Origin of the sequence: Streptomyces sp. NPDC002018 (assembly GCF_042890865.1) — a bacterium.
Taxonomy (GTDB): domain Bacteria; phylum Actinomycetota; class Actinomycetes; order Streptomycetales; family Streptomycetaceae; genus Streptomyces.
This window is the reverse complement of the sequence record NZ_JBIASO010000007.1, coordinates 1-57671: the sequence shown is the minus strand read 5'-3', so window position 1 is coordinate 57671 and position 57671 is coordinate 1. Positions and strand designations below refer to the sequence as shown.

31 protein-coding genes and 7 pseudogenes (1 of these 38 running past the window's edge) are annotated in these 57671 nt (G+C 69.7%); 27 read left to right on the top strand and 11 right to left on the bottom strand.

Annotated features, from left to right (window positions below; genetic code table 11):
- The 16 genes and pseudogenes from ACFYYH_RS13355 to ACFYYH_RS13280 all read left to right on the top strand — a co-directional run.
- A protein-coding gene (locus ACFYYH_RS13355) for an amino acid adenylation domain-containing protein (protein WP_388549786.1) crosses the window boundary here: on the top strand, positions 1 to 4175 show its 3' portion. It extends 1684 nt beyond the left edge of the window; only the last 4175 of its 5859 coding nucleotides appear in the window; its start codon lies off the left edge, out of view; it ends in the stop codon at positions 4173 to 4175.
- Positions 4168 to 10449, top strand: a complete 6282-nt coding sequence (locus ACFYYH_RS13350) for a beta-ketoacyl synthase N-terminal-like domain-containing protein (RefSeq protein ID WP_388549785.1) — start codon at positions 4168 to 4170, stop codon at positions 10447 to 10449. Before ACFYYH_RS13355 ends, ACFYYH_RS13350 begins: the two co-directional genes overlap by 8 nt.
- A complete protein-coding gene (locus ACFYYH_RS13345) occupies positions 10442 to 11173 on the top strand; it encodes a thioesterase II family protein (protein ID WP_388549783.1) in 732 nt (243 codons plus the stop codon). Before ACFYYH_RS13350 ends, ACFYYH_RS13345 begins: the two co-directional genes overlap by 8 nt.
- Complete coding sequence (locus ACFYYH_RS13340) at positions 11170 to 12414, top strand: cytochrome P450 (protein ID WP_388549781.1); 1245 nt, start codon at positions 11170 to 11172, stop codon at positions 12412 to 12414. The genes ACFYYH_RS13345 and ACFYYH_RS13340 overlap by 4 nt, the downstream gene beginning before the upstream one ends.
- On the top strand, positions 12407 to 13840 hold the full coding sequence (locus ACFYYH_RS13335; RefSeq protein WP_388549779.1) for a condensation domain-containing protein: 1434 nt from the start codon (positions 12407 to 12409) through the stop codon (positions 13838 to 13840). The genes ACFYYH_RS13340 and ACFYYH_RS13335 overlap by 8 nt, the downstream gene beginning before the upstream one ends.
- Positions 13837 to 15198: a DUF6002 family protein gene (locus ACFYYH_RS13330; protein ID WP_388549776.1), complete on the top strand. Its 1362-nt coding sequence runs from the start codon at positions 13837 to 13839 to the stop codon at positions 15196 to 15198. The genes ACFYYH_RS13335 and ACFYYH_RS13330 overlap by 4 nt, the downstream gene beginning before the upstream one ends.
- Positions 15195 to 16322 carry a hypothetical protein gene (locus ACFYYH_RS13325; protein ID WP_388549773.1) on the top strand — a complete coding sequence of 376 codons (1128 nt, stop codon included), beginning with the start codon at positions 15195 to 15197 and terminating at the stop codon, positions 16320 to 16322. Before ACFYYH_RS13330 ends, ACFYYH_RS13325 begins: the two co-directional genes overlap by 4 nt.
- Positions 16319 to 17230: an LLM class flavin-dependent oxidoreductase gene (locus tag ACFYYH_RS13320; protein WP_388549770.1), complete on the top strand. Its 912-nt coding sequence runs from the start codon at positions 16319 to 16321 to the stop codon at positions 17228 to 17230. Before ACFYYH_RS13325 ends, ACFYYH_RS13320 begins: the two co-directional genes overlap by 4 nt.
- A gap of 32 nt (positions 17231 to 17262) precedes the next feature.
- Positions 17263 to 18630: a hypothetical protein gene (locus ACFYYH_RS13315; protein WP_388549767.1), complete on the top strand. Its 1368-nt coding sequence runs from the start codon at positions 17263 to 17265 to the stop codon at positions 18628 to 18630.
- Between the two features lie 333 nt (positions 18631 to 18963).
- Positions 18964 to 19977: pseudogene (locus tag ACFYYH_RS13310) on the top strand (hypothetical protein); the annotation flags it as partial.
- Positions 19872 to 20138, top strand: a pseudogene (locus tag ACFYYH_RS13305) (hypothetical protein); the annotation flags it as partial. The pseudogenes ACFYYH_RS13310 and ACFYYH_RS13305, both read left to right, overlap by 106 nt.
- A gap of 426 nt (positions 20139 to 20564) precedes the next feature.
- A pseudogene (locus ACFYYH_RS13300) lies at positions 20565 to 20738 on the top strand (IS5/IS1182 family transposase); the annotation flags it as partial.
- Between the two features lie 261 nt (positions 20739 to 20999).
- Entirely contained in the window at positions 21000 to 21299 is a 300-nt protein-coding gene (locus tag ACFYYH_RS13295) for a hypothetical protein (RefSeq protein ID WP_388549766.1), read from the top strand.
- Positions 21300 to 21482: 183 nt separating this feature from the next.
- On the top strand, positions 21483 to 21881 hold the full coding sequence (locus ACFYYH_RS13290; RefSeq protein ID WP_388549764.1) for a YciI family protein: 399 nt from the start codon (positions 21483 to 21485) through the stop codon (positions 21879 to 21881).
- A gap of 166 nt (positions 21882 to 22047) precedes the next feature.
- Positions 22048 to 22571: pseudogene (locus ACFYYH_RS13285) on the top strand (transposase); the annotation flags it as partial.
- A gap of 1173 nt (positions 22572 to 23744) precedes the next feature.
- A pseudogene (locus tag ACFYYH_RS13280) lies at positions 23745 to 24041 on the top strand (hypothetical protein); the annotation flags it as partial.
- Between the two features lie 44 nt (positions 24042 to 24085).
- Here the strand turns inward: ACFYYH_RS13280 and ACFYYH_RS13275 are convergent.
- Positions 24086 to 24250: a hypothetical protein gene (locus ACFYYH_RS13275; RefSeq protein WP_388549761.1), complete on the bottom strand. Its 165-nt coding sequence runs from the start codon at positions 24248 to 24250 to the stop codon at positions 24086 to 24088.
- Between ACFYYH_RS13275 and ACFYYH_RS13270 the strand changes: the two genes are divergently transcribed.
- The 4 genes and pseudogenes from ACFYYH_RS13270 to ACFYYH_RS13255 form a co-directional block, all read left to right on the top strand.
- Complete coding sequence (locus ACFYYH_RS13270) at positions 24249 to 24749, top strand: hypothetical protein (protein WP_388549758.1); 501 nt, start codon at positions 24249 to 24251, stop codon at positions 24747 to 24749. The two genes, ACFYYH_RS13275 and ACFYYH_RS13270, sit on opposite strands and share 2 nt — an antisense overlap.
- A 50-nt stretch (positions 24750 to 24799) precedes the next feature.
- Positions 24800 to 25660, top strand: coding sequence for a nucleotidyltransferase domain-containing protein (locus ACFYYH_RS13265; RefSeq protein ID WP_388549755.1), 861 nt, complete (start codon positions 24800 to 24802; stop codon positions 25658 to 25660).
- Between the two features lie 489 nt (positions 25661 to 26149).
- Positions 26150 to 27703 (top strand): DUF4041 domain-containing protein, encoded by a 1554-nt coding sequence (locus ACFYYH_RS13260; RefSeq protein WP_388549752.1) that lies wholly within the window; start codon positions 26150 to 26152, stop codon positions 27701 to 27703.
- Between the two features lie 124 nt (positions 27704 to 27827).
- Positions 27828 to 28479 (top strand): annotated as a pseudogene (locus ACFYYH_RS13255) (IS5 family transposase); the annotation flags it as partial.
- 1365 nt (positions 28480 to 29844) lie between these two features.
- Here the strand turns inward: ACFYYH_RS13255 and ACFYYH_RS13250 are convergent.
- The 8 genes and pseudogenes from ACFYYH_RS13250 to ACFYYH_RS13215 form a co-directional block, all read right to left on the bottom strand.
- Positions 29845 to 31023, bottom strand: coding sequence for a Wadjet anti-phage system protein JetD domain-containing protein (locus ACFYYH_RS13250; protein ID WP_388549750.1), 1179 nt, complete (start codon positions 31021 to 31023; stop codon positions 29845 to 29847).
- The gene (locus ACFYYH_RS13245) at positions 31020 to 34463 is read right to left on the bottom strand and encodes an ATP-binding protein (RefSeq protein ID WP_388549749.1); all 3444 of its coding nucleotides are present in this window, start codon (positions 34461 to 34463) and stop codon (positions 31020 to 31022) included. The genes ACFYYH_RS13250 and ACFYYH_RS13245 overlap by 4 nt, the downstream gene beginning before the upstream one ends.
- On the bottom strand, positions 34460 to 35050 hold the full coding sequence (locus tag ACFYYH_RS13240; protein WP_388549747.1) for a DUF4194 domain-containing protein: 591 nt from the start codon (positions 35048 to 35050) through the stop codon (positions 34460 to 34462). Before ACFYYH_RS13240 ends, ACFYYH_RS13245 begins: the two co-directional genes overlap by 4 nt.
- A complete protein-coding gene (locus ACFYYH_RS13235; protein ID WP_388549744.1) occupies positions 35047 to 36489 on the bottom strand; it encodes a DUF3375 domain-containing protein in 1443 nt (480 codons plus the stop codon). Before ACFYYH_RS13235 ends, ACFYYH_RS13240 begins: the two co-directional genes overlap by 4 nt.
- A gap of 179 nt (positions 36490 to 36668) precedes the next feature.
- Positions 36669 to 38011 (bottom strand): annotated as a pseudogene (locus tag ACFYYH_RS13230) (AAA domain-containing protein).
- On the bottom strand, positions 38001 to 39512 hold the full coding sequence (locus ACFYYH_RS13225) for a hypothetical protein (RefSeq protein WP_388549741.1): 1512 nt from the start codon (positions 39510 to 39512) through the stop codon (positions 38001 to 38003). The pseudogene ACFYYH_RS13230 and the gene ACFYYH_RS13225 overlap by 11 nt, the downstream one beginning before the upstream one ends.
- The gene (locus ACFYYH_RS13220; RefSeq protein ID WP_388549739.1) at positions 39509 to 40648 is read right to left on the bottom strand and encodes a hypothetical protein; all 1140 of its coding nucleotides are present in this window, start codon (positions 40646 to 40648) and stop codon (positions 39509 to 39511) included. Before ACFYYH_RS13220 ends, ACFYYH_RS13225 begins: the two co-directional genes overlap by 4 nt.
- A 48-nt stretch (positions 40649 to 40696) precedes the next feature.
- On the bottom strand, positions 40697 to 41542 hold the full coding sequence (locus ACFYYH_RS13215; protein WP_388549737.1) for a hypothetical protein: 846 nt from the start codon (positions 41540 to 41542) through the stop codon (positions 40697 to 40699).
- A 135-nt stretch (positions 41543 to 41677) separates the two neighbouring features.
- On the opposite strand from ACFYYH_RS13215, the gene ACFYYH_RS13210 reads away from it, so the two are divergent.
- The 7 genes from ACFYYH_RS13210 (at position 41678) to ACFYYH_RS13180 (ending at position 53356) form a co-directional block, all read left to right on the top strand.
- Positions 41678 to 43000, top strand: coding sequence for an exonuclease SbcCD subunit D (locus tag ACFYYH_RS13210; protein WP_388549735.1), 1323 nt, complete (start codon positions 41678 to 41680; stop codon positions 42998 to 43000).
- Positions 42997 to 46173: an AAA family ATPase gene (locus ACFYYH_RS13205; RefSeq protein ID WP_388549733.1), complete on the top strand. Its 3177-nt coding sequence runs from the start codon at positions 42997 to 42999 to the stop codon at positions 46171 to 46173. The genes ACFYYH_RS13210 and ACFYYH_RS13205 overlap by 4 nt, the downstream gene beginning before the upstream one ends.
- Positions 46174 to 46350: 177 nt before the next feature.
- Complete coding sequence (gene tap, locus ACFYYH_RS13200; RefSeq protein WP_388549731.1) at positions 46351 to 48483, top strand: telomere-associated protein Tap; 2133 nt, start codon at positions 46351 to 46353, stop codon at positions 48481 to 48483.
- Between the two features lie 82 nt (positions 48484 to 48565).
- Positions 48566 to 48958: a hypothetical protein gene (locus ACFYYH_RS13195; RefSeq protein ID WP_388549729.1), complete on the top strand. Its 393-nt coding sequence runs from the start codon at positions 48566 to 48568 to the stop codon at positions 48956 to 48958.
- Between the two features lie 3 nt (positions 48959 to 48961).
- The gene (gene tpg, locus ACFYYH_RS13190) at positions 48962 to 49516 is read left to right on the top strand and encodes a telomere-protecting terminal protein Tpg (protein WP_388549726.1); all 555 of its coding nucleotides are present in this window, start codon (positions 48962 to 48964) and stop codon (positions 49514 to 49516) included.
- Positions 49517 to 50517: 1001 nt separating this feature from the next.
- Positions 50518 to 51747, top strand: a complete 1230-nt coding sequence (locus ACFYYH_RS13185) for a helix-turn-helix domain-containing protein (protein ID WP_388549724.1) — start codon at positions 50518 to 50520, stop codon at positions 51745 to 51747.
- 136 nt (positions 51748 to 51883) lie between these two features.
- On the top strand, positions 51884 to 53356 hold the full coding sequence (locus ACFYYH_RS13180) for a serine/threonine protein kinase (RefSeq protein ID WP_388549723.1): 1473 nt from the start codon (positions 51884 to 51886) through the stop codon (positions 53354 to 53356).
- 186 nt (positions 53357 to 53542) lie between these two features.
- On the opposite strand, the gene ACFYYH_RS13175 is transcribed toward ACFYYH_RS13180, so the two are convergent.
- A complete protein-coding gene (locus ACFYYH_RS13175; RefSeq protein ID WP_388549721.1) occupies positions 53543 to 54343 on the bottom strand; it encodes a hypothetical protein in 801 nt (266 codons plus the stop codon).
- A 360-nt stretch (positions 54344 to 54703) separates the two neighbouring features.
- Positions 54704 to 57094 (bottom strand): Helicase associated domain protein, encoded by a 2391-nt coding sequence (locus ACFYYH_RS13170; protein ID WP_388550437.1) that lies wholly within the window; start codon positions 57092 to 57094, stop codon positions 54704 to 54706.
- Positions 57095 to 57671: the final 577 nt, after the last annotated feature.

Genomic DNA, 57671 nt, shown 5'->3' with positions numbered 1-57671 from the left:
AAGGCCGCCCGGCACCGTTCGGGGTACCGGGCGAGATCCACGTCGGCGGGCCCGGCGTGGCCCTCGGGTACGCGGCCGCCCCGGACTTCGAGCAGGCCCGCTTCACCACGGACGCGTACTCCGCCGTGGACGGCGCCAGACTCTACCGCTCAGGCGACAAGGGACGAAGGCTTCCCGACGGCACCATCGAGTACCTGGGCCGCCTGGACCAGCAGGTCAAGATCCGCGGCTACCGGATCGAACTCGGAGAGGTCGAGGCAGCCCTGCTCGCCCACCCGTCCGTGCTCTCCGCCCGAGCCTGGGTGATCCGCAGACCGGACCGCCCGCCGCTGCTCGCAGCCGCCGTGGTGCTCACCCGCACGGGCGCCCGTCCCACTCCCCAGAACCTGCGGGACTTCGCCGCCGCACGGCTGCCCCGGTACGCGGTGCCGGCCGGTGTCGTCCTGGTGAGGGAACTGCCGCGGACCCCCAACGGGAAGCTGGACACCGCCCGGCTGCCCGACCCCTTCGCGGATGCCGCGGGGCATACCCACCCGGACGCGCCGGGCGCCGGCCGGCCCGCCGAAGCACAGACACCGCCGACCGACCCTCCCGCACTGAGCACCGTGACCGAGGCAGTGGCCCAGGTGCTCGGGCTGCCGCGGATCTCCGGCGACGCCAACTTCTTCGAGGCCGGCGGAGACTCGATCACCGCGGTCCGCCTGGTAGCCCGGCTGCGCGCGGCCGGATTCGACGCGGACCTGCCACGGATCTACCGGGCCCGCACCCCCCGGGCACTCGCCGCGTCCTTGCCCGCGGCGGACCTGCCTGCCACCGCCGGGCCGCCCCCGGACCACACCCGCCCGCTGCCGGACGGCCTGCCCGCCGGGGCGGTCGACGCATTCCCCGCCACCCGACTGCAACGCGGCATGTTCCTCCACAGCGTGCGAGACGGCTCACACGTCTACCACGACGTCCTCAGCTACACCGTGAACCAGCACCTTGAGGAGGACCTGCTCCGCGGCGCCCTGCACGAGGCAGTCGCCGCCCACCCGGCGCTGCGCAGCGCTTTCGCCGTCGACCACCCCTCCGGACCACTGCAGGTCGTCCACGGCACCGCCGAACTCGCGTGCACGTTCACCGATCTGCGGGACCGCCCGGCACACGAGCGGCGCGCCTACCTGCGGGCATGGGCGGCCGAGGAACGGCGAGTGCCGTTCGACTGGTCGGCGCCGGGCCTGCTGAGGATCTTCGTCCACCGCACCGCCGACCGGGAGAGTGTGCTGTCCCTGTCGGTGCACCACACCGTGCTCGACGGCTGGAGCGCCGCCTCCCTCGTCACCGAACTCCTCCTCACCCACACCCGGCTGCGGGAGGGACTGCCCGCCCCGGTCCGGACCCCCGACGACACCATGCGCCGCTATGCGGAGCTGGAGGAGGCGGCGGAGAGCGACGAGCGGCACCGGTCGTTCTGGCGCGGCTACCTCGACGGCGCGCGGCCCACACCGATACCGGGCGGAACCCCGGCCGCCGCGCCACCCCTGGTGGAGGCCGAGCGGTCGCTGCCCGCCGAACTCACCGAACGCTTCGCCGCCTTCGCACGGGCATCCGGAGTGCCGCTCAAGAGCGCCTATCTGACCGCCCACCTCGCCACGCTCTCCTTCCTGTCGGGGGAGACCGAGGTGCTGACGGGCCTGGTGACCAGCGGCCGCCTGGAGGAGGCCGGCGGGGACACCGGACTCGGGCTCTTCCTCAACACCGTCCCGCTGCGGGCACAGGTGGCCGACCGCAACTGGCGCGAGCTGCTGGCCTCGGTCTTCGACAACGAGACCGGGTTGTACGCCCACCGCAGACTGCCACTGGAGCGCATCCAGGCGGAGACCGGATCGTCCGGGCTGGTCCCGACGGCGTTCAACTACACCGACTTCCACGTGTACGACCGTCTGGCACAGGCCGGAATCCGGCTCAGCGACGTGCGCTACGACGAAGAGACCGACTTCCCCCTGCTGGCAGCGGTGCACGAGGACCCGTTCGGCGGACCAGCCACCCTCTCGGTCAGCCACCACACCGACCAGCCGGACGACGAACTCGCTGTCCGCTACGCCGATTTCTTCGAGCACCTCTTGCACCAGGCGACCGCTGCGCCCGACGAGCCGGCTGTCCGCACGCTCGCCCGGTGGGCCCAAGTCCGCGGCGCCACCGCCGAGCCGGCACCCGGCCCGCCGGCCGCCGCCTGCGGATCACTCGTGCCACTGCTCGCCGAGCGCCTCGGCACGGATCCACAGGCGCTGCTCCTGACCGCTGGAGGCGAGGAGTGGACGCGCGGGCGGATCGCCCGCCGCGTCGCCGGGCTCCGCCGGCGCCTGCAGACCCTCGGCGTGACCCCCGCCACGCGGGTCGCCTGTTTCCTGGAGCGCGGCCCCGACCCGCTGGTGGCCCTCCTCGCCCTCTGGTCCCTGGGCGCGGCCTACGTCCCCATCGACACCGGACTGCCGCCCGCCCGCCGCCGCGCCGTGCTGGCGGCAGCACACTGCACACTGGCACTGCGGTCCCAGGCTCTCCCCGCCGAACAGGCCGGATGGCACGGACCCGAGCTGGTACTCGCGGGACCGGACGAGGACGGCGCGAAGCACACCGGCACCACCGCGAGCGGGTCCGGGCAGAAACCGCCCACCGCGCGCACGGAGCCTTCCGCGGGGCCGGCCGCGTCCGGCACCCCGGCCGGACCGGACACCTGGTCCGAGCCCGCCCCCGGCCAAGAGGCGTACGTCCTGTTCACCTCCGGCTCCACCGGCGAACCGAAGGGGGTGAGCATGCCGCACCGGGCCATGGCCAACCTCATCACCTGGCAGGCGGCCCAGCCGGAGTTCGCCACGCCCCGCCGCGTCAGCCAGTTCGCACCGCTCGCCTTCGACGTCTCCGTCCAGGAGATGCTGACAGCCGTGGTGCACGGCGGCACCCTCCACGTCATACCGGACGAGGTCCGCCGCAACTCCCAGGCCCTGCTCGACTTCTTCGTCGATCAGGACATCGAGGTGGGCTTCCTGCCACCGGTCGCGCTGCACCAGCTCACCGCCGCCTGGGAGGCCTTCGGCCGTACCCCGGCCCGGCTGACCCACCTGCTGCTCGCCGGCGAGGCACTGGTCGTCGACGACACTCTCCGGGCCTTCTGCGCAGCGGCCGGCACCGAACTGGTCAACCAGTACGGGCCCACCGAGACGCACGTGGTGACCAGCCACCGGCTCGGCCCCGCCCCCGCTACATGGCCGGACCGCCCGCCGATCGGCCAGCCCATCGCAGGGGTGCGGGCCCGCGTCCTGGACCAGCTCGGCCGGCCGGTGCCGCGCGGCGCCCAGGGAGAACTCCACATCGCCGGCGCCCCGGTAGCCACCGGCTACCTCGGGACCGACGGAACGGCCGCGCCGGACGGGGACCGGTTCACCGTCACCGCGCACGGCGCCTCCTCCTACCGGACGGGCGACCTCGTCCGCGTCGCCGACGGCGAACTGGCATTCGCCGGACGCCTGGACGACCAAGTCAAGGTTCGCGGTCACCGTGTCGAGCCGGACGAGGTCGCCGCGGTGCTGCTCCGGCACGGCGGCGTGCGCGCCTGCAGTGTCCAAGCGGTACACACCCAGGGAGCCGGCACCGAACTCGCCGCCTACGTGGTGCCCGCCGGAGCGTGGGTCACAGCAGCCACCGTGCAGGAACACGCCCGGACGGAGCTGCCCGAGTACGCGGTGCCACGCTACGTCGAACTCCTCGACCGGATCCCGCAGACCCCCAGCGGCAAGGTCGACGCACGCGCGCTGCGGGCCCCCCGGCCCATCCGGCCCAGACCCGGCCCGCCAACCGCGCTCACACCATCCGAACGGCGGGTACTGGCCGTGTGGGCCACAGTCCTGGGCCGGCCCGTCGCCTCACCGACCCTCTCGTTCTTCGAAGCCGGCGGCAGCTCACTGCTGGCACTGACGCTCTACCTGAAGCTGAGGGCCACATTCGAGCAGCCCTTTGTCATGCACGACCTGTTCCGCTTCCCGACCGCCCGCGGCTTCGCCGCGTTCCTGACCGGCGGAAGCACCGAAGCCCGGCAGGAGGCTCCCTCAGGGACCCCTGGCCGGGACGTCAACCGAATCGCCACCGCGGCCGCCCGACGAAGGCTGGCCAGGGGACGGGAGAAGAACACGGGTGAGTGACGACCGGCCGGACACGGCTTCCACCGACATAGCCATCGTCGGACTGGCGCTGCGACTGCCCGGAGCAGCCGACGCCGACACCTTCTGGCAGCGGATCTGCTCAGGCGAGGAACTGCTCACCACCTTCACCGACGAGGAGTTACGCGCGGCGGGCGTCGCCGAGGAACTACTGCGCGACCCGGCCTTCATCAAGGTCAGCGGCCTCATCGAGGACTCCGGCGACTTCGACGCCGAGTTTTTCGGCATCGCCCCGAGCGAGGCCCGCCTGATGGACCCCCAGCACCGGCTCTTCCTGGAGCTCTGCTGGCACGCCCTGGAGGACAGCGGATACGATCCGGCCCGCTATCCCGGCGACATCGGGGTGTTCGCCGGCGGCGGCCGGCACGCCTACCTGCGCTACATCGAGCCCCACTTCGATCACGCCGACTACCTGGACGGATCCATCCGGGGACTACAGACCGACATCGGCAACTACGGGGACTTCCTGGCCACTCGGGTCTCCTACCGCCTCGGTCTGAGCGGACCCTCACTCAACGTGCAGACGGCTTGCTCGACCGCCCTCGTCGGCGTCCATCTGGCCGTCCAGAGCCTGCTGCTCGGCGAGACCGACCTCGCTCTGGCCGGCGCCGTCAACGTGCACACCCCTCAGGTCAACGGCTACATCTTCGAAGAGGGTTCGATCTGCTCGCCGGACGGACACCTGCGGCCGTTCGACGCCGGGGCCGCCGGCTCGGTGTTCGGCAACGGCGGCGGCGTGGTGGCCCTCAAGCGCCTCGACGACGCTCTGGCCGCGAACGACCGCGTCATCGCGGTCATCAAGGGCTCCGCCATCAACAACGACGGTGCCGAGAAGATGAGCTTCACCGCGCCCAGCATCGCCGGACAGGCCGACGTCGTGGCACGCGCCCAGCGGGTCGCCCAGATCGACCCGCGCACCATCGGATACATCGAAACCCATGGCACCGGGACCGCCCTCGGCGACCCCATCGAGGTCGCCGCGCTGATCTCCGCCTTCGACGTCCAGGACGCGCCGGCCCCCTACTGCGCGCTCGGCGCGGTCAAGGCGCAGATCGGCCACCTCGGCCCGGCGGCCGGCATCGCCGGACTGATCAAGGCCGTGCTCGTCCTCGAACGCGGCCAGATCCCGCCGGTCGCCAACTTCACGACCCCCAACCCGGACATCGCCTTCGGCGGCTCGCCCTTCTACGTACCCACCGAGCTGACCGAGTGGGAGGGCACCCGGCGCGCCGGCGTCAGCGCCTTCGGCGTCGGCGGCACCAACGCTCACGTCGTCCTGGAGCAGGCGCCCGGCCGCCCCGAGCCCGAGCCGGAGGACGCCAGGCCGACCCCGCTGGTGCTCTCCGCGGACTCCCCGCAGGCCCTCGGCCAACTCCGCGGATCCCTTGCGGCCCATCTGCGGCAGAACCCGCAGCTGAGGCTCGGCGAGGTGGCACGGGTGCTCGCCACCGGGCGCCGCCGCTCCCGGCACCGGCTCGCCGTCACCGCCCACACCACCACCGAGGCCGCCACACTGCTGGCCGCCGCACAGCCCGCCGCCTCCCCGGCACCCGACAGTGAACTCCCCGTCGTCTTCGCCTTCCCCGGGCAGGGCGCACAGTACGTCGACGCCGGACGCGGCCTCTACCGCTCGGACGCCGTCTTCCGCGACACCGTCGACACCCTGTCCGGGCAACTGGCCGCCACCGACGGGCTCGACGTGCGCACCGTCCTCTTCCCGGAGGAAAGCGACCGCCCCGAGGCCGCGGTACTGCTGCGGCAGGCCCTGTACGCCCAACCCGCCCTGTTCATCACCGAGTACGCCCTGGCCACCGCTCTGATCGCCGCCGGAATCGAACCCGGCGTCATGATCGGCCACAGCATCGGCGAGTACGCCGCGGCGGCACTGGCCGGGGTGCTGACACCCGAGGACGCGCTGCGGCTGGTGGCCGCCCGCGGCCGGCTCATGCACACGGGAACCGAACCAGGCGCCATGATGGCCGTTGGCCTCCCCGAGGCGGAACTGCGCCGCATCCTGCCGCCGGACCTCGACATCGCCGCCGTCAACGCCCCGGAGCAGACCGTGGTGTCCGGCCCCGTCGAGGCCATCGCCCGCTTCGACGACCAGCTTGCCGGCACCGACCTGCTGCACACGGTGCTCGGAACCTCGCTCGCCGCACACTCGTCGCTGATGGAACCCATCGTCGAGGAGTTCCGCAAGGTCGCACACTCGGCCACCTACCACCCGGCCACCCGGCCGCTGGCCTCCACTCTCCTCGGAGCGATGGCCGGCCCCGACACCATGGCCGACCCGGAGTACTGGGTCAGGCACCTGCGTCATGCCGTGCGCTTCCTGGACGGCGCGCGCGCCGTCCTCGCACTCGGTCCCGCCCTCATCGTCGAGTCGGGGCCCGGCCGGGCTCTCGGCGGGATGTTCCGCCAGGCCGACGGCGCCGCGGAGGCAGCCGCTGTCACCCCCTGGGTGGAGAAGGAGCGTGCCGCCGAGCCGAAATCGACCGCCGAACTGGTCGGCACGGTCTGGACCCACGGCGGCCGGGTCGACTGGGAACAGCAGCTGACCGGCCGCTCCAGCCGCCGGGTCGCCCTTCCCGGCTACCCCTTCGACCGTGCGACGTACTGGACGGACCTGCCCGCACCCCCCACGAACCCGGTCCTGCCCTCCTCCCCGCTGCCGCTGCACAGGCGCGGCCTGGTCCAGCGCCCGCGCTGGGACCTCACCCCGCTCGAACCGGACACCGGCGGCACGGCCGCGGCGCGCCGCGTGCTGGCCCTGGTCCCCGACGCCGCACACCCGGTCGTCGCCGCGCTGCGAGCCGAAGGCCACACCGTCGTCGCGCTGCCCCCCGAAGAAGCCGGCACCCCGGACACCACGGCCCTCCTGGACACCCTGGAGCAACACCACGGCGAGTTCGACACCGTGCTCCAGATACCGAAGGACCGCCCGGCCGGAGCCGAGCCGCCCCTGCGGACCCTGGTGGACGACGTCCTCACGCAGGCCTTCTGGCCGGTACTGCGCATCGTGCGGGACCTGGCGGCGCGCCGCCGCACCGGCGTCGACGTCCTGATCGCCACCACCGGCGCCCGGCAACTCACCGCCGAGGAACGGCCACGCCCCGAACTGGCCCTGCTCACCGGCCCCGCCCGGGTCCTGCCGCAGGAGTACCCAGGAGTCCGGGTGACCGAGGTCGACCTCGACCCGGCCGCGGCCACCGAGGCCGCCGTCCGCCTGCTCGCCACCGAGCTGCGCCACCTCGGGCCCGCCGGCACCGTGGCGTACCGCGGGGAACGCCACACCCTGCACTACGAGCCGGCCGAAGCCCACACCCCCGGCACCCCCTGGGAACGCGGCGGACGCTACCTCGTCACCGGCGGACTCGGAGGCATCGGACTGGCCCTGGCCGAGGAGGCCGCCCGGCACGCAGCCGACGTCACCCTCGTCCTCACCCATCGCACCGAACTGCCGTCCGCCCAGGAGGCCCGGCGGCTGCTGGCCGACGACACCACCCCGGCCGCCCTGCGCCGCCGTCTCGAAGGCCTGGCACGGCTGGAGGCAGCCGGCGCGCAGGTCCACACCGTGCGGGCCGACGCCGCCGACCGGGACGCGATGAGCCGGCTGCGCCGCGAGTACGGGCCGTTCACCGGCATCGTGCACGCGGCCGGCGTCTCCAGCGGCCGACTGATCGACACCATCGACGCAGAGCACGTCGAGCGGGTCCTCACCCCCAAGGTGGCGGGCACCCTGGTCCTCGACGAGGCAGTGGCCGACGAGCACACCCACTGGCTGGTGCTCTGCTCCTCGGTGTCCTCGGTGGTCGGCGGCATCGGTCACGTCGACTACTGCGGCGCCAACGCATTCCTGGACAGCTTCGCCCAGTGGCGCGACGCGTCCGGCCGGCGAACCCTCAGCCTCGGGTACGACGCGTGGACGGACGTCGGCATGGCGGTCGACGAGGCCCGGCGTTCGCTGGCCGAACGCTCCACCGCCATCGACCACCCGATCTTCAGCGCCGAGTGGGAGGGCGAGGACGCCGCCGAGTATCACGGTGAACTGCGCGCCGGGACCGACTGGGTCGTGGACGAGCACCACGTCGCAGGGCACCCGGTGCTGCCCGGAACGGGCATCGTCGAGTTCATCCGGGCCGCCGCCGAACGCCGCCTGGGTGTGCCCGCTGTCGAGATTCGCGAGCTCGACCTGCTCCGCCCGCTGCAGGTACCCCCGGGCGGGGCCACCGAGTTCACCATCCGGCTCGACGGACGCGACGGCCGGCTGAGGGCCACCCTGCTCAGCCGGCGCGACGGCCCGGCCTGGCACGAACACGCCACCGGCCTGGTGGGCCGGACCTCGGGACCGGCCCCCGCGTCCACCCCGATCACGATCCCCGCCGCGGACACCCCCGACGACATCCCGCCGGGCAACCCGCTCACCTCCTTCGGGCCGCGCTGGGCGAACGTGCGACGCAGCGTGCTCACCGGCCCCGACGAACTGGTCCTCGAGGCCGAACTGCCCGAGCCCCACCACGGCGATCTCGGACGTTACGCAGTCCACCCGGCCTTGCTCGACACCGCCGCGGGAAGCCTGCTCGGCCACGTCAGCGACCGCCCGCACCTGCCGATGTCGTACGAGCGCATCACCGTCCACCGCCCGATGCCGGCCCGCATCCGCAGCCACATCGCACGCAGGGCCGCCCGGCAGGACTCCTCCGTGCTGTTCGACGTCCGCATCCAGGACGAACACGGCGACCCGGTAATGGAGCTGAGCGGCTACTCGCTGCGCGGGGTCGATCCGGACGAGCTGGCCAACTCCCTCACAGCGGCCGGGCCGGCGGCGAACCACAGCCTGGTCTCCACCGATATCGGCGACCTGGCCGCACTGCGTCTGGCCGGGACCGAGCGCACCGAGCCCGGCCCCGGAGAGGTCCGGGTGGAGGTGCTCGCGACCGGTCTCAACTTCAAGGAGGTGCTGATCGCCACAGGTATGCTCGACGCGGACAGCCCCGACTTCCAATTCGGCCTCGAGTGCGCCGGCATCATCCGGGCAGTCGGCGAGGGAGTGACCGCACTGCGCGCGGGCGACCCCGTGCTGGCCCTGGGCACAGGCTGCTTCTCCGACCACGTCATCGTCCGCGCCGCGCTGACAGCCCCGATCCCGGACGGACTGACCTTCGCCCAGGCCGCCTCCATCCCGGTCGCCTTCACCACCGCCTACGACTGCCTGCGCAATCTCGCCGGGCTCAAGGCCGGCGAGCGGGTGCTGGTACACGCCGTCACCGGCGGCGTCGGCCTCGCGGCAACCCAGCTCGCCCAGCACATGGGCGCCGAGGTGTTCGGCACCGCGGGCAGCCAGGCCAAGCGGGACTTCGCCCGCGCCCAGGGCGTCAGCACCGTGATGGACTCCCGCTCACTCGCCTTCGAGCGCGAGACGGTCGCCGCGGGAGGCGTCGACGTAGTCCTCAATTCCCTGGTGGGCGACTTCATCCCGGCCGGCCTGCGGACCCTGCGCGAGCGGGGCCGGTTCGTGGAACTCGGACGGCGCGACATCATCGAGGGCAGCCTGCTCGACCTCAACCTGTTCAGCACCGGCCGTACGTTCAGCGCCTACTACCCCAAGGACGAGTCCGCCCTCGACGAGGCGTTCGCCGAAGCGGCCGCACTGCTGCAGAAGGGCGTTATCCAGCCGCTGCCGATTCGGACCTTCGACATCGCCGAGGTCCAGGAGGCCTTCACCTACATGTCGCGGGCCCAGCACATCGGCAAGATCGTGGTCTGCCGGCCGGGCGCCCAGGAGCAGGCCGCACGGCCCGGGGAAGCCACCACCGAGGGCATCACCGCGGCCTCCGGCACCGCGGCCTTCCACGCCGCCCTCGCCGTCGGCGGAGCCCACCTGCTGGCCAGCGCCCGCAGCTTCGCCGCGATCGGCGACGACCTGGTCGTCGCCGAACACGTCCTGCACACCACGGAGTCCACACTCGCACACACCCGCCCCGAACTCGGCTACGACTTCGCACCCCTGGAGGGCGACACCGAGCAACGGCTCGGCCCGATCTGGGCCGGGGTACTGAGCATCGAGGCGGTCGGCAGAGAGGACCAGTTCCTCGATCTCGGCGGCGACTCGCTGTACGCGACCCAGGTCGTGGCCCGGATCCGCAAAGAATTCGGAGTGCGCATCGCACCGGCCAACATCCTCGGTGACGTACCGCTGCGGGAACTGGCCCGGTTCATCGACGACCAACTCGGCACGGAGGCACCCGATGCCTGAACCCGTCGTGGCCAGAGTGTTCTGCCTGCCCTACGCGGGTGGCAGCAGCCTCGCCTACCGCGGCTGGTCCGACCTCGGACCCGGGCTGGAAGTGGTCGCCGTCGACTACCCCGGGCGCCTGATGCGCCCGGCCGAGCCCCTGCTGGACTCGGTGCCCGCCCTGGTGGCCGCCCTGACCGAGGAACTGTCCCCCTCCTGGGACCTGCCCTTCGTCCTGTGCGGCACCAGCCTGGGCTCCCTGGTGGCCTTCGAACTGGCCAGAGCCGCCGAACAGGCCGGCCGGCCCCCCGAAGCCGTGGTGCTCTGCGCCTGCGCGGCTCCCGGCAGGCCGCCCCGCAACCCACCGGTGACCGACCTGACGGACACCGGCTTCCTGGACGCTGTCGCCGACCGGTACGGAGGCGCCCTCGCCGCCCTGAGCGGCGACCCCGAAGCGCAGGCCGTGGTGCTGCCCATGCTGCGAGCGGACCTGCGGGCATTCGAACGCTACACGGCGCAGCCCGTCCAGCACCCGCCGATCGCCGCCGACGTCGTCGCCTTCTCCGGCCAGCAGGACCACTCCACCGGATTCGGCGAGATCGCCGGCTGGCGCGCCTTCACCACCGGAGACTTCCAGATCAGGTCGGTCCCCGGCGGCCACTTCTTCATCGAGCAGCGGCCCCCCGAGGTCATCGGCGAGATCCGGGCCCGGCTGCGCGACCACCGCACCGTGGAGACCTCATGAGCCACCCGCCCCACCGCGCGGAGCGCGACGCACACAAGGACGGAGACCACGTGGAGCTCGGCGAGTGCCCTGCTGTCAGCTACCCGATGCAACGACAGGACCCCTTCCACCCCCCGGCCGAGTACGAGGCGCTGCGGGCCCAGGGCCCGGTGGTGCCGGCCAGGCTCTCCTTCGCGGGCGACCGGCCGGCCTGGCTGGTCACACGGTTCAAGGAGGCCAGGGAGGTCCTCGCCGACACCCGCTTCAGCTCCGACTCACGCCTGCCCGGATTCCCGGTCCGGCGGGCCCACAGCACGCTGATCCGGATGGACCCGCCCGACCACACCCGCTACCGGGACATGATCAACCACGAGTTCGTCGGGCGGCGGGTGGCAGAACTGCGCCCTGTCATCGAGGACCTGACGGACCGGCTGCTCGACGACATCGCCCGCGGCCCGGCCCGCTCCGACCTCCTCCCGGCGCTGGCGATGCCACTGCCCTCACTGGTCATCTGCCACCTGCTGGGAGTCTCCTACGCCGACCACGTCTTCCTCCAGGAGCGCACCGCGGACGCACTGCGAGCCACCTCCACCGCCGAAGAGATCGACGAGGCGGTGGCCGACCTCGGCCGGTACATGGACCGGGTGGTGCAGTCCAAACTCGACACACCGGGCGACGACATCATCAGCCGCCTGGTGACGGACCACGTGCGTACCGGCGCCTGCACACCGGAGGTGGCGGCCGACCTGGCCCGCCTGCTGCTGGTGGCAGGCCACGTGACGACGGTCAACATGATCGGCCTCGGCATCCTCACCCTCCTCCAGCACCCGGAGCAGCTCGACGAACTGCGCCACAACGAGCGGCTGACCGGCCCGGCCGTGAACGAACTGCTGCGGCACCTGACCATCACCCCCTCACTGGCCCGGGTGGCCACCCAGGACGTGGAGGTGGGCGGCACCCTGATACGAGCCGGCGAGGGCGTGATGATCCTGCTCTCCTCGGCCAACCGGGACGAGCGCGAGTTCCACGACCCGGCCACCTTCGACATCCACCGCAAGGAGCGAGTCAACCTGGCCCTCGGCTGGGGCCCCCACCTCTGCCTGGGCGCCGCCCTCGCCCGGCTGGAACTCCAGATCGTCATCACCAGGACGCTGCGCCGGTTTCCCGGACTGCGGCTCGCCGTCGACCTCGACACCATCCCCTTCCGGCACAAGGTCAACATCTACGGAGTGCACGAGCTGCCGGTGGTCTGGGATGAGTGACCCCGCCTCCGCCGCCACGACAGGAGAGTTCCCGCTCTCCGTCCAGCAGGAGTTCCTCTGGGAGGGAATCCGCTTCCGCTCCTTCGGCCGGAGCATCGCCTCCCGGGGCAACCCCTCCATCGCCGTGGAACTCGCCGGCAGCCTCGATCCCGGCCGGTTCCGGCGGGCACTCAAACTCATGATCAGACGACACGAGCCGCTGCGCACCACCCTGACCGATCTCGGCCCCGCGCCGCTGCAGAAGGTGGCCGAGGACCTCGAACCGCCGCTCGCCTACGTCGACCTGGCCGAGACGGTGCCGGGCGACCGGCGGCCCGCCACCGCCCGCGCCCTGGTCGCCGGCGACCAAGGCGGCGAGTTCGACCTGGTCGCGGGACCCCTGTGGAGCTGCCTGCTGGTGCGGGTCGCCCCGTCGCTGCACGTCCTCTCGCTGTCCTTCAGCCACCTGATCATCGACGGCGTCTCCCTGGTCGGTTTCCTGCGCCAGCTGGGCCGGCTGTACGAGGGCGAGGACCTGGCCCCGCTGAAGCAGCAGTACCGGCACTTCGCCGAGGAATCCCTCAGACCCGCCGCCGACGCCGGGGCGCGCGTCGAGTACTGGCGCGACCGGCTGCTGCCCCTGCCCGGACGGCTGCCGTTCCCGACGGACTACTCGGCCACCCCGCCCGCCCTGATCTCGTTCGAGGAGGAGAACTTCCGCAGCCCGCTCACCCCGCGGCAGCTGCGCGAGGTGTCCGTCCGCAACTCGGCCACACCGTTCATGCTCAACCTCGCCGCGTACGCCGCGGTACTGGCCCGCACCGGGGGAGCGGAGCGAGTGGTCATCGGGTCCAGCGTCGCCCGCCTGGACCTCAAGGCCGACGACGACCAGCTCGGCTACTTCCTCGACAACATCTTCATCCCCGTCCTGGTACGGCCCAAGGACACGGTCGGCGAACTGGTCCGCCAGGTCCGCAGCGCGGTCGTGGAGGCACAGCGCAACATCCTGCCGTACACCGAACTCGCCGCCGCCCTGAAACCGGACTTCGAACAGAGCAGACCCTGGCCGGGAATCCACCTGTACGACGCCTGGGTCCGGGGCCGGGTCTTCGAAGCAGCGACCGACACCGCCGCTTCCGCCTCCTTCGGCGAGACCACCGTCAAGCTGTTCCCCGCTCCCAGCGGCTCGGCACCCCGGGCCGTACTCGACCCCCGGCACCAGGAGGCCTACTCGCGCTACTACCTGCCATCGCTCTACCTGAACGACGCCGCGGGCTCCAACGGATACATCGAGTACAACCGTGCCGCGTTCGCCCAGAACACGATCCGCCGCCTCGCCGCCCACCAGCAGGCGTTCGTGAGCCGCCTCGCGGATCCACAGACGCGCGTGGATGAGGCATGGCGCGCCGTGAAGAGCACGACAGAGGGGAAGCAGAGGCTGTCATGACCGCCGTCAGCACCGAGACCGTCGTGGCCGCCGCCATGACCCGCTACCAGCCGATGCTCCGCGCCACCGCGGAACTGCTCGGGCTGTCGAACACGGGCCCGGTCGGCTTCCGGCTCCCGGTGACGGACGAACACCTGGCCCGCTTCCACGAGGCCTCGGACGTCGCCGTCCAGCGGGCCGGGAACTGGCGCGGACACCGGATCTCGCTCCTCGACCTCATGCGGAACCCGGGCACCCGCACCGCGAAGACCTTCGCGTCCCTGCACATCGTGGCCCGCGCGATCCAGCACATCAGGGAGACCGGCGAACGGCTGCTGCTCACCACCCCCACCTCGGGAAACAAGGGCACGGCGCTGCGCGACGCCGTGGCCCGGGCCTACGCCGCAGGACTGGCCACCCCCGACGAACTGCGGGTGCTCACCGTCGTCCCCGCCCACTCGCGCCCCAAACTGAGGGACAGCCCACTGTCGGCGGACCCGGCCCTGCGGGCGGCGAACCCGTTGCTCGTCGCCGACGTGAGCCGGCCGGACGACGTGAAGGCACTCGCCAGGTCCCTCCACGAACGGCTGCGCAGCGAACCGGCCCGCTTCACCCCGTGGTTCACCCTCGATCTGGAGAACTACCGGATCGCCGACACCCTGCGGGCCTACGCGGAGGCGGAACTGGACCCCATCGGTCCCGAGAGCCCGCCCCGGCTGCACACCCACGCGGTCTCCAGCGCCTACGGTCTGCTCGGCTACCACCTCGGCGTCGGCCTCCTGGACCGCGACAGCGGATGGGGACTGACCGCCCCGCACCGCCACCCGGGCTTCCTGCTGGTCCAGCAACTGGCCACCCCCGACATGGTGCTGAGCCTCCTCAAGGGCGGCACGGACCGCGACCTGCTGCCCCGGTACCGACGCCCGAACCGGACCGCCCCCTGGCAACAGGACGACGATCCGCACTTTCCCGCCGTCACCGACACCCTGGACGAACGGTTGGACGCCACCTTCTACACCAGCGCCCCGCCGACCTCCGCCAAGATCAACACACTGATCGGACGGCACGGCGGCACCGGCGTGGTGGTCTCGCGCCGCGAATGTCTCCAGCGCTACGAGGAGATCGCCGGCCTGCTCGCACCGCTCGGCCACCGGCTCCCCGACAACCCGGCCGACATCCGCGAGTGGTCCCTCGTGAAGGCCCTCGCGGGAGCGATGGTGGCGGTGGAGCGGAGCCTGGTGGCCCCCGGGACCGACCTGCTCGTGCACGGTTCGGGCTTCTACACCGACGAGACCCTCCCCCCGCTGCGCGCGGGCGCCCAGACAGAGGTCTCCTCCTCGGCCGCGGCCGAGGACGCCATGCTGCGGGCCGCCCGGTGACCACGGTGACGGCCGCCTGGGAGCGCGCCCGGTTCGCCTGGGACGGCAGCGACAGCCGCGCTCTGTCCACGGCCCGCCACCTGGTGGACACCGTCACCGCCACCAGGCTCGCCTGGCAGGTGTTCCACGCCGGCCCGCTCCGGATCGCCTACGGCGGCTACCGGGCCGGACACAGCCACGTACTGCCCTTCCTCCAGGAACGGGCACGGGCCGCGGGGCTCGCCACCGGCAGCCTCACCGCGGAGCCCGCCGGCCGCCGGGCCCCCGAGGCCGACATCCTCGCCGTGGGCTGCTCGGACCGCCGGGCCCTGGCCCTTCCCCCGGCCGGCGCGATCATCGCGCCGTTCCGGGTCCACCTGGTGCTGCCGCTCGCCGCGGCCGGGCAACCACAGCCGGTAGTGGTCTCCCGCAAGGAACGCCAACGCTTCGCGCGCGAACACATACGGCGCGGATGGGCACTCGAAGCGACCCGCTCCAGCGCCGACTTCGGGTACTTCTACCGCCGCATGCACCTGCCGACCATGGCACGCCGACACGGCGACGCCGCCCGGTCGGTCGGCCCCAGGGCCGCCCACGACACGATCCTGGCGCAGGGGATGCTCTTCTTCGTGACCGAACACGGTGAGCGCCGAGCCGGGATGCTCTGCCGGCTGGACCGCACACGCCGCACGCTGACCCTGCGACTGGCCGGTGTCCTCGACGGCGCCGCCGAGCACTACCGATCGGGCGTCTTCATGGCAACGTACCTGCTGATCGCGCGGTGGGCCACCGACCAGGGCATCGAGCGGATGGACCTGTCCGGTTCGGAGCCCTTCCTCAGCAAGGGCATCCTGCAGTTCAAGCGCAAACTCCACCCCCGGGTCGAACTGCCCCCCAACCACTTCGCGAACAAACGCCTGTGGCTGGGCGTTCGCCGGGACAGCCCGGCCGTACGCGAACTGCTGACCGCCAATCCGGTGCTCGCGCTCGGGCGGCCCGGCCGCTTCGAGGCGGTGTACTTCCACGACGCGCGGCGACCGCCACGCACCGACCTGCGCTGGGAGGGCCTCGGCATCAGCGCCGCCCGGCACGTGGACCTCGACGGCTTCCTGGCCGGTCTGCCGAAGGACGGCGGCCCGCGGTGACCCTGCGCGTCGGTGTAGTGATTCTGCCCGCCACCCGCTGGCCCGAGGGCGGCGAGGCCTGGCGACTGGCCGACGAGATGGGCTTCGCACACGCCTGGACCTACGACCATCTCGCATGGCGCGATCTGCCCGCCCAGCGGTGGTTCGCCGCCGTGCCCACCCTGGCCGCGGCCGCCGTCATCACCCGCCGGATCGGCCTCGGCACCCTGGTCACCTCGCCCAACTTCCGCCATCCGCTGCCACTGGTGAAGGAGGCCCTGACCCTGAACGACCTGTCCGGGGGCCGGTTCACCCTCGGCATCGGCGCCGGGGCCGGCGGGCACGACGCCTCGGCGCTGGGCCGGCCGGAGCCCGCACCGGCCGAACGGGCCGAACGCTTCGGTGAGTTCACCGAACTCACCGACCGCCTCCTGCGGGAACCCGTGGTGGACTTCGCCGGACGCCACTTCCAGGCGAAGGCCGCCCGCACCGGCCCCGGCAACGGATCGGGGCGAGCCCTCCCGCTCGCCGTGGCGGCCGGCGGCCCCGCCGGGATGCGGACCGCGGCCAGACACGCCGACATCTGGGTCTCGAACGGGTTCTCGCCGCAGCCCGGCCTCGTCGCCCCTTCGGTCAGCCCCGAACTGGCGGCCCGCCAGGTCCGCAGACTCGAAGAGATCTGCGCGGACCTCGGGCGGCCACCCGCCTCGCTGCGCAGGCTCGTCCTCGACAGCAACCGGACGAATCCGCCGCTGGCCTCCGTCGCCTCCTTCATCGAGGCGGCCGACCGCTACCAAGAGGCCGGATTCACCGACCTGGTGGTGCCCTTCCCCCGCACCGAACCGCCCTACGCGGGCGACCTCGCCGTTCTGGAGCGTATCGCCTCCGACGTGCTGCCCGGACTCCACAGCGGCCGGCCGGCCCGCTAGCCACCCCTTGCCGTCCGTCCAAGGAGAGCACTGTGCCAGGAACACACCCGTGGTTCGGAGTCGACACCCCGCCGGCCGGCCGGTCGGTGAGCGCACCGAAGGTCAAGCAGATCCTGCGCCACGAGCTCCGGGACTGCGGCACCCGTCTCCAGTCGGAGGTGCTCGCCCTCCAGCCGCTGGTCGCCGCCCGCGAGGCCTACGACGAACTCTTCAGCGCGGCCCGCGCCCTGCTGCGCCTGCTCGAACGCGCGGTGCGCGAAGCCGCGCCCCACCGCGCGGGACGCCTCAAAGCCCTCGACGCCGACCAGGAGCCCTATCCCTTTTTCGTGGCCGACGAGGACTTCGAGATCCGCTACGCCGCCGCGATGGCCCGCCCCGACGTGGTGATCGGGGCCGATGGCCCGAAGTTCATCGAGTTCAACGTCAGCGGCACCTTCGGCGGCCCTACGGAGATCCACCTGTTCACCGAGGCCTGGACCCGGATCTACGGCGGCCCCGACACCGCCCCCTTCCACGGCCACGAGCCGTTCGCGGCCCGCGCCGCCCTCTACCGCGACGTGTGCGCCGAACTGGGCCTGCCGCCTGCCGTCGCCCTGCTTGGAAGCCGCCTGGACCGGCCCGGCGCCGAGAGCGCCCGCTACTACGAACTCGAAGCCGGCTACTACCGCCGGCACGGACTCGCCTCGGAGTTCCTGGAGCCCGCCGATCTCACAGCCGGGAGCGGAGACGAACTCCGGTACCGCCTCCTGCACCGCTACTTCGCGGTGGACGACTGGCGGGACCTGGGGATCGGCCTGGAGCCCGTGCACCGCGCCGTCGCCCAGGGCGCGGTGCTGTTCCCCCCGCAGAGCAGCTATCTGATCGCGAACAAGAAGACCCTTGCCTGGATCTCCGAGGGACAGCCCTGGATGACCGACGAGGACCGGGACCTGGTCGCCCGCTACCTCCCCTGGACCCGGCTCGTCCACCCCCGGAAGGTCGAATGGAACCGCGGGCACCACGACCTCGCCGCGCTGCTCCTCGGGAACCGGCACGAATTCGTGCTGAAGAAGGCGATCGGCATGATGGGCCTGCAGGTGACCCTGGGCCCGTACGCCACCGACCAGGAGTGGGGCACGGCGGTGGCCGCCGCCCTCGCCGACGGCGACTCCATCGTCCAGGAGTACGTGGAGCCGGGGCGCTACCGGATGGAGATGTCGCGCGAGGCCGGTCCCCAGCCGCAGTACGTGGACATCGCCCCGGTGCTGAGCCCGGTGCTCTTCGGGGAGGCGGCCGCGGGCTGCTGGGCCCGCTATCACAGCACGGGCCAGGCCGGGATCATCGGCGCCAGCGGCTTCGGGGCGACCGAGAACGTCCTGCTCGCCGCTCGGGACCTACCGCCTCGCACCGCCCGGGAATGAGGCGAGGCGCCCCCGATCGCGGCGAGACCGGTCCCGCCCTTCGGCCAGCGCCTCTCGCACCGGCAGGGCGAGCCGGACCTCGCTCTCAGGGTCCCCGGCGAGACACAGATGACTGCCGGCCTGGACGCTCGACGGCCCGTCTGCGGGGAAGAGGAACTCCCGTCCGCGGACCGTGTCGGTCGAACTGTGCTCGCAGATCGGACCGTTGTTGCCGGGGCCGGCCCCGAAGCCTGCTGCGGGACGGCCGAGGATTTTGTTCGTCCGAGACGTCTCGCACGCGCTTGCCTTCGAAGCGGGCTGCTCGGTCCAGTGCTGCTCCGGTGTGTTTGATCAGTGCGTTCTTCAGCGTGGCCCGGTCGCCGGTCCTTTCGTCCCACGTCAGCTTCTCCAGCCGGGCGAGCAGTGCTGCCGCTGTTCGCCCTTGGGGGCCCAGCGCCCACCAGGCCGGTGCCCGTCACCGTACCGTCGTACCACGGGCTATACGTAGCGGACGGCCGGGTCAGGGAGCAGACGCTGACCGAGGGCGCGAAGTACACCTTCGGCTACACCAAGGCCGGTAGCGGCGCGGGCCGTGTCACCGCGGCGAGTGTGACCGAGCCGGGCGGTGCGGTGCGGCGGGTGGAGTTCGACGCGGACGGTTACGGTACGTCGGACACCCAGGCGCACCGCAGCAGTCTGGCCCGCAGGACCGTGTACCAGCGTGGCTCGTACCACCGTATCGACGCGGTGACCGACCCGTACGGCCGTCGTACGGAGCTGAGTTACGACGCCAACGGTTATGTGACGTCGGCGAAGGAGCGGGCGGGCACGCCGCAGGCGCGTTCCTCCGGGACGGCGGTGTACGACGGGCCGTTCGACCAGCCCACCTTGGTGACCGATCCGCTGGGCAACATCACCAGGCTGGCCTACGGCGCCGACGGTGATGACCTGGAGACCGTCACCGATTCTGAGAACCGGGAGACGGTCACGGACGTGCCGGGCGCGGTCACCGAATACACCTACGAGCACGGCGAGTTGACGGCGGTCAAGGACGCGGAGGGCCGCACGAGCAGCCAGTTCCTCGACGCCGTGGGCCGGCCGGTGGTGATGACGGACGAGGCCGGCGCGCGCACCACGGTCACCTACGACGCGCTCAACCAGGCGCGGAAGGTCACCGATCCGCTCGGCCAGTCGACTGTCCTGGACTACGACGACAACGGCAACCTCACCACCCTCACCGACGCCCGGAACAACACCACCACCTGGGCGTACGACACGGCGGACCGCCCGAAGCCGGCCACCGACCCGCTCGGTGCGCAGGCGCTGTTCGAGTACGACGCCGCCGGGCGGGTGTCGAAGGTGACGAGCCGTACGGGGCAGATGGCGACGGCCGAGTACGACCTGCTGGGCCGGCCCGGGAACGCCAAGTACGGTGTCGATCTGCCGGTCAGGCCGAGTCCACGACGACGTACGCCTATGACGCCGTCGACCTGCCCAGGACGGTCACAGGCCCGACAGGCACGGTTGGTTACGACTACGACGCGGCGGACCGTCGTACGGAAATGACCGCGGCCGGTACCACGACGCACTACGGCTACGACACGTCTTCCATCCTCACCTCGGTCACCACGGGCAGCCAGACGGTCACCTTCGGTCTGGACGCGGTGGGCCGGGAGAGGACGGCGTCGCTGCCGGGCGGTTTCACCCGTACCACCGGCTATGACAGGACTGGTGTCACCACCGCGATCGGCTACACCCGTGGCGGGGCAGGGGTCGGGGATCTGACGTACACCCGCGACGAGCGGGGCCTGCAGACCGGCCTGGCTGGCAGCCTGGCGAGCGTGGCGCTGCCGGCGGCGGAGAGCGGGGCGGTGTTCGGCAAGGACAACCGGATCACCACGTTCAACGGCCGCTCCTTCACCGACGAGGCCGAGGGGCGGCTCGCTGCCCGGCCCCGGCTTCGCCGCGGCAGCTGCGGCAGACCACCCGCTTTCGACCGGGAGGCATACAAGCAGCGCAACACCGTTGAGCGGTGGATCAACCGCTTGGAGCAATGGCGCGGCCTGACCACTCGATACGACAAGACCGCAACCGTCTACCTCGCCGGCATCTTCATCTGGTCGCGATGATTAAAACGAAACGCCCTAGCTGGGCCCGAAATCGATCCGGTTGAATAGCTGCTGAGACAGTTGTGCTGCCCTTTCGGGTCAATGAGGCAGGTCACGTCAGCGATCGAGGGCGTCAAAGCTGTCGAGTTCGGCGAAGACGCGTTACTGTGCGGCCAGGATGCCCTCGGTCTTGGCGAAGCATCGCTGGTTGCTCGGAGGTCCCGGGCCGGGTAACCGACATCGACAGCGAATGGATCACGTAAAAGAAGAGCCGCCGCTGTAGTGCGGCAACGAGTGCTCCCTACGTCGCCTACCCCCGAGGCGACGCGCGAGCTGAATCCATACGACTGGCTGGATAACCGTTGCAGTAGCTCACCAGAACAGGAAAACGACTATGAATTCCGACTCGGAGTTCTCCCTCTCCTCGAGGCAAAGCCTGGCAAGAGTGATGAGCTGGCCGCATTCTTGCAGGAAGGCCGTGAACTGGCGCTGGCCGAGCAGGGCACCGTCACGTGGTACGCATTCAAGATCAACGACAGCAAATACGGCATGAGCGGCACACCCAGACCAACGATCAGATGATCCGAACGAAACGGCTTAGGGCTGCGGAACCGACCGTATTGGTCTGCACCGGCAGTATTCGGGGCTGGAGGAGGGCAAAGGCGGGTTCCCGTTGCTGTGCAAGCGATGTCGTGGTCGGCCTCGGGCGTTCGACCTCGACGGGCCCCAAAGGCTCATCGAATCTCATATCAGCTGGAGGATCGTATGACCGAACATCGCATGCCTTGGGGTGACCTCGTGTCCTGGTCTCAGGAACACGAACTGCTGGCACTCCGGCTCTACGTTGTGATTTCCGAACCAACCAGTGGCCTCGGCCCGGTACTCGAGAATCTGGATCCCCACGTGGCCTACCAGACCCGCCTGGAAAATGACGGGATCATGTTCGCCGCCGGGCCGTTGGCTGACGATGCTGAGGAGCAGTGGAACGGCGAGGGTCTCTTCGTCTACCGCGCGTCCTCCCGCGAAGAGGCAGTTGGGATCGCCGAGAGTGATCCGATGCACCAGAGCGGAGCGCGTCGATTCGTTGTTCATGCCTGGCTACTGAACGAGGGTACTTATAATATTCGGCTGTTCTACTCGGGTGGCCGGCCTCAGATTAGCTGACTCTTAAGGTAGATGCTGGGTGCATGACACGGTCCGAGAGTCGCCGCGGATCCCGAAACTGCATTCCGATCCACAGCGGAGTCGGGTGTGTACGGTGGAGCGTCGACGTGTGGCTGAGGCTAGTTGGACGCCGTTTCTTAGGGCGTGATCGTTCGTTGAACGGTGCATGACGGATCTGGTTGAGCGGCCGGCGCCGGACGAGTTGTGGGTGCTGTTTCGGCGGGTGGTGCCGCCGATAGAGGTGAGGCGTCCGCAGGGCGGGGGCCGGCGGCGGGCGGGTGACCGCGAAACGGTCGCTGCGATCGTCTTCGTGGCTACGTCGGGCTGTACCTGGCGGCAGTTGCCGCCGGTGTTCGGGCCGGCCTGGCCGACGGTCTACCGGCGTTCTGCCCAGGGGAGCCGGGAGCAGGTATGGGCTCGGCTCCACCGCGTGATCCTGGACGAACTCGGCAGCCGGGGTGAGCTGGACTGGTCGCGGTGCGCGATCGACCCGGTCAGCATCCGGGCTGCGAAAGGGGGCCACTGACCGGACCGGATCCGACCGATCGTGGCAAGGTGGGATCGAAGATCCACCGCATCACGGACCGGAACGGTCTACCGCTGTCGCTGGGAACACGCAGGACTAGGCTCAGTGAAACCTCGGCACTTCACCGACCGGCGGCCCGGCCTGCGGTCACCTCGAGGCCGGGCCAGGAAACGGCGGGACACATCCAAGCGATGCTCTGCAAGGCTTGTCCTGCACCGAGAGTCACCGTGCGCGAGAGGAGTACCGGGGTCGTGGAGAAAGGCGGGCAACCCCACCCGTGGGACGCTCTGTTGGACGGTCAGCGGATTACAGGGCCGGGTGTCCGAACCGTGGTGCAGGATGAAGGCCTGTGCTCCGCGCACCCACAAGGGTGCCAGAGCCAGGGTCTGCTGCGTCAATCGGGGGGCGTTCGTGTTCCAGCGCTATCTTCACCGTCACGATGACGTCAAGCTGGTGATGTCCGCGCTGAGGGGCGATCCGCAGTGTCTGCCGGTCCTGATCGAATGGGGTGTGGGCCTGCGCCAGGACGTGGCCTCGGCGCTGCGGGAGGTCATCGCGACCGGAGCGTGGCAGAGCGATGTCCGTGTCCGCAGCGCTGCGGCTCACTGGCGTGAGGAACCCCGCTTCCATGTCTTCCTCGAGCACGGGCTCGAGAAGCGCCGCGACCGTGGCCCCAAATACGAGCACCTGGACGCCGCTCTGCTGACATTTCCCGAAACCCGTGCCGCTCTCTACCGGGTGAGCGAGGAGGAATGCCCACAGCACTGCCGCACGCGGACCGGCACCATTGCCGAGGACCGGCATGTGGATGACTACCGTCAGGCGCTGTTCGGCTGGTACGCCGCCATCCAGCACGCGCACGCCTGCGTCGTAAGGGCGGCACGCTGGTTCGCCGACGCACAACTGTCCGATCCCCGCCGACCCGAGACCTTCACCGACTGGATGACCGGAACCCGGCGCCGACAGAACAACAGCGCCGTTCAGGACACGGAGCCACCCACCCAGGGAGCTTTGCGGGAGATCATCCTGATGATGCACGCCTGGAGCCCGCACACCTTCGAAGCCATGGACGTGGCTTTCCAGAAGGCGGAGGGCGAAGACGCATCCCACTCCTGGGGCGGAGACTTCGAGCCCGCCGGCCGGCACGAAGCCCAGGCGGCCGCGGAGGCACTCGCGAGCGTCCTGTCCCCAGCGGAACGCCAGCAGGCCCGGGAGGTGATCAACAAGATCGAGAGCGACGACGAGGACCGCGACATGGACCTCGCCGAGGACAGCACACTGGCCTGCACCAGCGACCGGCACCGCACCTACGGCGGCGACCCCGCTGAGCGCGAGGACTGCGCCACCGCCCGAGGCCGCGTGTACGAGGAAGCCTCCCGGCCCTGGAGTCAGGGCGTCGACAGCAAGGCCGACGCTGCCCGGTTGGCGCGGTTCCTGCTCGGCCCCCGGAACGACCGAATCCAGGCAGCCCTTGCCACGGCCCGGGACGGTGTCGCCCGGGAGAGCACCGAGAGGGCCTCGCAGGTCTGGCACGACACGCCGAACCCCTCCGGGAAGCCCGCGAAGCCGCAGGGCTCGATCTCCACGACGCCGCCGGCCACCTGGGCATCAAGCCCGTCACCTTGCAGCGTTTCGAACAGGCAACGGGCAAGCTCCCCGGACGGCCGGTCTCCCTCGGCTACCTCCAGCTCCTCACCCTGACCTGCACCCAGGCGGGCCGGACCGCTCCCGCCTGCATCCCGCAGGCCATTTCCCAGCCGGTGATCTCACTGCCGACCACCCTGTCGTAGGCCACCGCCTCACACCTCTGCCGCAGTTCCACCACTATGTGAGGAATCTCCATGTTCGATGAGGTACACCACCGGCCCTGCGGGCGCCCCACCAAGTCCGGCACTCCCTGCCGCGCGCAGTTCTCAGGTCCGGGATTCGCCTGCAAACTGCACACCACCGACCACGAAAAGGCCCTCGCCGAGGTATACCGGCAAGGCGTGGAGACCGGCCGGGCGCAAGAAAGAGAGTGGCGACAACGCACAGAGGCCGCCAAGGTCGAACACCTTGAACGCCAGATACGAACCCTGCGGGAAGCACTCGACGCCAAGAACCGCCGCCTCGAGGTCGATGACGCCCAGGCCGTCACCGTCGACGGCTACGGATCCCGCTGGAGCGGTCCCGGCACGCTCAAAGTCGGCGGCCGGGTGCTCCTGCCAGAAAACTACGTCAGCGCCCTGCGGCACGGCCCGGGCCCCTTCCCCGGGACCGTGACCGAACTGGGCACCACCTACACCGGGACCCTCAGCAGGATCATCTCCCGAGCCCCCGCCACCCCACGGCAGACAGGCTGAAACCACCAGACCACGCCCCCAGCACCCGAACCAACCAGCGGAGGTCATCCGTGAAACGCGAGCGCGCCACCACGCTCCTGAACGACATGCTCAACCGACTGGAGGAAGGAGCCTGGCCGCTGGACCTCGTCGACGAGATCCTCGTCTTCGGCTCCTACGCACGCGGCGCACTGAACCCCTCGGACGTCGACCTGGTCGTGGAGCACCGCAGGGACGACCGTCTCACCTCCGAGTTCCTTCACGCCCTGTCCTACGGCCGCGACCCCTCCGCCTCGATGAAACGCGCCCTGAAAGGCAACAGCCGCGGCCTGCAGATCCACTTCGGCGAACGCAAGACTCTCGAAGCGGAAGGATTCGAACTGACCCGGCTGTGGACCCGGGGCGAACCCATCGACACCGCCCGCGCCCGGCTCGCCGCCATCACCCCCGACCGCACAGCCGGCCGAGCCCCACGCGACCACATGATCGAAGCCTTCGACGGCATCGACCGCTGGGTCCCGCGCCCAGTCCGCATCACCCTCACCGGACTCGTCGACCGCAAAGCCGCCACCATCCGCCAACTCCAGCTCCCCGACGCCCAGCCCACCCACCCCGCAGCCCACGAAGCACTCACCCGCTGGAGCGACACCAGCCCGCTGCGCCGCGCCGCGGCATCCGTCCTCGCCCATCTCGAAGCCGCCTCCCGCCCCCTCGACTCCATCTACCTGCACGGGGATCCGGTCATCGGCAGCCGCTACAGCGACACCACATGGCAGACCGGCATCGGATTCGGCTGGAGCCACTACCGCAGCCTCTCCCACCACCTGCAGGAAGGCACCGACTGGTTCGAGGTCGTCCGCCCGACAAGAACCCAGCCCCTGCACACCCTCCACATCACGATCCAGGACCGCTCCGCCCTCCCCAGCCTGTGACGATCACGCCCATGCACAGGTGAGTCGGGGCCGGCCAGTGCTGCCCGGCCGACGAGCACGGCAACGCGTGGCCGATGCTCGGGCGGTACCGCATCGAGGAGCACCTGCCACCAGCACACACACCACGTCCCTGGTGCATGCGGTCCCGGAGCTTTTCACGCGGACTAGTCAATGTAGGCGGTCAGATGGTGCTGGCAGATGACGTTCTGTTCAGGCAGGTGAGCGCGGCAGGTACACGGGAGGGTGCCGTCGCCGCACCAGGGGGCGTCAGAGGTGGTCCCGATCGTGGATCCCTTCTTCGGCGACGTGAGACCCTCTCACGCTGGGCTGGACACCCGGCGTCTGAGGATTCTGGCGCTCGTAGACCAGCCAAGGTGCTTTTTGCGCCGCTTTTCATGATCGGCCGTCCTCCCAGCAGCCTGCGCGGCATGATCGCGAGAGTTGCTCAGCGTGTGTCGCCGAACGGTGTCAGGGCGGGGGAGTGGACGAATGAGCGTGAGCGGTTTCCGGTTCAACCCACCGCCGAACTGGCTGTTGCCAGAGGGCTGGGTTCCCTCGGACGGCTGGCAGCCTGATCCCTCGTGGCCACCGCCCCCGCCGGGCTGGCAGTTGTGGCTGGCTGAATCTCCCGAAACCGCTCCGGTGACCGGTGCCATCCCCCACCAGTACGAGCCTCCGCCCGCGGCTCCTTCCAGCCGAAAGCGGGGCTGGTTCGGCCGCCGGCGACGGCCTGAGACAAGTGAGCTCGAAGAGCTGAGGGCGTGGATCTCGCAGGCCCACGGAGCGGACGCCGCGCAGGTCGCCGGGCTGGTGCAGCGCACACGTCAGGAAGCTGCCGTGCTGCTGACACAGGCCCAGGAACAGGCCGAAGCGATCGTCGAGGAAGCCCGCCGGGCTGTCAAAGACATCAAGAACGATGCCAAGCAGGTCGCCAAGGACGCTGAGAAGACCCGCAAGGAAACCGAGCGGCAGCGTAGTGAGATCTACCAGGCCGAAAGCCGTCTGACCGAGCTGCGCGCGCAGATCGTCACCACCGACGAGACCGTCCTGCTGCAACAGGCAGGCATCTACGCCTACCGGCACCAGCTCCACGACGCAGTCGCATACCGCAGCCGCCTTGACTCCCTCAAGGCCGAGATCAAGGACCTCGCCCGCAATAATCAGGCGGTCCTGGCAGCCACGGACTGGACCGTCAACGGCTCCGCCCGCGAGGGCCGGAAGATGATCCGCGACTTCTCCAAACTGATGCTCCGCGCCTACAACGCAGAAGCCGACTACGCCGTACGCACCATGCGCCCCCACCGCCTCACCTCACTGGTCGACCGCCTCTACAAGAGCCGGGAGACCATCGCCAGACTCGGCGCCACCATGCACATCCGCATCTCCGACGCCTACCACGACGCCCGCGTCCGCGAACTGCAGCTGACGGCCGACTTCCTGCAGAAGAAGGACGAGGAGAAGGAAGCCCAGCGCGAGACGAGAGCCCGTGAACGCGAGGAGGCGGCTGCCCAGCGTGAGCTGGACCGCGAACGCGAGAAGCTGCACAAGGAGCTCAACCACTACGAGGCCGCCCTCGAACGCCTGCGCTCCCAGGGCGACTACGAGGCGGTACGCGACATGGAGGCCAAACTCGCCGAGATCCAGCAGGCACTCCAGGACGTCGATGCGCGGGCGGCGAACGTCCGCACCGGCTACGTCTACGTCGTCTCCAACATCGGCGCCTTCGGAAACAGCATCGTCAAGATCGGCATGACCCGACGTCTCGAACCCCTCGACCGCGTCTACGAACTCAGCGGCGCTGCCGTCCCCTTCCGCTTCGACGTCCACGCCCTGATTTTCAGCAAGGACGCCGTTGGCCTGGAAACCCGCCTCCACCAAGAATTCGCCGACCGGCGCGTCAACCGCGTCAACAGCAGGAAAGAGTTCTTCTACGTCACCCCCGCCGAAGTACGCACCGCACTGGAACGCTTCGCAGGAGAACACCTCGTGGAGTTCAGCGAGACCCCGCAAGCGCTTGAGTGGCGCGCCAGCAAGACAGGATGACGCATCAAGAAGCAATCGCTGCCAAGAGGCCGGGCGAACAGGTGGCTTTCCTCCTTACTGATCGTTTCAGAATGAGTTGAGTCGAAGTCTTGTGTCCGGTGAGCTTCGTGGGCAGGGTGTTTGGGTGCGCGCTGATCTTGTTCCGGATGACCTGTGGGAGCGTGTAGCTCCGCTGCTGCCGCCCGCTCGTGAGCGGCGCCGCCGCTACCCTGGGCGACTTCGCGTTCCCGACCAGGCTGCACTCGCCGGGGTCATGTATGCGCTGCGCACCGGTGTCGCCTGGCGCGACGTCCCGGCCGAAACGGTCGGCTGCTCCGGGGTGACGGCCTGGCGCCGCCTTCGGGACTGGACCGAGGCCGGCGTCTGGTCACGCCTGCACGCAGCCTTGCTGACCGAACTGCGCCGCGCCGCGCTGCTGGACCTTGACCACTGCGCTGTTGACGGCTCGCATGTCCGGGCTCTCAAAGGGGGGATCACGTCGGCCCCTCGCCGGTCGACCGCGCCCGTCCCGGTTCCAAGCACCACCCGATAGTCGACCGGCACGGAACCCCGCTCACCGTCACCCTCACCGGCGGCAACCGCCACGACGTCACCCAGCTCCTGCCTCTGCTCGACGCGGTCCCGCCGATCCGGGGGCTGCGAGGACGGCCTCGCCGCAAGTCGGGGCACCTGTATGCCGACCGGGCTACGACTTCGACAAGTACCGCCGCCTGCTGTGGAAGCGCGGTATCAAACCGATGATCGCCCGACGTGGCGTGGCCCACGGCTCGGGTGTGGCGTAGCTGACGCGTTTGCATATTGATCTTGGTTGCGGCCTGGTGTTGCTCAGTTGTATTGAGCGGTAGGTCTGTTCCGTGGGTGGGGTTTACGCGGAGTCAAGTGTCCAGCGTCGGAGGATACGTGGGCTGAGCTGGCTGTTTGGTGCTGCGCAGTGAGCTGAGTGGGGCAGCGGTTCTTGCTCAGTGTGGTTGGCGCGCCTATAGGTACCGGTGCTGGCCGGTCTTGTGAGGGCTGGGGCGGCAAGGGGTGTGTGTTGGTTCAGCCGGTGGTCAGGCGTTGCCAGAGCAGGTCGTGGTCGGCGGGTGTGAGGCGGGGCAGTTGTAAGCGGCTGGCCAGGCCGTGGAGGAAGGCGGTCTGCTGGGTGCGTGTGAGGGGTTGCGGGGGCAGGCGGTCGAGGGCTGTGGCGAGGGTCAGGGTCTCGGGGTAGGTGATCAGGTTCCGGCAGGTCAGTGTGGGGTGTGAACGACGGCGATATTCCCCAGTCCGAGCTCCGCGGAATTGGCCATGGGGAACGCGGAGTTACTCCGCGACGACCAGGCTGACGGCGTTCTTCTCCGGGCCGCCCGGTAACCAGCCGATCCTTTAGGTCCGAGCCGGGCGGTCAAGGATGAGCGCAGCTCATCGTGGTAGCGGCGCCGTAGGCGTCCTTGAGGGCCTGGCTCGGACCGGACACTTCACAGCCGGGCGGCCCAGCTCCTCCCCGCTCACCTGATTCGCACGTACAAGCGGGGACGACGGCGTTGACTTGCGGAATTACGCGACCGCTCACATGGGGGAGGGCCAGGCCTGGGGCGAGGTGGGGGTGGCGGTTGTGAGTTGGTTCAGGCGGGTACGCCAGCGGGTGCGGAGGTGCTGGTGGTGGTCGTACCACCGCGTCGTGATCGTCGATGCCCAGCACAGGGAGGGCGCCGTTGGTAGGCGGCGGGTGGTGAGGCGGGCGTGGGTGAGTTCGGGGCTGGTAGTTCTTCGGCGAGGTGGTCCAGCGCGATGGAGTCCAGCAGCGTCTTGGTGATGCGTTCTTGGCCGTCGCAGGATGGCTTCGATGGCGGCTTGGCGGATCAGGCGGGCCCGGCTGCCGATCCGTCCGGCGGTCCGCTCGTGCAGGTACGAAGCCTGGCTCGGGCCCAACGCTGGGTCAGGGCACGGGCCGCCTCGTCATCATCGGTCTCCGTCCGCAACGGACGATGGTGTCCCGCCTCGGTAGCCGGGCCCGGGGCCTCGGGGGGCGTTACGCCGGCCGGAGCGGCCATTTCCGTTGTTATCACGGAACCGCGGACCACCCGGCCGGACGGACGCGGGTGTGGCCTCGCCCTCGATCACGGTCCTGGTCCGCGGCCGTCCGGTGTTCTCGGCCTTGGGTGTCATTCCCGGTGCCGTGTCAGCGCCTCTCGCACGGCGGCGATGGCGATGCGCTCCTGCTCCAGGCGCAGGTGCGGTCGGTAGGCGCCGGTTCGCAGGTCCTGGTCGAGGCGGGCCTCTTCGGGGGTGAGGTGTGTCAGGCCGCCGCGTGCCTGTGTCTTCTCCTGGCCCCAGTGGGACTCGTGGGCGAGGAGGGTAGCGCGGTCCATGAGCAGTGACGTGGTGTGCGGGAAACGTCCTCGGACCTGGTCGAGGATGGCGAAGCCATGGGTGTCGATGTCGCCCCAGTAACAGAGGTCGACATCGTCGAGCCAAGGCAGATGACGCAGCAGGGCAGCGGCATATCCAGAGCCGAGGATGGCGACGGCGTCGGGGACCGGCGGCAGCGAGAGGTAGGTGATCTCGTTCTCGAGGACGAAGACGGTGCGCACCCCCAGGGGCCAGCCGGCCAGTTCTTCGGCGCGGACGGTGAGTTCGCTGAAGGGCAGGGGAGAGGCGCCGAGGTAGCGCAGGCGGATGTAGATGGGCTTGGTTCGGAAGCCGTACCGCGCGACGAGATCACTCTTCGGCGCGCTGGTGTTGACGCGGCTCTCGGGGAGCACACAGTCGAGGAGTTCGGCGAGGATTCCTTTGTTGGTCTCGATGAACTTGGTATCCACGCCCGGGGTGTCGATCTCGCGCAGATAGACCGCCTCGGTGCCGTGGTCGCGGATCCAGCACGTGGTGCGCACGAGCCGCTGCCAGTCTGCAGCGTGGCCGAGGACCTTCATGGGATGGTCGGCCATCCACCGTGCGATGCCGGGGTCCTGGCGGGTGGTCTGCTCGTGCAGGGTGTGGAAGTGGTCGACCTGGGTGGTGACGCGGAGCAGTGTCCAGAGGCGGTCGCGGGTGTCGACCCAGGCTCGGGCCGGGACGGTGTTCGAGGGGGTGCCGTTGCGGCCTCCGATGGATTTGGTCTGGATGCGCAGATGCGGGTGTCGGTCGGGGGCCCAGGATTGGGCCCAGGCGAGTGCCTGCTCGTAGTGCTGTAGGGCATCGGCCGCGGTCGGGCCCTTCAGCGGCACTCCGATGGGTTCGAAGGGGTGTCCGCCCGCGGCGTCGGTGAGGTAGCGGCCGCTGGTCCACTTGCGGCGCAGGGTTTCCACCACATGCTCGGGGCGGGTCCATTCTGCCGGGGTCACGACTGCTTCTTCGGGGGCTGGTTCGCCTGCTGGGCTGCTGCCTGCTTGTGGGCGCGGAACTCCTCGATGGTGAGGTTGTTCAGGCGGGAGCGGGTCTTGTCGGGGCGGTCGACGTAGCCGACGCGGGTGGCGTGGGGTTCGATGACGTGGAGTTTCTGGAGCGGGGTGACGACGAGGAGTTGGAGGCCCAGGCGCTGGAACAGGTCGAGGGCGAAGTGGGCGGAGGGGTCGTCACCGCGTCCGAAGGCTTCGTCGATGGTGACGAAGTGGAAGGTCTTGGGTTTGGGGGCGGTGGGGTCGATGCGGAACTGGTAGGCGAGGGAAGCTGCGAGGATGGTGTAGGCGAGTTTCTCCTTCTGGCCGCCGGACTTGCCGCCGGAGTCGGAGTGGACCTCGTACTCGGCGTCGTCCTCGCGGTTGAGTTCGCTGGCAGAGAAGACGAACCAGCGCCGCACGTCAGTGACCCGGGAGGTCCACTCCTTGTCGAGACGGGTGTGCTCCGGGCGGCCCTTGAAGCGGTCGAGGAGCGCCTTGACCTGGAGGAACTTTTCCTCGGTGTAGGTGTCGTCGGCGTCGTTCGAGAGCGCTTCGCTGGTGCAGGCGCGCAGATCGTGCTGGAACTCGCGGGCCTCCTTGTTCGGCGTGGGAGCGGCGTTGAGCCGGATATAGCGGCCCGGGTTGTAGTCGATGCCGGCCAGCGAGTCGTTGATCACGTCGATGCGCTCGCGGATCTGCTGCTCCTGAGCACCGAGGCGGGCCTGGAAGGAAGCGATGTCGCGGATGACGTTGGTGCGCAGGTATTGGAGGAACTGCTCCTCGAACCGGGGCAGGTCCTCATCGGTGAGCCGGCTGTGCAACGCGCGGTAGCCGTCGGCGGATTCGATGGTGTTGTCCAGCTCGGCGGTGTGGACCGGGTACCTGCCGCGGAAGGCGGTCATCAGCCCCGCTGCCTGGCTGCTGGCGTGGCGCAGGGCGTCGTGGCGGCTGCCGCTGCTGCGCAGCAGACGTGCTTCGGCATGGCGCTCGGCGTCGTCCAGCATCTCCAGGAGTCTGTGCTCGTCGCTGTCGGCTGCGGGCAGGAACTTCCTCAGGGCTTCCTCGTGCTCCGCCATGCCGTCGAGGTCGCACTGCGTGAGGAACGTGGTGGTCCTGCCCAGCAGGTCGGCGATGTGCTGGACGTCGCGGCGCAGACCGCCCAGTTCCTCCTGCCCCGTGGTGAACGTCTTGCTGCTCTGTACGATCTCGTCCTCGGTCCACTGGAGCTGCGCGGTGAGCTTGTCCAGGCCGGCTTCTGCTTCCAGGGCTTTCTTTTGCTGCTCGAACTGCTCGATGTCCGCGACGGTGCTTGGCCAGTCGAGTTCCGCGTAGGTGTCGACGCTGGCCAGCAGGGTGAGGGCGGCACTGGTTCCGGCGCGGGCCCGCTGCTGCTTCTCGAGCTCCCGGGTGGCCGTGGTGATGTCGGCGCTTTCGCGGGTGAGGCGGGTGGCCTCGGCGAGGAGGGTGTCGAGCTTGGCCTGGTTGCTCCAGCCCAGCACCCAGTTGCGCCGGTCGTCGATGCGGTAGGCGTCGTTCTTCTCGTGGCGGCCTCCGCCGCCCTTGACCAGGCCCTGCCGGGTGACGGCGGGCCGGGTGGCGCGGGTGAACGCGTCCAGGTTTTCTGCGCACAGGTAGTCGGCACGCGAGCGCAGCCGCGCGGCGAGCCAGTCGCGGGCCCAGCTCTCGGACTTGAGGTGGAGTTTGCCGGTCAGCAGGGTGGGGTCGTCCGGCAGTGTGGCGATGGGTGTGTGGGCGGGGACGTGGTAGTAGACCAGTCTGAGGCCCAGGTGACGGCCGTTGACCCAGGCCGAGACGGTGTCGTAGTGGGCGTGTGGGACCAGCAGGGACAAGGCGAACCCGTGCAGTACGCGCTCGGCGGCGCCGGCCCACTCGGCTTCGTCGTCGCGGACCTGGATCAGCTCGCCGGCGAACGGCAGGACCTCGTCGGAGACGCCTGCGGCGGTGGCGAGTTCGTGGCGCAGGGCCAGCAACTGGGCGGGGATGCTGGAGCGCTGCTGCTGCAGGCTGCTGATCTCGAGCCGCAGCGCGTCGGTCGCGATGGTGTTGCCGTGGCGCGTGATGGCGAGATCGTCGAGTTTCTCGCGGGCCTGCTGCTCTTGCTCCTCGGCCCGGGAGCGGGCGGTGGAGATCTGGTCGGTCCGCTCACGGAAGGAGGTGGCGTCGGGGACGGGATCCATGCCGGCCTGCGTGAGCCAGGTGCCGTACTCGGTGGCGCGCTTGCGGCGCCGTTCGCGTTCGCGGCCGAGCTCTTCGATGCGGCCGGTCAGGGAGATGAGCTTCTCCCCGCCGACGCCGTCGATACGGCGTCGCAGGCCGTCGGCCGTCCCGCGCAGCTGTTCCAGCTGCCGCTCGCGAGTGGACTGCAGTTCCTCCAGTTCCGCCGCACCGGACATAAGCGCGGTGTGACGTGTCGTGAGGAGCCGGTGGCGGCGCTGGGCGAAGAACGCGGGGACGGCACCGCGGCGCTTGTCCAGGGCGGTGATCTCCCCCTGGACGGTGTCGTACCGGTCGCATGCCATCACGATCGGCGTCAGGTCCTCGATCATCCGACGGGCCCGGACGACTTCGTTGTGGCTGGCGGTGAGCGCGTCGAAGTGGGCGACGATCTTGTCGACGGCCGTCTTCGCGTCGAACGGCTCCAGCATCCGCTCGCGGACGAACTCGTCCAGGCTGCCCACGGCCTTCATCGACACCGTCTGGTGGAACAGGTCCAGGGCCTGCAGGCTGGGGATGCCCAGACCTCTCAGTAGTGCCTTGCCGTACTGGGTGTATGTGCTGCCGTGGATGGTGGCCCCGCGCTGTTTCAGCTGCCGACGCAGGTCGGTGATGTCGGTGCCGAAGCCGGTGAAGTCGGTGTCGATGGACAGCGGTGCCTCGGCGGTGAGGTAGAACCGCTCGGGCTGCCCGGTGCTGGTCGGGGATGTCCAGTAGAAGACCTGGGCGAGCGTGAGGTGGGTGCCGAGGGCGTAGTTGGCGAAGACGCCCAGGATCACGCTGTAGGACGTGTGGTCGCGCAGCCCCACGGGGCGGGTGGTGTCCGATGCCTCGACGCGCTCGTTCTTGTGATGGCCGAGGACGTAGGACCGCAGGTCGCGCTCCTTGGCGTCGGCGCCCGCCGCTTTGTTGTAGGCGATTTTGTGGGCGGGCAGAAGCAGCGTGGTGAGCGCGTCGACGAGGGTGGACTTGCCCGATCCCACGCCCCCGGTGAGCAGGGCGCAGTGCCCGTCGATGGTGAAGGTGCAGGTGGTACGGTGGAAGGTGCCCCAGTTGAGCACCTCCAGGCGGGCGAGCCGGTAACCGGGGCCGACGTCGAACGTGCCGGCCGGTTCTGCGGGCGTCGCCTGCCGGGGGATGAGCGCTGCCGGGTCGGTGGTGAGGGTCATGTGTCGTCCTTGGCCGTGGTGGAGGCAGCGTCGCGGTAGGTGGCGAGGAGGTCGTTGAAGTCGTTGAGGGCCTGGGCGTCGACCAGGGCCTTGATGTGGCGGCGGACCTCGTAGGCGCCGGTCTGTTTCGTCTGGCGCAGTGCCTTGAGGTCGACGAGCTTCTTGATGTGGGCGTCGATCTGGTCGACGAGCTGGGCTTCGTTACTGCGTGGTGGGAGGAAGCCGCGGACCATCTCGACCAGGTCGTCGCGGGTGAGTACCAGGCGCGGGTCGGCGGAGTCGGCGTCGCTGTCCGCGAGCCGTCCGCGCAGCAGGACGAGCATCAGGCTGACGGGGAACGAGAGCCGGTGGCGGGTGACCAGCCGCGGCACCGGGACGCCGTCGTCACGGGAATCGAGATCCTGCTGTCGGACGTAGGCGTAGCCCTCGGCGCGGTCGATGACGACGTCGAGGCCGATCACGCTGAGGTAGTCGCCGATCGCCGCCTGCTGGCTGACGATCTGCTCCCAGACGGCAGGGGCGTCGCTCTGATAGAGCACGCCCGCTTTCAGCAGGTGGACCACGGGGACGGTCAGGGCGTCGCTCACTCCTGCTTCGCCTTTCCGGCGGCGGTGCCGCCTTTGTCGCGTACGAACGTCACGTGCGGCACTCTCGCCTGCGTGTGCCCGGGCACGTGGACGCGCGGGTAGACCAGGAGGTCGGTGCGGTCCGGGTCCACGATCATGTCCAGGCCGGGGTGCTCCACCTGGAAGTAGGCGAGCAATTCCGCCAGCCCCAGGGTCAGCGGGTGGTCGTCGACGATGGTGGCCAGGTTCGCCTGGCCGCTCGGGCTTGCGGCGACCGCCTCCAGGACATGGCCGGTCAGCGCCTCGGTGTCGACGTGGACGCCGGAGAAAAGCTCGGAGATGTCCACCTCCGCGTCGTCGGATTCCTCCACCGCGATGGTGTCCAGCTCGATGCGTTCGACGGGCATGTACAGTCGTCGCTCCATCGGCAGCGTCAGATGTGCCTGAGGGATGTCCAGCGTCATGCCGGGCAGGTCGGCTTGGCCTTCCAGGGCGGTGACGTGACGCTGGATGGAGCGCACCAGCGCCAGTACGCGGCGGTCCTCCGCTCGGCTGCGGTCGACCAGGAAGCGGCGCAGTTGCTCGGTCAGCTGCCGGACTGTGTCCTGGGTGTTCTCGGCTGCCTCCAGCCAGGCGAAGGGGATCTGCAGCAGGCTCTGGTTCGCCCTGCCGTCCAGTTGCGGCAGCTGGTTGACCTGTTGCAGCAGCTCCCGCAGTTCCTGCTGGCGGCGGGGTGAGAGCAGGTAGTCGAAGAACGCCTGGAAGCTCTGTCCCTGATCGGAGCGAGCGATCTCGTCGCGGTCCAACAGGAACGCGGCCAGTTGCTCTCCCTTCCCGCCCTCGGCGGTAGCGACCTGGTGGCGCAGCCGTACGTCCAGTTCCCGAAGATTCGCCTCCACTTCGCGGAAGTCCCGCAGGAGTTCGACCGCGGTGCTCTCCACCTGCTGGTAGCGGTCCAGCAGAGCGAGCGGGGACAGCATGTCGACCTCACCGGCGCGCAGCCGGGCGATCTGGGCGTCGATCGCGTCACGCTCCCGGCGCAGTTCGTCGATGCGTGTCTGCGGATCGGTCTCCGTTCCGAACGCCATCTGCCGCAGGAGCGCGACGATGGTGTTCAGGCGGGACTCGGATCCGATGAACGAACGTGCGGGCAGGTCCCGCACCCAGGCCACGGCCTTCTCGAGGGCCGCAGTCGCGTCGAAGTGCGCCTCGTCCTCCCCAGGCGGGTAGTACTTACGCAGCCAGCCGTTCTTCGTCCACTCCGCCAGATAGGCGTCGGCCGGCCGGGGAAACGAGCCGGGCTTTTCCTCGTTGAGGAGGTAGAGCCGGTCGTCCAGCCGGGACTCCAGCACGGTCTCCGGCACACCACGCGCGTTCTCGTCGACGAACACCGTGCCGCAGAACGACAGCACCAAAGCGGCATTGTCCGCGCGCAGCAGCACCCACGCCGGATGACGCATGAGCTCTGTGACCTGGTCGAAATCCACACAACCCCCCGATCGCATGCAAAGTCTGTCCTGCCCCGGGCACAGCAGGTGACGTCACTCTAGAAACCGGCACTGACAAAACCCGGGAAAACGAATGAATTTGCGAATTCGGCGGGAAAGCCCCGTACTCGGGCGTTGACGTTGCACGGGCATCATGCGGCGACGCGGTGTCGGGCGAGCTTGTCCAGCATGACCTGGTTGGCCTCCCACCCGTCAGGGAACTTCGCGCGCACGGAAAGGTGCACCGGGTCGGTGGACGGGTGGCTGTCGAGGAGGTCGGCGATTCCTTCGCGGGCGACGACGATGCATGCCTGCCGGTGGCGGGAGGCGAGGACGCACAGCCGCCCGGCTCCAGATGGAAGGCCGTGGCGTCCCGGCGGCCGGACAACGGGTGCACGACGATGACGACTTCGAACTCGCGGCCCTGCAACCGGTTCGCGGTGTCCACCGCCACGCCCCGCGCGGCGGGGTTTCCGGTCCGGGCGAGCGCGGCCCGGACCAGGTCGGCCTGGTCGCGGTGGGCGACGCCGATGGCGATGTGACCGGCGTCCAGGGGCCGTCCGTCCGGGTAGCGCTCGCAGGTGGCGATCGCTCCGCGGATCAGCAGCCGGGCGGCGAGGTCGGCGGCGGTCCGGAGGGTCTCGGTGTCGGTGCGCGGTACGTGCCGGCGGGGCAGTTCGTGCAGGGCCCAGCCGGTGGTGAACGCCTTGGCGAGGGTCTCGTCCAGGTCGGTGCGGGCGAACCCGGTGGTGCGGAACTCCAGGGCGCGGGTGTCTTCGCCGGTTCCGGCGGTGAAGTGGTTGAAGGGGTAGAAGGCCCGGGCGATGGCCGGTGCGGCCGAGGCGGGCAGGCGCCAGGACACCGGAAGCCGGTGTACGGGGATGCCTGGGTTGTGTTCCAGCATCACGCTGACGCCGTTCTGCGTCGGGTCGTGCGGCAGCCCGATCCAGCGTTCGGTGCCGACGATCGTGAACGGGTCCAGCTGGCCGGGGTCGCCGACGAACAGACCGCGGTCGAAGCGTTCGACGATCTGTAGCAGCATGTCCGAGCGCATCTGGTAGGCCTCGTCCAGGATCGCCCAGCCGAACGTGGTGGCGTCGCGGACGGTGGCCCACTTGGCGGCGGTGCCGATGACGATCCGGCAGCCGGTCAGATCGGCCAGGGTGCGCCCGATTGTGGTGTTCGTCAGCTCGCTCAGGGCCTGCGGTGGGCTGTAGGTGCTTGCGCTCAGACGGCCGAGGGGAAGGTCGGGGTGCTTCTTTGCGAGCCGCTTGATCAGGTCGTCGACCTGGTTGTTGGTCTGGGCGACGATGATCGGGCGTTCGCCGCCCGTGTTGAGTTCCTGGGCGGCGTCGACCACCAGGGTGCTCTTGCCAGCGCCCGGAGGGGAGTCGACGACGACGGCCCTGTGCCGGGAGTCGGCCAGGTCGGCCAGGATCGCCGCGGTGGCGGCGTCAGCGGCCGCGTCGGGCGCAGTGGTGTCGTCAGTCCTCATTGCCCCACTCCTCTGCGGCGGCGTCCTCGGGTACGGCGGGGTCGGTGTCCGGCCCGTCCGGGCCGGCGCTGTGCGTCCACGGGGTGTGATCGGACGCCGGGAATCGTGGCTCCGGGCGCCACCCCGGGTCGGGCAGGTAGTCGATGCTCTGGCCGGGCACCGGCACCGTGCCCGGCTTCGGGACGACAGAGCGCCCCATGCCGCCGGTGACCTCCACCATGACCAGCGTGGCGTCGCCGTCGGGGAGAGCGGAGACGATCACGGCCTTGTGCCCGGCCGGCATGGACGGGCTGATCAGCCTGGTGTCGGCGGCCAGTCGCACGGGATCCTCGGTGCGAACGGTGACCCGCGGCCGTGGCACACGCCTGTTCGTGGCCATGGTGACCGTCCGGCCGGGTTCGGTCTCCACGACCGTACCGGCGAACGCCTCCCCGGCGCTGCGCCGGTCGGCCCGCACGAACCGGTCGTCGAACGCCATCTCGGACTCGAATTCGGCCAGCGTGCGTTCCAGCCGGCTCAGCCGCCGGGCCGCGCCGATCGCGGTGTCCCGCTTGCGCTGCGGAAGGCCCCCGGCGTCCCGGTCGTCGGAGTAGCGGGTGAAGGCCGCGCAATCGCGTTCGAAGCGCCTGGCGGTCTGCGGCGCCTCGCGCACGGACCGCAGCAGCGATACGGCCTCCCACACCATGCGCCAGGTGGGCTGGATCTGCCCCGCGATCAGCTCCCGCAGGTCGGACTCGGCGGTGCCCAGCGCACGCGGGTCACCGAGGGCGCGGGCTGTGTCGAACCGTCTGATCGCCGGAGCCAGGTCGCGGTTGTCGAACTCGGGGGAGGTCGTCGGGCCCGCCGGCGGGCACACGTCCGGGTTCTCCGCCTCGGCCATGGCCTGCTCGACGCTCAAGCCCGCCGGGGGAGCGATCCAGGCCATCAAGGAGGCGAGGTTCTGGTCCTCCAGCGTGCTCTGACCGGTCGCCCAGTGCTCGGCGAGCATCCCGGTGACGGGCAGCAGCAGGGAGGTGCCTGCCTGCTCGGCCCTGTCGACCAGGAACGTCAGCCACATGCCGAACTCGGGGACGACCCCCGGCACCGCGTGAGGACCGGACGTTGCGCGGAAGCGGCACATGCGTCCCAGATCGGCCAGGGCTTTGACGCCGCCGAGGTTGGGCACCAGGATCTGCGGCGCGTCGGTGTACCGGGAACGCTCGCCTTCACCGCGGCGGTTGTGACGGAAAGAATCGATGTAGTCCACCACGATCCGGCCGAGGCCGGCGGTGAACGCGAACCGCTGGTCCCGGTTGCGGGGCTGCGGCACGACCAGCAGCGTCCCGTTCCTCCTGGCGGAGCCGACCATCGCGGCCAGGGGTGCTCCGGCCTCGCCAGCCATGGCCAGCGGGACGATCACCAGCGGCCGGCCCGACAGACGCCGGTGCCGGAACTCGGTCAGGGGCACCGCCCGCATCGACTCCATCGCCTGCACATGCGCCAACGCCGACAGTATGCTCACGCCGCACCTCCAAGACCTTCCAGTTCGGCGCGCAGCCGGGCGGCGTGCCGCAGGGCGGCGGCCATCTCGGACTGGGCCTCGCTGGGCGGCAGTTCGCCGTGGGCCAGTCCCATCACCATGGTCGTGGTGTCGATACCGCCGAACTGCTCGCGCACCACCGGGCCGAGGACATCCAGCGAGGCCTCCGCGCGGGCACGGCTGCGGCAGTAGAACGCCATCTCACAGTGGTTCAGGCAGTCCGGACGGTAGGTCACGAGGACCCGATCCAGTGATTCGGTCAGTTCCCCGACCGGGCGCCGGGGCCGTTGTTCCTCATCCAGGTCGAGATCGAAGGTGAGGCCCTCGGGCAGCAGGTCCACCAGGTCGCCGATGCGCGCGATGCGGGCCAGCTGGCGGCTCAGTGCGGCCACCTGCTTGCGGGCGTCGACGAACGCCGCGGTCGGCCGGTTGGTGAAGTCCTTCGGCGCGACCAGCACGACCGTGTCGGACACGGCCTGCTCGTCGATGCCGGCCCGCGCGAGCAGGTCGCGCAGCGCGATGATGTACGCGCACGCCTGGGTGGTCGCCGCCCGCACCTGCGTGGGGTCGGCCTGCCCGTCGAGGATCGGGAAGCTCTTGATCTCCACGATGTGAAAGCGCCCGTCGATGCGGAAGGCCACCAGGTCCGGCTCCAGGAACGCTTGGTGCCCGCCGACCCGAAGGCACAGCATCGGGTGGTCGAACAGGGTGCCGTCACCGTCTCCCTGGGCGGCATGCAGCAGTACCTGTGCGGTGCGGTCGTGGCGCACCGCGGCGCGGCCGTCGCCGCCGACGTCGTTCAGGTCCTCGTACCCCACTTCCGGCAGCGTCAGCTGCAGGGTCTCGCGCAGGACCCGCACCAGCTCCGCGCAGCCGTTGTCCTTCACCATCGCCTCGAAGGCGTTGCCGCGTGCGAGGGCGAAGACGGACTGGCCGAAGGGCGAGGGGTGGCCGGCGTGCGCGGCGATCGCGGCCTTGTCGGAGCCGGAGGCGTCGAGCAGCGCCCGCAGCGTGCAGCGCGGGTTGTTCTGCAGGGCCGCCAGCGACCGGGCGTTGTAGTCCAGGCGCTTCGCGGATCCGCGAAGCGCGGCGAGGCGTTCGTCGACTGGTGCTTTCACGGTCTCGTAGATCCTTGCGGGGGAGAAGGGACTGCTGAGCGTCAGGGGTCAGGCCCGGGCCGTCCGCAGGTGCGTCACGCCCTGCGCAGGCGCGCCGAACAACTGCTGGTCGTCATTGAGGGACTTGCGTGCCCGCCGTGCGGCCTCCGCCCGGGCGGCGCGATCGGCGTCGGCGTGCACGTCCAGCTCGGCCCCGGCGGCGTCGATCACCTGCTGCGGGTCCATCGCGCCCTCGTGACCGGACACGCTCCTCGGCAGGGCGTCTGGGATGTTCACCGCGAAGCGCCACAGCAGCCGCAGCGCCTCCGGACCGGGCCCGTCGGCTGTGGACTCGGCCGAGGTGTGCACGGCCTCGGCGATGCGGATCGCGCCGGTGAGGAAGTCCACGCGCGGCGACAGCGGGCCGATGACGCGCTGATCCAGCGTCCAGGTACTGATGGTGATGAGCGCCCGCACCGGCGTCAGCAGGTCGTGCGCCAGTGCCGGGCACAGGTAGTACGGCCGGGCGCCGGGGCTGGACCGGTAGGAGCGCTCCTCGTCCCGGCGAAGGCTGGAGAGCTTGGACGCGGACAGCTCGCCCGGGAAGAACGCCTCGTGCACGCCGACGATCAGCTTGGGGGCAGCCGGCGTCCCGAGCAGCATCAGGGCACGGTGGACGTGCTCGCGCGCCGGGAGCTGTGACCCCCGCGCGGCCGGAGCCGCTGCCGGTACGGGGTGAGGCGGGGCGGGGGCCGGTTCGCTGGCGTCGACGAGGGCGTCCCAGGCCCGCTCGGCGCGGCGCAGTTGCATCCGCAGCTCGCCGGCGCGCTCGGTGTCACCGGCGGCGGAAGCATCGCGGATCGCGCGGCGCAGGGTGCTGATGCTCTTCTCCAAGGCGTCCAGCGGATCACTCATGCCCCAGACGCTACCAGAGTTCCAGAACTTTCCAGACTTCTTCCCGAGATTCGGTGTACAGTCGGCGCCACCGAACCTCCGGCCGGGGCGGCGCCGCCCGCGCCGCCCCGCAGACCGTTCTCCTGGAGGCACCCCGTGACGGGACGCGTGTTCCACACCTCCGACTGGCATCTGGGCCGCCAGATCGGCCGCTACCGGCGTGACACCGAAGTTGACGCCGTCCTGGACGAGATCATCGACATCGCCGCCGATTTCGCCCCCGACCTGATCGTGCACAGCGGCGACCTGTTCGACAGCTCCCGACCGGGCCTGGACGACCTGCGCCGTGCGGCGCAGGCACTGCGCCGCCTCGGCGAGATCGCGCCCGTGGTCGTCGTCGCCGGCAACCACGACACCACCTACGTCCTGGCGTTCCTGAAGTTCATGCTGAGCGACATGGGAACCCGCGAAGGGGACGAGGCCAGGGTCCGCTTCGCCACCGACGCCCGCCCCGACGGGCTGCTCGTGGCCGAATACCCCACCAGAGGCGGGGAGCTGACACTGCGCATCGGCGCGCTGCCGTACCTGCACCCCAACCGGTTCACCTACGACTTCGCCGACCCCGGCATGACAACCGCGGCCTACACCGAGCGGATACGCATCGTCCAGGCCGACGTGTACCGCCGCCTGGCCGCGGGCCGCGGCGCACGGGACGTCCTGATCTTCGCCGCCCACCTGTTCGTCGAAGGGGCCACCCCTTCCCACTCGGAGCGGAAGATCTCCCTCGCCGCCGAGTACGCAGCCGCCGCCGCTGACCTGCCCGAGGTTGCCTACGGCGCCCTCGGCCACATCCACAAGCAGCAGTCCGTCGGCCGTGCCGGCTTCCCGGCCCACTACGCGGGCAGCCCGCTGCAGATGGACTTCGGCGAGAGGGGCGACACCAAGGGCGTGGTGCTGGCCGAGGTCGGCCCGGGCGTCGAGCCCCGCATCGACTTCGTGCCGCTGACCGCCGGCCGCCGTCTGATCCGGCTGGAAGGCACCTTGGAGGAGATCACGCAACGCGCCAGCCGTGTCGGAGACGCCTGGGTGAAGGCGGTGGTGAACGTGGAGGTCTCCAACCCCTTTTTGCCGGACACCCTCGCCAAGATGATGCCGCAGGCGACGCTCGTCGACATCGACGAACGCCGCACCGGGGCAGCCGACCGTGTACTGGACCGGGAGGCCTCCACCGGAGAACTCCCCGATGTCGAAGACCTGTTGCGCGACTACCTGCCCGGCCGCGGCACCACCGGCCTGGCCCTGGACCGTGCCATGGCAGCCCTCGCCCATCTGCAGGCCGAACCCGACCCAGACGATCCCGCCCCGTGCTGCGAGGAGAATCTGCTGACCGCGGCCATCGCCGGCCAACCCCTCGACACCATCGACCGCTCAGGCCTGCTGCCCGGCATCGACACTTCCGGAGCGAAGACAACGCGATGAAACCCCTGACACTCTCCATCATCGGACTCCGCAGCTACCCCACCCCGGTCACCGTCGACTTCACCGGCAAGAGCCTGGTCGCCGCGCTCGGCAACACCGGCGCCGGCAAGAGCAGCATGCTCGACGCCATCGTCTACGCCCTGTTCCGCAAAAGCTCCTGGGACGCCAAGGAACCCCGGCAGCTCATCGCCGACGGCGCACAGGCCATGAGCGTCGAACTCACCTTCGTACACGACGGGCAGAACTGGCGTGTCCACCGCACCATGCACGCCACCAACCCGAACGCGGGCCGGCACCACCTGAAAAACCTGGACACCGGTGAGGAGACCGACGGCGCCACGGCCGTCGACAACCGCATCAAGACGGTGCTGCAGATGAGCTATGACACCTTCCTGAGGGTCGGGCTGCTCCCGCAGGGCAAGTTCGATCAGCTCCTCACCGCCGCTCCCAAGGAGCGCAGCGAACGGCTCCGTGAGCTGTTCGGTGCCGAGTCACTGGAAGCAGTGCGGAACCTGGCCGCCCGCCACGGCCGCACGCTCCAGCAACTCCTGGGCGATGCGAAAGCCAAACGGGCCCCCATGCCGGACAACCCGCGGGAGACGGCCGCCGCAGCCGGAGCGGCCGCCGACGCGGCCACAGCCCAGGCCGAACGCCTGAACACCGCCGTCGTCCGCATCACGGCGCTGCAGGAAGAGATCTTGCAAGGGAGGGACACCGCGGCGGCAGCCACCAGCGCTTGTCAGAGCCTGGCAGCGCGCCAGGTGACCGACGCCGGCACCGTCCTCGACACGCTCGAGTGCGCCGCCACCGACCTCACCACACGGCGCGATCTCCTCGACCGGCGTGCCGAGCAGGCTGGGGCCAGGGAAGAGGAACTGACCGGAGCGATCATCGCGGCGGAGAGACAAGGAGAAGGCCGGGACGCCCTTGCCCAGGCCGCACTGCTCCTGAAGACCCTCGCAGAAACCGCCGAGGAACACCGAGGCGAACGCGACCGGCTGGTCTCCCTCACCACACAACTCGACGACGAACGCGATGCCATCGCCACGGCGGAAGCGGAACTTGCCGAACGGGCCGCACACGTCGAAGCGACGGCAGAGGAAGCCCGTGCCGCCGCCGAGACCAGCAAGCAGATCCGTACGCACAGCACAGCTGTCCGCACCGCGTTGGACGCGGCCCTCTCGGCGGCCCGGCGCGTCGCTGACACCGCGCGCGCCCACACCACCGCAGTGGGTCGGCAGGAATCCGCCCACAAAGATCTCGGCCCGGTGGAGGACGAGGCATCTGCGGCCCACAAAGATCTCATCGCGGCCGAGACACACCTGGAGGCGCTGCGGTTGCGGAAAAAGGTAGCTGCGATCGCCGCCGAACTTCACCCCGGCGACGACTGCCCTGTATGCCGCCGACAGCTCCCGGCCGACTTCCACCCCGCACCGGCCGACGCGGATGAGCTGGCCGAGGCGAACACGCAACGAGAGCAGGCCAAGGGCGCACACGACAGGGCCGGCGACCTGCGCGCCGAAGCCCGTGCCGCCGTGACCATGGCCGACCAAGCGGTACTCGAACGCGACCACGAGCACAAAAGCGCACAGCGGACGGCGCAGGAGAACACCGAGAAGGCGGTACGAGCCTTCCGGAGCCTTGCGGCCCAGGCCGCCGAAGCAGGCACGGACTTCGACGCCACATCGGCCTCAGCAAGGCTGACCGCAGCCACTACGGCCCTGACCACTCCCGGCGCCGCACATCCTGAGCAGGACACAGCGGCGATCACCGACGCCGTCTCCGCCTGCGAACACACGGCCACCGCGCACGCCGAGCAGCTGAAGGATGAAGAGCACCGCCGTACCGCCGGGATCGAAGCAGACCGTAAATCACTGGCAGAACGCACGAAAGCGCACCACCGCGACACCAAAGACGCATCCGCAGCCCACGAGCGCCACGCCCGGGCCGTGGCAAGGACCGCCGCCGACATCGGCATGCTTCCCGCGCGCATCCGGGCGATGCTGCCGCAGGACCCGATCGGCGTCGCCACCGCACAGACGGACGCCGCCACCACAGCCGTCACTGCCCGGCAGACCGGACTCGAAGAGCTGCTCGACCAGAGGGAAGCAAGCCGAGCGGAGAAGACCGCGGTGCTCGCCGATCAGCGCACGCTCGACCACGACACCCGAGCCCGCCTTGAACGCCCCCTGGAGAAACTGCGTGACAGCCTGGACGTGTGGGCCCAGGCCGCCGTCCAGGCCAGCACACATCTCGATGAGGCTGACCTCCTAGCGCTGCCAGCAGCTCCCACCCAGCCGGCGATCGCCGAGGTCCGCCACTACGCCGCCACCCTCTTGACGACAACCTCGGCACTCGGCGACAAACTCACCGAGCGAGCCGCCGCGGCGACAGAACGCGCAGCCGCCGTCGAAAGCCGTCTCGGCGAGCATGCAGCCGCACTCGCCGACATCGACGGCTTCGACGCCTCAGCCGACCTGACCACACCCAAATCACTTCACCCCCTCGTTGCCGCAGCCGCGCAGGCAATCAAAGAAGCCGAAGACCAGCGGTGCAAACAGCGAGAAGCACAGGACCTGATCAAGCCGGCCGCTGACCTGGACTTCGCCATCACCGCAGGCGAAGCCCGCTATGAAGCCCTCGAGGTACTACGCCGCGAACTGGTTGACGCCAAGTTCTTGGGCCACCTCACCACGCTGCGAACCCGCGCATTGCTCGGCGTCGCCAGCGACCTGCTCGGGCAGATGTCTGACGGTCGATTCGGTTTCGCAGACGACTTCGACATCATCAGCCGCAGCTCCGGGGTCGCCCACCATCCGAATCGCTTGTCAGGAGGAGAGAAGTTTATGGCGTCCCTCGCCTTGGCCCTGGCGCTTGCCGAACTGCACTCCCGCAGCGGGCCGACTCTCGGCTCCCTCTTCCTCGACGAGGGCTTCGCCGCCCTCGACACCACCGCCTTGGACCTGGCACTGGAGGTACTGCGCGCCCAGGTCGGCGGTGACCGTCTGGTAATGGTGATCAGCCACCTGCACGCCGTCGCCGAGGCCGTTGACGATGTGCTGTGGGTGGAGCGGACCACCGCCGGCTCATCCGCCCGGTGGCTCACATTGGCTGAGCGAGACGACATCGCCCAGGACAACCTCGCCAGCGGACTGCACTCCCAGGCGCGATAACCACTTCAGGGCACACTAACCATCGCCGTCCCCGGGGTCGGACTTCACTCACTTCCGCTGGACACGGTGCGCGTTGTGAGCATCATTCTCCCGCTCGGTTTCATCCCAGACATGGGTTAAAAAATGAGTTAAATATTGGGGGTATTCTGCTAGTCTTCGGGGCGGAGGTGGAGCCGTATGGCGACCGAGGAAGAGCTGTTCGCGTCGGTCGACGCCTTGCTGGAGGAGGAGCCGCAGCTCCCGCCCCCGGCGGAGCGCGCCCGGCTGCGGGAGGCTGCCGGCATCACCCAGGCCCGCCTCGCGGTCGCGTTGAAGACGTCGACGCAGACGGTGAAGAACTACGAGAACGGCAGGAGCGAGCCGAAGGAGCCGCGCCTTTCGGCGTACCAGCGGCTGCTGAACGGCTGGGCGGCGAAGTACCCTGCCCACGGCACTCCCGCCACCGCGCCCGCCCCGGCCCCGGTGGCTGTGCCGCAGCCGGAGGTACCGGAGACGTTCACCGGCCCGGTCGCACCCGAGGCCACCGAAACGGAGACCACCGCGCCCGTGGAGGCCCCGGCCGTCCAGGCCGCGCCCGAGCGTCCCGCGCGTCCGGCCGCGACGTCGCGCCGCCCGGCGTTGAAGAAGGCCGTGAAGTCCGCGACCGACCTCCGGTTCCCGCACGGTCCCCTCGCCGTCCTGGACGGCGACGGGTCCGCGTACGGCGTCGATGGGATCGTGCTGGACTGCCCGGCTACGACGGTGCCGGAGCTGGTGGAGTGGACCATCAAGGAGTCCGGCCTCGGTGCCGCGAAGCTCAACCGCCACGGCAAGGACAGCGACCCGCTGATTGTGCTCACCGCCTCGGCCGCGGTGAGGCTCGGACTGCCGGAGCGCCTTCAGGGCCACGAGCAGCGCCGCTCCCTGCGCCTCCCGGAGGACCATTCGGTCGTCAAGCAGGTCGCGAAGGCGAAGTGGCAGCTCACCCAGCGCGGGTTCGGCCCGTGGGCGCGTATCTACCGCAAGGCGCAGGGCCGCGAGCGGCAGTGCGTGCAGCTGGCGATCCTGTCGTGGGACGCCCTCGATGAGCGGTCCTGGCCCGGCGTGGCCGAGATGGAGCCGGCCGACATTGCCCGCGTCCTCGGCGTCTACGCCCAGCGCGTTATCACCCCGCGCGGCTCCACCGCCGTCTCCGGGCTGGAGCTGATGACGGCGCTGCGCCCGCCTACGCGCGCCGTGCGGGACGAAGCGACCGGGAACTGGGTCTCGGGCCACAACCCGGGCTCGCTGGGGACGGAACCGACGGACCCGGCGCCGCCAGAGGCCACCCTGGAGCACCCCGTCGTCGTGAACTCCGGCTGGACCGGCGGCTTCCTCAACGAAGAGGCCTACCAGTGGGTGCGGCCGGTGAACCTGCTTACCGACGAGGAGTGCACGCTGCCCTTCGCGGTCGGCCTGGACCTCAACACCGCGTTCCTCGCCGCCGCAGCCCGCCTGGCCGTCGGCCTGTCCGCCCCCGACCACTTCCACGCCCCGAAGTTCAACCCGAAGATCCCTGGCAGCTGGCTGGTCGACCTGTCCCACATCGAGCTGGACCCGCGCCTGCCCTCGCCGTTCACCCCGGACGGCACCCGCCCCACCGGCCCGGCCTGGTATCAGACGCACACCGTCGCCTACGTCCAGGAGCTCGGCTACAACGTCCACCCGATCGAGGCGTACCTGCGCCGCGAGACCGGCGCCTACCTGGACCCGTGGCACGACCGCCTCAAGACCGCCTACGTCGACACCCTCGCCGACCTCGGCGTCACCAAGGACCTCACCGACACGGAGTTCCTCGCCGCGATGGAGCGGCACAAGCAAGTCGACCCGGCCCTGACCGCCGTCCTGTCCGCCATCAAGGCCACGGTCAAGGGCGGCGTCGGCAAGCTCCGCGAGCGCCCCCAGGGCAAGAACTACAAGGACGGGGACCGGTGGCCGGCCCTGGAACGCCCGACCTGGCGCCCCGACATCCGCGCCGCCGTCATCTCCAAGGCCCGGGTCAACATGCACCGCAAGCTGGGCAACATGGCCAAGATGACGGGCCTGTACCCGCTCGCCGTACTGTCCGACTGCGTCGTCTACCCGAGCCCCGGCGACAGCCCGCTCGACTTCCTCCCCTACGCGGCCTCCGGCAAGCCCCAGCCCGGCGGCTTCCGCCTCGGTCCCACCCCCGGCCTGGCGAAGCTGGAAGGCGTCCAGTCGATGCTGTGGGCGGTCGACCTGATGGAGCAGGGTCTCAACCCCGCCCGCCACATCAAGGGCGGCGACGCCGTCTTCGACGAAGGCGAGTAGAACCGTGGCCATCGACACCGGCAGGACCGTCCCAGCCCCAGGCCGGCGCGGACGCTGAACCGCACCGAAGGAGCCGTACCTGATGAACACCCCCGACGTCCTGCCCCCGCAGTGGCCCGTTCCTAACGCACCGCCCACCCATGACCCGGTGCTGTTCGCACGGGCGATGCGGGATATGCGCCTGACCTGGCGCGCCCGCGGCGTCCTGGCCGAACTCGCCACCGGCTACACCCCCGGACAGGAGCCCACGGTCAGCGAACTGGTCTCCCCCACCCGCGACGAACGCCTGGCCGCCGAAGGCCGCGACGCCTTCCGTAAAGCGGTCGGCGAGCTGCGCAGCCTCGGCTACCTCTCACCCGACGCCACCACGGCCTCCGGCGTGGGCGAGCGCCTGGTCGTGGACCTCGCCCCGGCTGCAGCCGCCCGCTTGATCCCCCAGCGTTACGGCCACAGCCCGTTCACGGACGGGAGCTGACCGGTGGGGGAGATCGAGGACGCTATCGAGCGGGCCGACCAGGAGGCGTTCACCCGCGAGCCACCCAAGGGCCTCAAAGCCCGTATCAACTTCCTGGTGGGGCAGATGAAGACCACCAAGGCTGTCGCGGCCGAGATCGGGGTCAGTCAGCGATCGGTGGAGCGCTACCGCACCGGCGAGCGCAAACACCCGCCCAAGCCCATCGCCGACCGGATCGAGGCGGCCGTCCGTGCCCGCTGGCAGCCGAAGGTCCGAGGGCGCCGCCGCAAGCAGGCCGCCACGAGCGCTGGCATCACCGTGGAGACCCGGGCCCGCTTCGGCTATACCGCGCCGATCGGCACCACCGACGACGGCCGGATGCGCCGCCTGACCGTCCAGCTCCCCCCGGCCTACGCCCGCCGCCTGTTCGACGCCCAGCAACAGGGCGCCACCGACCAGCAGATGCGTGACATCGTCGCCGAAGGACTGCAGGAGGTGTATTTCAAGGACGGCGGACAGCGCGCCTCGGGCCTCGAGGTCGCCTTCACCGACATCGACTACTTCGACGTTTCATTCTGAGAAGGACATGCGCTGCTGCCTATGTGCCGAAGCATGTGAGCCGAAGCGCGATAGTTGCCACAAAGGCAGACTCATTGTCACCAAGATTGCAGGGGCGACCCGAACTTCACTCGGTACGCACGACAGGCCTACACATCTCTACTGCACGCATCGCAAGCCTTGCTGGTCCACCTGGGCTGGGGCCATTGAGCGGGGTTGGCGTGCTCCTGTTGTTCCATCCCCCGCGTCGGCCGACCGCACATCGTTTCCGTCTCGTCCCAGGATCTACCTTGGGGGTCAGGCCACTCGACAGCATGAACGTCGCCCACGCCGACGAGTCCGCGAACGTAGTCGTCACCGAAGGATGGTTCACGCTGGGCATGGGAGTCCAGGGCCGTGGCGTAGCTGGTCACACCTTGACGGTAGGACGAAAGGCGACGGTGCGCAGGTGACAAGCAGCCTGCCTCATTGGTGACAACCAGCTTGCTTCATGAGACGCAAACGACCAGCTCGCTGCGATCCCAGTGACACCTTCCGCGCATCGGCACAGCACGGTAGCTGTCCCCAAGAAGGCGGTCATGGATCCACGCGGCGGGGACTGCCGGACGCAGGCGCGCTACCTCGCCGCCTTCGTGGTGCCGGGCGGCGAGACGCTCACCGGGCGGCAGGAGGAACCGTCTCACATGCTCGAAGCCCAGCAGGCACCCAGGCCGCGTACACGTCGCGCAAGACGGCACCGTCCATCCCACTCGGGTGCTGCACCTGACGGACGCCGAAGTCGCCGCGCAGGCCGGCGATGAGAAGACCGAGACGTCCCGACCCCGCCCAGCGGACGGAGAGGGGGTGCCCACGGCGCAGTGGGCACCCCCACGGCGTCCCGGAAAACAGAAGGTCCGTTGTCGGACCCGCTCCGTACCCTTGGCGCTCAGCCCCTTGGGTTACGGCCCGTGCTGGGCCTTGGATCACGGGAAGCGGGAGCCACAGTGACGTCGATCTACCTCTCCTCCGACAATCCCCGGTGGATGCCGAAGACTGAGGCCGGCCTCCAGGCCGCGGTCGACGGCGGCCTGTTCGAGGAAAGCCACCACCTGGACCTGAAGAAGGCCCCGAATAGCAAGGGCGACAACAAGGAGCTGGCGCGCGACCTCGCGTCGTTCGCCGTCGACGGCGGCACCCTGATCATCGGCGTGCAGGAGAACAAGGAGAGCCGCACCTTCGAACTCGCTCCCCAGCCCCTGAACGGGCTGCCGGAGAAGATCGAGCAGGTGGCCCGCACCATCCCCGACCCGCCCCTGACCATCCTCACCGAGGAGATCAGCGCGGTGGCCGACGACGGCACCGGGTACCTCATCGTCCACATCCCGGCCAGCCCCGTCGCACCGCACATGGTCGACAACCGGTACTTCGGCCGCGGCGACAAGACGAAGTACCAGATGGGCGACGCCGAAGTCGTCGCCCTCCATACACGGCGACGCAACACCGAGGCGGACACCCTCGCCCTGCTGGGCAAGGAGATGGAGGAAGACCCGCTGCGCGACGTCGGAGCCCAGTCCCATATCTTCCTGGTCGCTCAGCCCACCGCCGGACGACGGGACATGTGCCTGCCCATCACCGGCGCCCGGGACTGGAACCAGCGCCTGCGCACGCTGATCCAGCGTGCCCTGGAAGCCCCCCGTACCCGGGCAGCGCTTTCCGGGGGATTCAGTCCTGATCTTTCTTCCGCCCACCAGGGTTACCGTCGCGCGAGGGGAGTGGCTCTCAGCTCCTCGGGGCTCGGAGCCGGCCGTGTTTACACCCCGGAAGGCCGTTCCTCTGATGAGTCCGTCGTCGAGCTTCAGCTCTTCGAGGATGGAGGGCTGCGGCTGCTCATGACCCGCCTTTCTGAGGGCACCTCCAGGCCGTACGAGTTGCCAGGTGAGGTGGAGCAGGTCATCTTCGATGTCGCCGCTGTCGTCTTCACCCGGCACATGCTGGAGCTGATCCGCCTGATCTCTGAGGACGTGGGCTACCAGGGGAACTGGGCGGTGGCCGTCGGAGCCAACCGGCTCCGTGGCCGACGTCGATGGAGCCAGCCGTCCATCTTCGCCAGTAATCACAGGTACAGCGCCGACACCTACGAGGAGAGCACCGGCGCCACCCTTGCTGAGCTGCGCGACGCGCAGGGCACGGTGACTCGCAGACTCCTCGGTCCTTTTCTCCGCTCTCTGGACTCCGAAGAGGAGTTCGCGAAGGCCCTGACCGACGAGGAGTGATCCTCTGATGGCGCTCCATGAGACGGCACGAGCCCCGGAGGATCAGCCCGCCGTGTGTCAGTGGGGCCTGAGACCATGGAAGCAGGGCGAATCCGTCCTCACGGGACAGCAGTTGACGATGGAGACAACGCGCACCATGAGACTGGCACTGAACAACGAGTGGGTCGTCGGCGCCCGCATCGGGGATGGCGGCTTCGGCGCCGTGTTCGAGGCGGAGAACGCCGCGGGCGAGAAGGCGGCGGTGAAGCTCGTGCCCAAGGCTCCGGGCGCCGAGCGCGAGATGCTGTTCACCGACCTGGACGGCGTCCGCAACGTGGTGCCGGTCGTCGACAGCGGCGAGCACGAAGACCAGTGGGTGCTGGTGATGCCCCGCGCCGAGAAGTCCCTGCGCGCCCACCTCCTGGACCACGGCCGGCTTCCCCTCAACGAGGCGGTCGCCGTCCTTTCCGATGTCGCCGAAGCACTCGCCGACCTCAAGGACCGCGAGATCGTCCACCGCGACCTGAAGCCGGAGAACATCCTGCTGCTCGGTGGCCGCTGGTGCCTGGCCGACTTCGGTATCGCCCGCTATGCCGAAGCGACCACAGCCCAGCACACCTACAAGGGCGCGGGAAGCCTGCCGTACATGGCACCCGAGGTCTGGAAGTTCCAGCGGGCCACCGGTGCGACCGACATCTACGCCTTGGGCGTTCTGGCCTACGAGCTCTTGGAGGGCACGAGACCCTTCACTGGACCGGCCGAGCACGACTACCAGGAGCAGCACCTGCACGGAACCCCGCCACCGCTCACTACCGCACCCCCGCTCCTGGCCGCGCTGATCACGGAATGCCTCTACAAGGCGCCCCAGGCGCGCCCTGCGGCCGGCAACGTGCTCGCCCGGTTGGGGCAGATCCCCGCCGCCGCACTCTCCGGCGGGCTGGCCGCGCTCGCGGAGGCCAACCAGGGCGCCGTCGCACGCCAAGCCGAAGACGACCGCCGGGCATCGGCACACGCCACCGAGGCCGACCGCCGCAAGGCCCTGTTCGAGGCCGCCACGACCTCCTTCGCCTTCATCGCCGACAGCTTCCTCACGACGCTCACGAACGCTGCCCCGAGCGCGGAGGTCCGCAAGGGCAAGCAGGGAGGGTGGACCGTCCGTATCAACGACGCCCAGCTGACCCTGTCCGGACCGAGGGAGACCGCCCCTGAGGTCTGGCGTACTACTGAGACGCCGGCGCCGTTCGACGTCATCGCCTCCGCGACCCTCTCGCTGAAGGTCCCCGCCAACCATCACGGGTACGGCGGACGGAGCCACTCCCTCTGGTACGCCGACGCGCAGACGGAGGACCAGTACCAGTGGTTCGAGACGGCCTTCATGAGCACGCCGTTCCGCCCCGTCGCGGAGACCACGAAGCCTTTCGCACTCGATCCCCACCACGAGTCACGTACCGCCATCAGCCCGACTCTTGGCATGCACCAGGTGGCCTGGCCGTTCACTCCCCTCGTCATCGGGGACCTGGACGAGTTCATCGACCGATGGGCCACCTGGCTCGCCCAAGCGGCGAACAGCCGACTCGCTCACCCCAGCCACATGCCCGAGCGCAACCCCCAAGGCTCCTGGAGGAAATGACCGGTCGGACGCCCCCGAGATCCCAGGGCCTACACACACTCCAGTGCGATGCCGCCGACCCGGGACAGCGAAGTACCCCGGGCCGCGCGCGGGGCCTGAGCGGCTCTTCCTCGGCAGATGGACGAGACGGGCCCCGCCCGCTTTCACCGAGACGGAGGTGAACGGGCTGGCCGCGCGGTGCATGGTTCAGGGTGCCGACGCTCGGCCGATGCCTTCCAGATCGTCCAGCTGATCGAGTAGATACAACAGGGCTCCAACGCTGTTGATCACTGCTGAGGCCAGCATCTGCAGCGTGGCTGGAGACACGCTCAAGCCCCCTGTCATCTGCAGGAATGGGGTCTCGCGGTCTGCTGTCAGTTTCGTCAGTGCAGCTTCGATCCGCACCGGCTGCTCCGGCTTGAGGCCGACGTCGTAGAGGTGCGGCCCCAGCACCGTCTCCAGTTGCCACCAGTACGCACTGAGCTCAGCGAACCACTCCTTCTGCTGTGAGTTCCGCGCCTTGGCGACGAAAGCCTGCTCCAGCGCACGGTTGACCGCCTCGATCTCCTTCGCCAGGTACGACGACCCCGGGGCTCGAATCACTCCTGGCTGTCGCTTCGCCGCGAAACTCAAGGCCTTACACGCGGTCCGCAGATCCTTGAGCCGGTCTCGGGCCGCGCCGGGAGCGTCCGAGGGGAACCCTTTCAGCAGTGTGTCCCTGAACTGGCCGACCACTACCGGCGCCTGCTTCAACGCCGCCGCTCGTCCCATCGTCTGTGCCTGCCGTGAGGCGAGGTGGGACAGGAAGAGCACGGCGACTGGTACTCCGACGAGGAATCCGGCGAGACCGGAGAGCAGGTTGGCGCCGACGGACCGGCCGTCCCACCAGCACTGCTGATCGCCGTACAAGCCGACCGCAAGAGCGACGGCGGCCAACCCCCAAGACCACCAGCACACACGCTGTACCGACGAGTCGGCGTCCTTCCACCACGCAGGTCTCATATCCATGAATGCAACCTTTGTCCGTCTTGGGTATCGGTGGAGCGTGTCAGATTCGCTAGGACTTCCGGGGACGCACGCCGGGCCCGGTCGGAGCTGGCCCATCAGCGCCAGGCGGTCAGACATCAACTGCCACAGGGACCGTGACGGTGATGAGAGCTAGGTCGAACTCTCGTGAGTACAGGGCGGATGGCGCATCGTCGGGCGCGGCGCGAGAGCCAGCATGCAGGAACCCTCCCGGCTGCCACGTAGTCCGCAGGGGGAGCGGTCGGGATCCCAGTGCCTACGCGCACTCCAGTGCGATGCCGCAGGCCCGGGACAGAGAAGGACCTCGGGCCGCACACAGCGCCCGGGGTCCGCCCGACAGCGTCAGGATGCCGCCCACTCCAGTCCGAGGCCGGCCAGCACCTGGAGCTTGTCGGCCGTCAGCTTGGCCCGGCGGTTCTTGCTGTTCGACAGGAACACCCCGAGGCGGACTTCGGTGCCGTCCTCCAACTGCTCGACGTGGGCTCTGGGGACGGTCAGGGAGCCTGTGCGGGCCTTGTACTGGGCGAGGGCCGTTACGCCTCGCTCGAAGGCGCTCACGGGCGTCGTGGACGGTTTCGCGGGTGGTTCCGGCTCTGGGGCGTGCGGGAGGATGCCGAAGGCTTCCAGGCGCTCGCGCTGCCCGTCGGACAGGGCCGCCCACACCTCGGGTTTCCTCTGCTTGGCCAGCCATTTGCCGATGTCCATCCCGTGCACGGTGACGCCCGGTTCGACGTAGGCGAGGATGGTCTCCTCCGCGAGCATCTCCCGCACCACCGCGAAGTGCCGTTGCCACTCGGCCGGCCACGACGGGTTCCAGTCTTCGTCGATCTCCTTCAACGCGGCTTCCCACTCCGGCTTGTCGGCGAGCGCCCCCGGGCGGCGGAGGTTGGACAGCCACTGCCCCACCGGCCGGTCCAGCATCGTTGCCGTCCTCGGCGCGCACAGCGTCCAGTGCTCGTCGTAGTACGCCTTGGCGGCCTGAAGGTTCTCCTGGAACCGCTCATCGGCGACCGACCAGACCATGCCCAGCTTCTCCAGCCGCTTCGCGCGCAGGCCGGTCATCTGCCCCGCCCCGTAGGCCCGTCGCTGTTCAGCGACCCACTGCCCAAGGGGAGTTGCTCCCTCCTTGTGTCCGTACGGGACTCGGGCGTGGCCCTCACGCTCGGTGAACTGCTTGAGCTTCGCCCAGCCGCGCGCCCAGTCCTGCTTCTCGGTGTCGATCACGTTGAAGGACACCCAGTCCGCGACCATCACGGGGTCGTGCGGAGCGGCAAAGCGGAGCAGAAGACGGCTTTCTGCCTCGCCTTCCTCGGGCGGTGGACCGATGTACTCGGAGGGCTGTGCGACGTCCTTCTGAGGCTCTTGCGGGATTGCCAGTAATTCGATTGCCTCTTCGTCGTGAGCGCGCAGACCTTCAAGGACCTTCACCAAGGGCCGGTACGATCCCGAGGTGAACATGCCCTCCGGCTTTTCTCCCGGCTGGAGAAATACCGGCACGATCAGAGAAGCGAGCTTACCCTCACCGGGCTTTTGACGGAGAGCCCGGCCGATGGCCTGGACGATGTCGTGCGGCGCGCCCTTGGGGTCCATCAGGGCGACGCTGTCGACGGCCCTGATGTCGACGCCCTCACCCAACACCCTGCAGTTGGAGAGCACGGCCCGCCGCGCCGTCGTACCGAAGCCGCCCAGGACCTCCCGCCGGCGCTCGGGGACGTGCTCGCCGCACAGCCAGTCCGCCCAGATCCGCTTCGGGTACGTCTCGGGCTGATCCGCATGCAGCTTCGCCGCCACCGCCTCCAGGCCCTCCGCGTACGCCTGTGCCTCTATCGTCCGGTGATGGAAGGTGATGCACGTGCTGAGGTTGTGCTGCGCCATCGTGTGCAGGAGCGCGGCCTGGAGAGCCCCGAGCCGCTGCCCGCGCACCTCCTCGGTGCGCCGGTCCTCGCCCATCAGCCGCTCCGGCGTGACGACCGGGTCCTGGAGCTCCAGGACGATGATCTGGTACCGCGCCAGCAACCCGCGCGAGACGCCCGACGCCAGGCTGAGCTTGTAGAGGACGGGGCCGAATACCTTCTTGTCGTCCATGGAGGCCGCCATCTCGCGTGGCAGCGGGTCGCGCGCCCCCTCCGCGACCTCGCGGTTGAGCCGCTCTTCCCAGATCCGCGGAGTGGCCGTCAGGTACAGCCGGCGGTACGCGGGGATGACGGCCTGGTCGTGGATGTCCGCCCACGCCTTGCCCATCGAGCCCGAAGTCCGGTGGGCCTCATCGACCACGGCCAGGTCCACCGGTGCCAGTTTCTGGCCGTAAGCACCCTCGAACGCCTCGGCCAAGACGCCCAGGCTGGCGTACGTCGCGTAGATGGTCACCGGCCCCGCCCCGTGCCACAGCGACAGCTGCACGGGATTTGTGGTGGAGCGCACCTTCAGGCTCCACAGCTCCGGGTCGTCCTGGAGCGAACACACGGCAACCGCCGGCCCCCTGTGCCCGACCCGGTGCCACTCCCTGACCGTTTGCGTCAGAAGATCCAGGGTCGGCACCAGCACGAGAATGCGCCCCTTCGGAAGCATCTCGCGAGCAGCGAATGCGGCAGTGATGGTCTTTCCGGTGCCGCACGCGGAAATCACTTGTCCACGCAGACCGTTGGCCGGAATTCCTCCGGGAGGTACGTCGAGACCACGCCGAATGGCGTCAACAGTCTCAATCTGGTGTGCGCGCAGATCGCTTTTCTTCATGACCACGGGAAGTAGCTCCTTCTTTCGGAATGTAGCGCGCCAATCAGAAAGGAAAGTCCGGCGTGGTGGAGTCGGGGGCCGGGGTGGCGGTGTCTAGTACCAGACTCTACACAGTCAGCACTCGTGATGCATCACTCACGAAATAGGTTCGCCTTGTAGGCTGGTGCCTGACTGAATCTCGCCCCACACGCGCGGTTCGTTCGGTATGCTGGCGGGGTATTGGTGAGCATGTCAGGGTGGGTTGGACGGCAGGGGAGGGGTTCGGGTGGAGCGCAGCGGAGCCCGTCACTGCGGTGGGCCGGCACCCCATCAGGCCGATGGTCCGTCACTTCCGTTGCGGAGGTGGTGGCTGGGAATCCCAAACCCTACACAGTCCCGCGCATGACACACCCCCCTTACTGCCAGCCTGAGCATCCGCGCTTGCGCGGGTGCTCACAATTCGCGCTTGCGCGAATTGCCTGCCTTTTAGAATTCCGCTTGCGGAATTCAATTTCCCCGCTTGCGGGGGAATTCGCTGTGCGCTTGCGCACAGCGCGCTCTATGCCTCGGCTTGCCGAGGCATATCCCGCTCCGCGGG

Bases quoted from the DNA above. Each gene is read 5' to 3' on its own strand.
- ACFYYH_RS13345 (WP_388549783.1), top strand. From the start codon at position 10,442: ATGCCTGAACCCGTCGTGGCCAGAGTGTTCTGCCTGCCCTACGCGGGT.
- ACFYYH_RS13340 (WP_388549781.1), top strand. From the start codon at position 11,170: ATGAGCCACCCGCCCCACCGCGCGGAGCGCGACGCACACAAGGACGGA.
- ACFYYH_RS13335 (WP_388549779.1), top strand. From the start codon at position 12,407: ATGAGTGACCCCGCCTCCGCCGCCACGACAGGAGAGTTCCCGCTCTCC.
- ACFYYH_RS13330 (WP_388549776.1), top strand. From the start codon at position 13,837: ATGACCGCCGTCAGCACCGAGACCGTCGTGGCCGCCGCCATGACCCGC.
- ACFYYH_RS13290 (WP_388549764.1), top strand. From the start codon at position 21,483: ATGACCGAACATCGCATGCCTTGGGGTGACCTCGTGTCCTGGTCTCAG.
- ACFYYH_RS13270 (WP_388549758.1), top strand. From the start codon at position 24,249: ATGTTCGATGAGGTACACCACCGGCCCTGCGGGCGCCCCACCAAGTCC.
- ACFYYH_RS13275 (WP_388549761.1), bottom strand. From the start codon at position 24,250: ATGGAGATTCCTCACATAGTGGTGGAACTGCGGCAGAGGTGTGAGGCG.
- ACFYYH_RS13260 (WP_388549752.1), top strand. From the start codon at position 26,150: ATGAGCGTGAGCGGTTTCCGGTTCAACCCACCGCCGAACTGGCTGTTG.
- ACFYYH_RS13245 (WP_388549749.1), bottom strand. From the start codon at position 34,463: ATGACCCTCACCACCGACCCGGCAGCGCTCATCCCCCGGCAGGCGACG.
- ACFYYH_RS13235 (WP_388549744.1), bottom strand. From the start codon at position 36,489: ATGCGTCATCCGGCGTGGGTGCTGCTGCGCGCGGACAATGCCGCTTTG.
- ACFYYH_RS13215 (WP_388549737.1), bottom strand. From the start codon at position 41,542: ATGAGTGATCCGCTGGACGCCTTGGAGAAGAGCATCAGCACCCTGCGC.
- ACFYYH_RS13205 (WP_388549733.1), top strand. From the start codon at position 42,997: ATGAAACCCCTGACACTCTCCATCATCGGACTCCGCAGCTACCCCACC.
- tap (WP_388549731.1), top strand. From the start codon at position 46,351: ATGGCGACCGAGGAAGAGCTGTTCGCGTCGGTCGACGCCTTGCTGGAG.
- ACFYYH_RS13195 (WP_388549729.1), top strand. From the start codon at position 48,566: ATGAACACCCCCGACGTCCTGCCCCCGCAGTGGCCCGTTCCTAACGCA.
- ACFYYH_RS13185 (WP_388549724.1), top strand. From the start codon at position 50,518: ATGCCGAAGACTGAGGCCGGCCTCCAGGCCGCGGTCGACGGCGGCCTG.
- ACFYYH_RS13180 (WP_388549723.1), top strand. From the start codon at position 51,884: ATGAGACTGGCACTGAACAACGAGTGGGTCGTCGGCGCCCGCATCGGG.
- ACFYYH_RS13175 (WP_388549721.1), bottom strand. From the start codon at position 54,343: ATGGATATGAGACCTGCGTGGTGGAAGGACGCCGACTCGTCGGTACAG.
- ACFYYH_RS13170 (WP_388550437.1), bottom strand. From the start codon at position 57,094: ATGAAGAAAAGCGATCTGCGCGCACACCAGATTGAGACTGTTGACGCC.